General features: G+C 65.3%; 63 protein-coding genes (2 of these 63 only partly in view). 38 read left to right on the top strand and 25 right to left on the bottom strand.

From position 1 onward, the window contains the following. From ACETPF_RS14530 to pedF, 4 genes are all read right to left on the bottom strand, one after another. Positions 1-174: the 5' end (the start) of a response regulator gene (locus ACETPF_RS14530; RefSeq protein WP_373935256.1), read on the bottom strand. It extends 594 nt beyond the left edge of the window; 174 of the gene's 768 nt are visible here — the first part of the coding sequence; its start codon is at positions 172-174; the stop codon falls past the left edge of the window. Between the two features lie 11 nt (positions 175-185). Next, the gene (locus ACETPF_RS14525) at positions 186-1,928 is read right to left on the bottom strand and encodes a methanol/ethanol family PQQ-dependent dehydrogenase (protein ID WP_373935255.1); all 1,743 of its coding nucleotides are present in this window, start codon (positions 1,926-1,928) and stop codon (positions 186-188) included. Positions 1,929-2,026: 98 nt separating this feature from the next. Continuing rightward, positions 2,027-2,878, bottom strand: coding sequence for a substrate-binding periplasmic protein (locus ACETPF_RS14520; protein ID WP_373935254.1), 852 nt, complete (start codon positions 2,876-2,878; stop codon positions 2,027-2,029). Positions 2,879-2,883: 5 nt separating this feature from the next. Continuing rightward, positions 2,884-3,312 (bottom strand): cytochrome c-550 PedF, encoded by a 429-nt coding sequence (gene pedF, locus ACETPF_RS14515; RefSeq protein WP_373935253.1) that lies wholly within the window; start codon positions 3,310-3,312, stop codon positions 2,884-2,886. Between the two features lie 166 nt (positions 3,313-3,478). Here pedF and ACETPF_RS14510 point away from each other — a divergent pair, with 166 nt between their 5' ends. The 4 genes from ACETPF_RS14510 to ACETPF_RS14495 all read left to right on the top strand — a co-directional run bounded on the left by ACETPF_RS14510 (position 3,479) and on the right by ACETPF_RS14495 (position 10,369). Then, positions 3,479-4,441, top strand: a complete 963-nt coding sequence (locus ACETPF_RS14510; protein ID WP_373935252.1) for a PQQ-dependent catabolism-associated beta-propeller protein — start codon at positions 3,479-3,481, stop codon at positions 4,439-4,441. 104 nt (positions 4,442-4,545) lie between these two features. Beyond that, positions 4,546-5,925 carry a porin gene (locus ACETPF_RS14505; RefSeq protein WP_373935251.1) on the top strand — a complete coding sequence of 460 codons (1,380 nt, stop codon included), beginning with the start codon at positions 4,546-4,548 and terminating at the stop codon, positions 5,923-5,925. 96 nt (positions 5,926-6,021) lie between these two features. Further along, positions 6,022-7,980, top strand: a complete 1,959-nt coding sequence (gene acs, locus ACETPF_RS14500; RefSeq protein WP_373935250.1) for an acetate--CoA ligase — start codon at positions 6,022-6,024, stop codon at positions 7,978-7,980. Between the two features lie 70 nt (positions 7,981-8,050). Continuing rightward, positions 8,051-10,369 (top strand): TonB-dependent receptor, encoded by a 2,319-nt coding sequence (locus tag ACETPF_RS14495; RefSeq protein ID WP_373935249.1) that lies wholly within the window; start codon positions 8,051-8,053, stop codon positions 10,367-10,369. A gap of 6 nt (positions 10,370-10,375) precedes the next feature. Here the strand turns inward: ACETPF_RS14495 and ACETPF_RS14490 are convergent, their stop codons facing one another. Both ACETPF_RS14490 and ACETPF_RS14485 read right to left on the bottom strand, forming a co-directional pair. Continuing rightward, positions 10,376-11,329 (bottom strand): quinoprotein relay system zinc metallohydrolase 1, encoded by a 954-nt coding sequence (locus tag ACETPF_RS14490; RefSeq protein WP_373935248.1) that lies wholly within the window; start codon positions 11,327-11,329, stop codon positions 10,376-10,378. Then, on the bottom strand, positions 11,326-12,144 hold the full coding sequence (locus tag ACETPF_RS14485) for a quinoprotein dehydrogenase-associated SoxYZ-like carrier (protein ID WP_373935247.1): 819 nt from the start codon (positions 12,142-12,144) through the stop codon (positions 11,326-11,328). Before ACETPF_RS14485 ends, ACETPF_RS14490 begins: the two co-directional genes overlap by 4 nt. Before the next feature lie 82 nt (positions 12,145-12,226). Here ACETPF_RS14485 and ACETPF_RS14480 point away from each other — a divergent pair, with 82 nt between their 5' ends. Together ACETPF_RS14480 and ACETPF_RS14475 are read left to right on the top strand one after the other, a co-directional pair. Then, positions 12,227-12,766 (top strand): rhodanese-like domain-containing protein, encoded by a 540-nt coding sequence (locus ACETPF_RS14480; protein ID WP_373935246.1) that lies wholly within the window; start codon positions 12,227-12,229, stop codon positions 12,764-12,766. A gap of 82 nt (positions 12,767-12,848) precedes the next feature. Then, positions 12,849-13,292: a pseudoazurin gene (locus ACETPF_RS14475; protein WP_373935245.1), complete on the top strand. Its 444-nt coding sequence runs from the start codon at positions 12,849-12,851 to the stop codon at positions 13,290-13,292. A 53-nt stretch (positions 13,293-13,345) separates the two neighbouring features. Here ACETPF_RS14475 and ccoS read toward each other — a convergent pair whose 3' ends face one another. From ccoS to ACETPF_RS14415, 12 genes are all read right to left on the bottom strand, one after another. Then, the gene (gene ccoS, locus ACETPF_RS14470; RefSeq protein WP_373935244.1) at positions 13,346-13,492 is read right to left on the bottom strand and encodes a cbb3-type cytochrome oxidase assembly protein CcoS; all 147 of its coding nucleotides are present in this window, start codon (positions 13,490-13,492) and stop codon (positions 13,346-13,348) included. Then, positions 13,489-15,624, bottom strand: a complete 2,136-nt coding sequence (locus ACETPF_RS14465) for a heavy metal translocating P-type ATPase (protein ID WP_373935243.1) — start codon at positions 15,622-15,624, stop codon at positions 13,489-13,491. Before ACETPF_RS14465 ends, ccoS begins: the two co-directional genes overlap by 4 nt. Next, a complete protein-coding gene (locus ACETPF_RS14460; RefSeq protein WP_373935242.1) occupies positions 15,624-16,100 on the bottom strand; it encodes a FixH family protein in 477 nt (158 codons plus the stop codon). Before ACETPF_RS14460 ends, ACETPF_RS14465 begins: the two co-directional genes overlap by 1 nt. Continuing rightward, positions 16,097-17,533, bottom strand: a complete 1,437-nt coding sequence (gene ccoG, locus ACETPF_RS14455) for a cytochrome c oxidase accessory protein CcoG (protein WP_373935241.1) — start codon at positions 17,531-17,533, stop codon at positions 16,097-16,099. The genes ACETPF_RS14460 and ccoG overlap by 4 nt, the downstream gene beginning before the upstream one ends. Positions 17,534-17,662: 129 nt before the next feature. After that, positions 17,663-18,574 (bottom strand): cytochrome-c oxidase, cbb3-type subunit III, encoded by a 912-nt coding sequence (gene ccoP, locus ACETPF_RS14450; protein ID WP_373935240.1) that lies wholly within the window; start codon positions 18,572-18,574, stop codon positions 17,663-17,665. Further along, entirely contained in the window at positions 18,567-18,743 is a 177-nt protein-coding gene (locus ACETPF_RS14445) for a cbb3-type cytochrome c oxidase subunit 3 (RefSeq protein ID WP_373935239.1), read from the bottom strand. The genes ccoP and ACETPF_RS14445 overlap by 8 nt, the downstream gene beginning before the upstream one ends. Next, positions 18,740-19,474: a cytochrome-c oxidase, cbb3-type subunit II gene (ccoO, locus tag ACETPF_RS14440; protein ID WP_373935238.1), complete on the bottom strand. Its 735-nt coding sequence runs from the start codon at positions 19,472-19,474 to the stop codon at positions 18,740-18,742. Before ccoO ends, ACETPF_RS14445 begins: the two co-directional genes overlap by 4 nt. A 13-nt stretch (positions 19,475-19,487) precedes the next feature. Beyond that, the gene (ccoN, locus tag ACETPF_RS14435; RefSeq protein ID WP_373935237.1) at positions 19,488-21,146 is read right to left on the bottom strand and encodes a cytochrome-c oxidase, cbb3-type subunit I; all 1,659 of its coding nucleotides are present in this window, start codon (positions 21,144-21,146) and stop codon (positions 19,488-19,490) included. A 147-nt stretch (positions 21,147-21,293) separates the two neighbouring features. Then, positions 21,294-22,037, bottom strand: coding sequence for a Crp/Fnr family transcriptional regulator (locus ACETPF_RS14430; RefSeq protein WP_373935236.1), 744 nt, complete (start codon positions 22,035-22,037; stop codon positions 21,294-21,296). A gap of 84 nt (positions 22,038-22,121) precedes the next feature. Continuing rightward, positions 22,122-22,727: a response regulator FixJ gene (gene fixJ, locus ACETPF_RS14425; protein WP_373935235.1), complete on the bottom strand. Its 606-nt coding sequence runs from the start codon at positions 22,725-22,727 to the stop codon at positions 22,122-22,124. A 15-nt stretch (positions 22,728-22,742) separates the two neighbouring features. Further along, positions 22,743-23,888: a sensor histidine kinase gene (locus tag ACETPF_RS14420; RefSeq protein WP_373935234.1), complete on the bottom strand. Its 1,146-nt coding sequence runs from the start codon at positions 23,886-23,888 to the stop codon at positions 22,743-22,745. A 20-nt stretch (positions 23,889-23,908) separates the two neighbouring features. Further along, positions 23,909-24,724: a universal stress protein gene (locus ACETPF_RS14415; RefSeq protein WP_373935233.1), complete on the bottom strand. Its 816-nt coding sequence runs from the start codon at positions 24,722-24,724 to the stop codon at positions 23,909-23,911. A 118-nt stretch (positions 24,725-24,842) separates the two neighbouring features. Between ACETPF_RS14415 and ACETPF_RS14410 the strand changes: the two genes are divergently transcribed. Continuing rightward, entirely contained in the window at positions 24,843-25,205 is a 363-nt protein-coding gene (locus tag ACETPF_RS14410; protein WP_373935232.1) for a hypothetical protein, read from the top strand. A 110-nt stretch (positions 25,206-25,315) separates the two neighbouring features. On the opposite strand, the gene ACETPF_RS14405 is transcribed toward ACETPF_RS14410, so the two are convergent. After that, on the bottom strand, positions 25,316-25,978 hold the full coding sequence (locus ACETPF_RS14405) for an OmpW/AlkL family protein (protein ID WP_373935231.1): 663 nt from the start codon (positions 25,976-25,978) through the stop codon (positions 25,316-25,318). Between the two features lie 130 nt (positions 25,979-26,108). Here ACETPF_RS14405 and hemN point away from each other — a divergent pair, with 130 nt between their 5' ends. Continuing rightward, entirely contained in the window at positions 26,109-27,413 is a 1,305-nt protein-coding gene (hemN, locus tag ACETPF_RS14400) for an oxygen-independent coproporphyrinogen III oxidase (protein ID WP_373935230.1), read from the top strand. Positions 27,414-27,777: 364 nt separating this feature from the next. Here the strand turns inward: hemN and ACETPF_RS14395 are convergent, their stop codons facing one another. From ACETPF_RS14395 to ACETPF_RS14385, 3 genes are all read right to left on the bottom strand, one after another. Further along, a complete protein-coding gene (locus ACETPF_RS14395) occupies positions 27,778-28,158 on the bottom strand; it encodes a bactofilin family protein (RefSeq protein WP_373935229.1) in 381 nt (126 codons plus the stop codon). Next, complete coding sequence (locus ACETPF_RS14390) at positions 28,139-29,320, bottom strand: M23 family metallopeptidase (protein WP_373935228.1); 1,182 nt, start codon at positions 29,318-29,320, stop codon at positions 28,139-28,141. Before ACETPF_RS14390 ends, ACETPF_RS14395 begins: the two co-directional genes overlap by 20 nt. A 144-nt stretch (positions 29,321-29,464) precedes the next feature. Continuing rightward, positions 29,465-31,753 carry a putative bifunctional diguanylate cyclase/phosphodiesterase gene (locus ACETPF_RS14385; RefSeq protein WP_373935227.1) on the bottom strand — a complete coding sequence of 763 codons (2,289 nt, stop codon included), beginning with the start codon at positions 31,751-31,753 and terminating at the stop codon, positions 29,465-29,467. Positions 31,754-32,091: 338 nt separating this feature from the next. On the opposite strand from ACETPF_RS14385, the gene rpsL reads away from it, so the two are divergent. From rpsL to ACETPF_RS14240, 29 genes are all read left to right on the top strand, one after another. Continuing rightward, a complete protein-coding gene (gene rpsL, locus ACETPF_RS14380) occupies positions 32,092-32,463 on the top strand; it encodes a 30S ribosomal protein S12 (protein ID WP_004208728.1) in 372 nt (123 codons plus the stop codon). A gap of 18 nt (positions 32,464-32,481) precedes the next feature. After that, a complete protein-coding gene (rpsG, locus tag ACETPF_RS14375) occupies positions 32,482-32,952 on the top strand; it encodes a 30S ribosomal protein S7 (protein WP_328281765.1) in 471 nt (156 codons plus the stop codon). Positions 32,953-33,166: 214 nt separating this feature from the next. Then, positions 33,167-35,260 carry an elongation factor G gene (gene fusA, locus ACETPF_RS14370; RefSeq protein ID WP_373935225.1) on the top strand — a complete coding sequence of 698 codons (2,094 nt, stop codon included), beginning with the start codon at positions 33,167-33,169 and terminating at the stop codon, positions 35,258-35,260. Between the two features lie 137 nt (positions 35,261-35,397). Further along, positions 35,398-36,588 carry an elongation factor Tu gene (gene tuf / locus ACETPF_RS14365; protein WP_373935224.1) on the top strand — a complete coding sequence of 397 codons (1,191 nt, stop codon included), beginning with the start codon at positions 35,398-35,400 and terminating at the stop codon, positions 36,586-36,588. Positions 36,589-36,794: 206 nt separating this feature from the next. Continuing rightward, positions 36,795-37,103 carry a 30S ribosomal protein S10 gene (rpsJ, locus tag ACETPF_RS14360; protein WP_007686587.1) on the top strand — a complete coding sequence of 103 codons (309 nt, stop codon included), beginning with the start codon at positions 36,795-36,797 and terminating at the stop codon, positions 37,101-37,103. A 273-nt stretch (positions 37,104-37,376) separates the two neighbouring features. After that, a complete protein-coding gene (gene rplC, locus ACETPF_RS14355; protein ID WP_373935292.1) occupies positions 37,377-38,132 on the top strand; it encodes a 50S ribosomal protein L3 in 756 nt (251 codons plus the stop codon). A 3-nt stretch (positions 38,133-38,135) separates the two neighbouring features. After that, entirely contained in the window at positions 38,136-38,759 is a 624-nt protein-coding gene (rplD, locus tag ACETPF_RS14350) for a 50S ribosomal protein L4 (protein ID WP_373935223.1), read from the top strand. Continuing rightward, positions 38,752-39,069 carry a 50S ribosomal protein L23 gene (locus ACETPF_RS14345; RefSeq protein WP_328281753.1) on the top strand — a complete coding sequence of 106 codons (318 nt, stop codon included), beginning with the start codon at positions 38,752-38,754 and terminating at the stop codon, positions 39,067-39,069. Before rplD ends, ACETPF_RS14345 begins: the two co-directional genes overlap by 8 nt. Positions 39,070-39,071: 2 nt before the next feature. Further along, complete coding sequence (gene rplB, locus ACETPF_RS14340) at positions 39,072-39,908, top strand: 50S ribosomal protein L2 (protein ID WP_373935221.1); 837 nt, start codon at positions 39,072-39,074, stop codon at positions 39,906-39,908. Between the two features lie 5 nt (positions 39,909-39,913). Then, positions 39,914-40,192 (top strand): 30S ribosomal protein S19, encoded by a 279-nt coding sequence (rpsS, locus tag ACETPF_RS14335; RefSeq protein WP_328281749.1) that lies wholly within the window; start codon positions 39,914-39,916, stop codon positions 40,190-40,192. After that, complete coding sequence (gene rplV / locus ACETPF_RS14330; protein ID WP_373935220.1) at positions 40,192-40,578, top strand: 50S ribosomal protein L22; 387 nt, start codon at positions 40,192-40,194, stop codon at positions 40,576-40,578. The genes rpsS and rplV overlap by 1 nt, the downstream gene beginning before the upstream one ends. 4 nt (positions 40,579-40,582) lie before the next feature. Then, entirely contained in the window at positions 40,583-41,278 is a 696-nt protein-coding gene (gene rpsC, locus ACETPF_RS14325) for a 30S ribosomal protein S3 (RefSeq protein ID WP_373935219.1), read from the top strand. A 21-nt stretch (positions 41,279-41,299) separates the two neighbouring features. Further along, positions 41,300-41,731 (top strand): 50S ribosomal protein L16, encoded by a 432-nt coding sequence (rplP, locus tag ACETPF_RS14320; RefSeq protein WP_328281744.1) that lies wholly within the window; start codon positions 41,300-41,302, stop codon positions 41,729-41,731. A 3-nt stretch (positions 41,732-41,734) separates the two neighbouring features. Next, the gene (gene rpmC / locus ACETPF_RS14315) at positions 41,735-41,938 is read left to right on the top strand and encodes a 50S ribosomal protein L29 (protein ID WP_373935218.1); all 204 of its coding nucleotides are present in this window, start codon (positions 41,735-41,737) and stop codon (positions 41,936-41,938) included. Between the two features lie 14 nt (positions 41,939-41,952). Continuing rightward, entirely contained in the window at positions 41,953-42,216 is a 264-nt protein-coding gene (gene rpsQ / locus ACETPF_RS14310; protein WP_253339969.1) for a 30S ribosomal protein S17, read from the top strand. Positions 42,217-42,379: 163 nt separating this feature from the next. Beyond that, positions 42,380-42,748, top strand: coding sequence for a 50S ribosomal protein L14 (gene rplN / locus ACETPF_RS14305; protein ID WP_066700946.1), 369 nt, complete (start codon positions 42,380-42,382; stop codon positions 42,746-42,748). Further along, a complete protein-coding gene (rplX, locus tag ACETPF_RS14300; RefSeq protein WP_253339967.1) occupies positions 42,748-43,059 on the top strand; it encodes a 50S ribosomal protein L24 in 312 nt (103 codons plus the stop codon). The genes rplN and rplX overlap by 1 nt, the downstream gene beginning before the upstream one ends. Further along, positions 43,059-43,631, top strand: coding sequence for a 50S ribosomal protein L5 (gene rplE, locus ACETPF_RS14295; protein ID WP_066769614.1), 573 nt, complete (start codon positions 43,059-43,061; stop codon positions 43,629-43,631). The genes rplX and rplE overlap by 1 nt, the downstream gene beginning before the upstream one ends. A 66-nt stretch (positions 43,632-43,697) precedes the next feature. Then, positions 43,698-44,003 carry a 30S ribosomal protein S14 gene (rpsN, locus tag ACETPF_RS14290; RefSeq protein ID WP_373935217.1) on the top strand — a complete coding sequence of 102 codons (306 nt, stop codon included), beginning with the start codon at positions 43,698-43,700 and terminating at the stop codon, positions 44,001-44,003. Between the two features lie 12 nt (positions 44,004-44,015). Beyond that, entirely contained in the window at positions 44,016-44,411 is a 396-nt protein-coding gene (gene rpsH / locus ACETPF_RS14285) for a 30S ribosomal protein S8 (protein WP_328281733.1), read from the top strand. Further along, positions 44,411-44,944, top strand: a complete 534-nt coding sequence (gene rplF, locus ACETPF_RS14280; protein ID WP_373935216.1) for a 50S ribosomal protein L6 — start codon at positions 44,411-44,413, stop codon at positions 44,942-44,944. Before rpsH ends, rplF begins: the two co-directional genes overlap by 1 nt. Before the next feature lies 1 nt (position 44,945). Beyond that, entirely contained in the window at positions 44,946-45,299 is a 354-nt protein-coding gene (gene rplR, locus ACETPF_RS14275) for a 50S ribosomal protein L18 (RefSeq protein ID WP_373935215.1), read from the top strand. Between the two features lie 3 nt (positions 45,300-45,302). Next, on the top strand, positions 45,303-46,028 hold the full coding sequence (gene rpsE, locus ACETPF_RS14270; RefSeq protein WP_373935214.1) for a 30S ribosomal protein S5: 726 nt from the start codon (positions 45,303-45,305) through the stop codon (positions 46,026-46,028). A 6-nt stretch (positions 46,029-46,034) separates the two neighbouring features. Continuing rightward, on the top strand, positions 46,035-46,211 hold the full coding sequence (gene rpmD, locus ACETPF_RS14265) for a 50S ribosomal protein L30 (RefSeq protein ID WP_373935212.1): 177 nt from the start codon (positions 46,035-46,037) through the stop codon (positions 46,209-46,211). A 156-nt stretch (positions 46,212-46,367) separates the two neighbouring features. After that, complete coding sequence (gene rplO, locus ACETPF_RS14260) at positions 46,368-46,907, top strand: 50S ribosomal protein L15 (RefSeq protein ID WP_373935210.1); 540 nt, start codon at positions 46,368-46,370, stop codon at positions 46,905-46,907. Positions 46,908-47,101: 194 nt separating this feature from the next. Further along, positions 47,102-48,466, top strand: a complete 1,365-nt coding sequence (gene secY, locus ACETPF_RS14255; protein ID WP_373935209.1) for a preprotein translocase subunit SecY — start codon at positions 47,102-47,104, stop codon at positions 48,464-48,466. Positions 48,467-48,511: 45 nt separating this feature from the next. After that, a complete protein-coding gene (locus tag ACETPF_RS14250; protein WP_373935208.1) occupies positions 48,512-49,168 on the top strand; it encodes an adenylate kinase in 657 nt (218 codons plus the stop codon). A 37-nt stretch (positions 49,169-49,205) separates the two neighbouring features. Further along, positions 49,206-49,745 carry an SRPBCC family protein gene (locus tag ACETPF_RS14245; protein WP_373935207.1) on the top strand — a complete coding sequence of 180 codons (540 nt, stop codon included), beginning with the start codon at positions 49,206-49,208 and terminating at the stop codon, positions 49,743-49,745. Between the two features lie 104 nt (positions 49,746-49,849). Continuing rightward, a complete protein-coding gene (locus tag ACETPF_RS14240; RefSeq protein ID WP_373935206.1) occupies positions 49,850-50,893 on the top strand; it encodes an acyltransferase family protein in 1,044 nt (347 codons plus the stop codon). Positions 50,894-50,932: 39 nt separating this feature from the next. Here ACETPF_RS14240 and ACETPF_RS14235 read toward each other — a convergent pair whose 3' ends face one another. Then, entirely contained in the window at positions 50,933-51,706 is a 774-nt protein-coding gene (locus tag ACETPF_RS14235) for a penicillin-binding protein activator LpoB (RefSeq protein ID WP_373935204.1), read from the bottom strand. A gap of 187 nt (positions 51,707-51,893) precedes the next feature. Here ACETPF_RS14235 and lepA point away from each other — a divergent pair, with 187 nt between their 5' ends. After that, complete coding sequence (gene lepA, locus ACETPF_RS14230) at positions 51,894-53,699, top strand: translation elongation factor 4 (RefSeq protein WP_373935202.1); 1,806 nt, start codon at positions 51,894-51,896, stop codon at positions 53,697-53,699. Here the strand turns inward: lepA and rfbA are convergent. After that, positions 53,696-54,562, bottom strand: coding sequence for a glucose-1-phosphate thymidylyltransferase RfbA (gene rfbA, locus ACETPF_RS14225; RefSeq protein WP_373935200.1), 867 nt, complete (start codon positions 54,560-54,562; stop codon positions 53,696-53,698). The two genes, lepA and rfbA, sit on opposite strands and share 4 nt — an antisense overlap. Then, positions 54,559-54,585, bottom strand: the end of a protein-coding gene (gene rfbD, locus ACETPF_RS14220; protein ID WP_373935199.1) for a dTDP-4-dehydrorhamnose reductase. The gene runs 918 nt beyond the window's last position; only the last 27 of its 945 coding nucleotides appear in the window; its start codon lies off the right edge, out of view; it ends in the stop codon at positions 54,559-54,561. Before rfbD ends, rfbA begins: the two co-directional genes overlap by 4 nt.

The raw sequence follows: 54,585 nt of genomic DNA, 5'->3' as shown, positions 1-54,585 counted from the left end.
CCCGTCGCGAACCAGCGGATGATCGTCGACGATCAGCACCCGTTCCATCATCGCGTCGTTCTGCTCGATCCGCATGCCCGGCCCCCTGCCATGATGATGGATCATAGGATGGGGCGGCGCAAATTGCCCGCGATTTCCGCTCTGGACCATATGCCCCCGCCCCATGACGATCATCTCAGCGTCCCCTATTTGGCCAGCTTGAACACCCAGAGCGATCCGCCCTGGTTGATGTCCTTGAAGGATTTGGCGACCTCGCCGCCCCATAGCGGCACCGCGCCGCCCCAGCCGGACATGACCGCGACATATTGATCGCCATCCTGCTCCCAGGTCACAGGCGATCCGACGACGCCCGATCCGGTCTGGAACTTCCACAGTTCGGCCCCGGTCTTGGCGTCGAACGCCTTGAGATACCCCTCCGGCGTGCCGGTGAAGACGAGGTTGCCCGCCGTAGTTAGCACCCCGCCCCAGAGCGGCGCCTTGTTCTTATATTCCCACACGATCTTGCCGGTCTTGGGGTCGATCGCCCGCAGCGCGCCGATATGGTCCTCCGCAATGGGCTTGATGGTGAAGCCCGCACCCAGATAGGCTGCGCCCTTCTTGTAGGCGATCGGCTCGTTCCAGATGTCCATGCCCCAGTCGTTCGACGGGATGTAGAACAGGCCCGTGTCCTTGCTATAGGCCATCGGCATCCAGTTCTTGCCGCCCAGGAAACTGGGCGAGGAGAAGACCGTCGCGCCCTTTTCGGTGCCGTTGGGCGCGCCGGGGCGGCCGGCCGGGATCAGGATGGGCTTGCCATTCTTGTCATAGCCGTTCGCCCAGGTCGTCTGCATCACGAACTTGTTGGCGCTGACGAACTTGCCGTTGGTGCGGTCGAGCACGAAGAAATAGCCGTTGCGGTCCGCCTTCGCGCCGAGCTTCATCGGCTTGCCGTTGATGGTCGCATCGAACGGAATGAACTCGTTGACCCCGTCGAAATCCCAGCCGTCATGCGGCGTGGTCTGATAATGCCATTTGATGACCCCGGTGTCGGGGTCGATCGCCAGCGTCGATGCGGTGTAGAGATTGTCGCCGGGACGCAAATGGCTGTTCCACGGCGCGGGGTTGCCGGTGCCAATATAGACTAGATTGGTTTCCGGGTCGTAGGTGCCGCCAAGCCAGGTCGCGCCGCCACCGGTCTTGTAAAGGTCGCCTGTCCAGGTGGCGTTGGTCTTGCCGGTGATGCCGTTATCCTTGCCGCGCAGCGTGCCCATATTGCCTTCGATCACCGGCCGGTGCCAGATCAGCTCGCCGGTTTCCACATCCCGGGCATCCACCGCGCCGACGATGCCGAATTCGCCCCCGGAGTTGCCGGTGATGACCATGCCCTTGACGATCAGCGGCGCGGCGGTCGCGCTGTAGCCGGCCTTGTAGTCCGCGATCTGCTTGTTCCAGATGACCTTGCCGGTATGCCGATTGAGCGCGACCAGGCGGGCGTCCAGCGTGGCGAAGATAATCTTGTCGCCATGGATCGCAGCGCCGCGATTGACGACGTCGCAGCACGGCATGATGTCGTCGGGCAGGCGGGCGGCATATTCCCACTTCTCCTCGCCCGTCCGCGCGTCGAAGGCGTAGAGCCGCGAATAGGAGCCCGTCACATAGATGGTGCCGTCATAAACGAGCGGCTGCGATTCCTGCCCGCGCTGCTTTTCGCCGCCCAGCGACGAGGAAAAGGCCGGAACGAGTTTTGCGACGGTCTGGCTGTTGATCTGGGCAAGGGGGCTGAAGCGCTGCGCCTGCGGACCCATACCATAGGTGAGCACGTCGCCTGTCGAAGCGGCGTCGTTCATCAGGTCCATGTCGGTCGGCCCCTCCGCCAGCAACGGCGCGGCGCCTGCGACCAGAGCGATGGCGGCTACCCCCAGGAACGAACGCTTGAAACGTCCCGTCATTCTCATCCTCCCTTGTTTTCCGGCGCGATTTCGCGCCATCCGTGCGACAGTCTATGATGCCCGCCCCTGCTGCCAATTGGACCTTGGGTCGGCGCTTTTCAGCCTGCCGCCAGCGCGGGGGCGTAGGTGACGCCATGGGCCTCGAAGATCGCCTTGAGCGCGCCCGACGCCGTCATTTCCGCCAGGATCGCCTCGACCGCGTCGCCCAGGTTGCGGCTGTTTTCCTTGACCGCCATGCCGATGTCCCAGCCGGGAGACGTGAAGGCCGGGAGCGGACCGGTGCGCCGGACGATGTTCGTCGCGCCGCTGTCGTGCAGCACCGCCTCGATCTGCGCGCGACTGGCGAGCACCGCGTCGGCTCTGCCCTCTGCCACTGCCATCGCCGCCTCCGTTCCCCCCGGAAAGTGGATGACATCCTTCGCCAGCAGCCCACCGAAGGCACCGATCAGGTAGAAATCGGGAATCGAATCGATCTCGACCGCCAGCCTTCTGCCGCGATACTGGGTCGGTGCGGCATTGACGTCCAATGCGCCTTTTGCGGCGGCGAACTGGAAGCTCTCCCGATAATAAGGCGCGATGATCGCGACCTGATCGTTGCGCGCGGCAAATGTCCTGTCGAACGGAACATGCAGCATGATGTCGGCTGGCTGGAAACCCAGCAGCCCGCCTTTCCACACGCCGTTACGCAGGTCGTCGTCCGCGCTTTCGTCCGCCACCAGCTCGGCGATGTCGGCGCGAACGCCAAGCGCCTTCGCCAGCGCCTGCGCGATGTCCACGTCGATGCCGGCAAGTCTCCCGTCCTTGCGCCAGGACCAGGGGCGATTGTCCTTGTAGACGGCGACCCGAAGGACACCCAGCTCCCTGACCTTGCCCAAAGGCGCGGAGATGGCGGCGGTTGCGGCGCTCAGCGCGGCGAGCGCCGCGCCGGACAGGAAGGCGCGCCGATCCATGACGCTCATTCCTGATGCTTGGTTTCGAGCCAGGCACGGATCGCCCATCCGGCCTTCTGCCCCAGCACGTCGCCAAAGGGCGGCATATACACCTTCCCATCATGACTGGAGCCATGCTGGAACCGCTGGATGAACCACTCGTCGCCGCTGTCGCCGACCTCCAGATAGCGCAGGTCAGGCGCAATGCCCCCGCTTTCCGCGTCGAGGCCGTGGCACCGCGCGCAATTCTGGCCGTAGGCGGATTCGCCGATCTTGGCCGCGGTCGCATTGCCACGATAGGGGTTATGCTGCACCCATTCGGTGCCTATGTCGGGCAAAGCGGCAGTGTCCACGGCCTGCGGAGTGACATTGCCATGCGCCAGCAGCGCCGATGTGATTGATCCACCCGCGAGGCAGGCCGCGCTGATCAGGGCGAAACGTCCGAAGTTCCTCATCCTAAACCCTCTTCTGTGCCGCGACCCTGGCGGGCGTCGACCATCGATGATGGATCGGGATAGTAGGGGAGCGGCCGATGCCGCCCCATTGGCCTTTGGTACAATGCTGTCCGCCGGTGGGCTGGGTTAGGTATCGGCGGATAGGCAAGGGTGAGGATCGAGCGGCATGATGAAGGGCGTCCTGGTGGGACTGGCGCTGGTCGGCGCAGCGACGGCGGCTGACGCAGAAACCCTCTATGTCTCCAACGAGCGCGGCAACAGCATCAGCGTGATCGATGCAGCGACGATGCGGACCGTCGCGACATGGCCGGTGGGCGGCAGGCCGCGGGGCATCACGCTTTCGGCTGACGGCAAATATATCCTGCTCTGCGCCAGCAGCGACCATGCCGTGCAGATGATCGACCGTGCGACCGGCAAGCTTGTCGCCGATCTTCCGTCGGGCCAGGATCCCGAACAATTCTTCCTCTCGCGCGACGGCCGCACGCTGTTCGTCGCCAATGAGGACAATGCCGCGCTCACCGCGATCGACCTGGCGAGCCGCACCGTCGCCTTTCAGGTCGATGTCGGCAAGGAGCCGGAGGGGGTGGCGCAAAGCCCCGATGGCAAATGGGTGGTCGTCACGTCGGAGGATGAAGGCGTCGTCAACTGGATCGATCCGGTTTCGCGCAAGATGGTGGATGCGACGCCGACCGATCAGCGACCCCGCCATGTCGAATTCACCCCCGATGGCGGCGCGCTGTGGATCGCCGCGGAATTGGGCGGGACGGTGCAGATCGCCGATCCGAACACGCGCCGGATCGTGGAGACCATCCGATTCGCCATTCCGGGCGTGCAGGACTATCAGTTATTGCCCTGCGGCATCCGCTTCACGCCCGATGGCAGGACCGCCATCGTGGCGCTGGGCCGCGCCAACCATGTGGCGCTGGTCGATGTCGCCACGCGCACGGTCCGCGCATACGTACCCGTGGGCAAACGGGTCTGGCATGTCGCCGTCAGCGCCGACGGCACGCGCGCCTACGCCGCCAATGGCCTTTCGGACAATGTCTCGGTCGTAGATATTGCGGCCGCAAAAGTCGTCGGCACGGCCCCGGTCGGAGCCGGACCATGGGGAATAGTCGTCGCTCCCTGACCCAAAGGACAAGCCCTAAGACCCAAAGTTCAATTCCAGCGGCATCGCCCGCCGCGCACTCTCCCCGTCGACCGGCACGACCGGTAATCTACAGGGAGGATGACATGGCTAGGGGGAAATTCCTTGGCAGCGCCGCATCGGCACTGCTGTTCGTCGCTGCGAGCGTGCCGGCGCAGGCTGGAACGACTGCGGAGCTGCTGAAGCGACTGCATGAGAAGGGCATCCTGACCGACGAGGAATATGCCCAGCTGGCGAAGGAGGATGCCGCGCCTGCGCCGTCCGCCGCTCCGGCCGCCATGTCTGACGGCAAGCCCGTCGTGCGCGTCGCGGACAGCGGCGTCGGCTTCGAGGTCGGCGACGTGACGGTCAAGATTTCGGGCTCGGTCAACGGCTTCTACACCCATGAAAGCGGGCAGGCGGCGGGGCCGGGCACGGCGGTCGTAGGCGGGGTGGTGCCGGTGGGGGGCAGCAGCTCCGCGATCCGCAACGGCCTGTTGCCTGGCTTCCTGAAGTTCGACGTGACGACCAAGCAGGCCGGATGGGACGTCGGCGCGCATTTCGGCATGTATCCCGGCATCAACAGCGTCAATTATGCCGCTGGCGGCGGTGCCAATAGCGCAGGCCGCCCGGTCGCGCTGCAAACCGCCGGGATCGACTTTCGCCAGACCTATTTGACGGTCGGCCGCACCGGCCTGGGCGAATTTAAGCTGGGCCGCGACATCGGCCTGTTCGGGTCGGAAGGGATTTTGAACGACATCACCTTGCTGTCGGTCGGGTCGAGCGGCGGCAATGTCGCGCCGTCCAACACGTCGCTGGGGCGCATCGGCATCGGCTACATCTACACCGACTTCCAGCCGCAGATCACCTACACCTCACCCAATCTGTCGGGCTTCCAGGTGTCGGTCGGCATTTTCGAGCCGCTCCAATCGCTCACCGGCCCCGGCGAAACCAGCAAGTCGCCCGGCTTCCAGGGCAAGATCGTCTATGACGGCAAGTTCGGCGACTTTTCGGCTCGCGCCTGGCTGTCGGGCATCACCCAGAAGCACGACCGGATCGACGGCATCTCCTACACCGGCAGCGGCTTCGACACGGGCGCCAAGATCGGATACGGGCCTGTGGTCCTGACCGGCTATTATTATAACGGATCGGGCCTCGGCACGACCGCGCTCAACCTGTTCGACACCGACGCCGTGGGCAACAAGCGCGACAGCGACGGCTTCTATATTCAGGGTCTCGCGACCTTCGGCAAATTCTCGGTCGGCGGCAGCTATGGCGCCAGCCGGCTGCATTATGCCAACGCCGCCGACGCGCTCGCCAATCCTGACCTGTTGCGCCGGAACAGCAGCTGGGTCGGTCAGGCGCGCTATGGTCTGACCAGCTGGGTGACGCTGATCGGCGAATATATCAGCACAACCTCGCGCGCGCACAGCGGCAACGAGGCGCAGAGCGACACGATCGCGGCCGGAGCCATCCTCTTCTTCTGACGAAGGGGAAGGCGGCGTCGACCGAAAGGTCAATGTCCGCGTGGCGGGCGGCACCCTATCGGAGCGGTGCCGCCCCGGTCAGCGAAGGGAGCCATCATGTCCGACGATCTTTTCCCCATACCCGCCGATTGGGCCGCCCATGCCCGGGTCGGCAAGGCCGCGCGAACGGCCGACTACTGGCGCTCCCTGGACGACGCCGACGCATATTGGCTGGAGCAGGCGGGCAGGCTGGATTGGGCCACATCCCCCACGCGCGCGTCCGAAAGCAGCTTTGAGGAGGCCAATTTCGGCATAAGCTGGTTTGCCGACGGCAGGCTCAATGCATCGGTCAACTGCCTCGACCGTCACCTGGCCGAGCGCGGGGATGCGGTCGCCATCCTGTGGGAACCCGATGACCCGGCCGAAACGCCGCGCCGGATCACCTACCGGCAGCTCCATGCCGAAGTGTGCCGCTTCGCCAACGTGCTGAAGGCCGCCGGCGCGCGACGCGGCGACCGCGTCACCATCTATCTGCCGATGATCCCCGAAGCCGCCGTGGCGCTGCTCGCCTGCGCCCGCATCGGCGCGATCCATTCGGTCGTGTTCGGCGGCTTTTCGCCCGAGGCGCTCGCCGGCCGGATCATCGACTGCGACTCCACGATCGTCATCACCGCCGACGAAGGGCGCAGGGGCGGGCGGCGCGTGCCGCTTAAGGCCAATGTCGACGCCGCGCTGGCGCTCGACCATTGCGACAGCGTCCGCAAGGTGCTGGTCGTGCGCGCGACCGGCGGCGCGGTGCCCATGCAGGAGGACCGCGACATCTGGTATGATGAGGCGATTGCGCAGGCATCGGCCGACTGCCCGCCCGAGATCATGGATGCCGAGGATCCGTTGTTCCTGCTCTACACCTCCGGCTCCACCGGCAAGCCCAAGGGCGTGGTGCATTCGACCGGCGGCTATCTGCTCTGGGCCAGCCTCACACACCAGCTCTGCTTCGATTATCGGCCGGGCGATGTCTGGTGGTGTGCGGCCGATGTGGGCTGGGTCACGGGGCACAGCTACATCGTCTATGGCCCGCTGGCGAACGGCGCGACGACGCTGATGTACGAAGGCTTGCCCAACTGGCCGACGCACAGCCGCATATGGGAAATCGTCGACCGGCATCAGGTCCATACGCTGTTCACCGCGCCGACGGTGCTGCGCGCGCTGATGAAGGAAGGGAATGATTTCGTCCACGCCACCAGCCGTAAGTCGCTCCGCTTGCTGGGCAGCGTGGGCGAACCGATCAATCCCGAAGCCTGGCGCTGGTATCATAAGGTGGTGGGCGAGGGGCGCTGCCCGATCATCGACACCTGGTGGCAAACCGAGACGGGCGCCGCGATGATCGCCCCGATGCCTGGCGCCACGGATTTGAAGCCCGGCAGCGCCACTTTCCCTCTTCCCGGTGTCGAGGCGATGATCGTAGATGGCGAAGGCCGGACGATCGTCGGAGAGGGCGAGGGCAATCTGGTGATCGCGCGGTCATGGCCGGGTCAGATGCGGACCGTGTGGAACGACCATGATCGCTTCTTCCAGACCTATTTCACGACCTTCCCCGGCAAATATACGACCGGCGACGGCGCACGGCGCGACGCGGACGGCTATTACTGGATCACCGGCCGGGTCGATGACGTCATCAATGTGTCGGGCCATCGCATGGGCACGGCGGAGGTCGAGAGCGCGCTGGTCCTTCACGCCGCCGTGGCCGAAGCGGCGGTGGTCGGGATGCCGCACGAGATCAAGGGACAGGGCATCTACGCCTATGTGACGCTGAATGCCGGGGAAGCGCCGGGCGAGGAATTGCGCCGCGCGCTCATCCAGTGGGTCCGCGCGGAAATCGGCCCGATTGCGACCCCGGATGTCATCCAGTTCGCGCCGGCCTTGCCCAAGACGCGGAGCGGCAAGATCATGCGCCGCATCCTCCGCAAGATCGCGGAAGGCGAAGTGTCAGCGCAGGCGCTCGGCGACACCAGCACCCTCGCGGACCCCGCTGTGGTGGACGATCTGGTACGCAGCCGCCTGGCGCTCGCCGCCTGACCCAAGGTCCAATGGAGGCGCATGGGCGCGCCTCCTACCCTTCCGGCCGATAAGATGGACAGGAGGGGATATGCGCGGCCAAAGCTGGTTTTTGACAGGTCTGGTCGGAATCGCCTCCGGCAGTATGCCGGCGCGGGCCGACGAGGCCGCCGTCGTCCAGCCACCGGCGATCATTGTCACCGCGCCCGGCGGGGCCATCGACATGGACGATGCGCGCGCGATCGATGCGCGCGACATCGCGGCCGCCGGCACCCCTGACATTCTGGCCGCGCTTACTCGCAACATCGCGGGCATCACCCTGCAAGATGCGCAGGGCAATCCCTGGCAGCCCAATCTCGTCCATCGCGGCTTCACGGCCTCGCCGCTTCAGGGCCAGTCGCAAGGCATCGCCGTCTATATGGACGGCGCGCGCTTCAACCAGCCTTTCGGCGACACGGTCCAGTTCGACCTGATCCCTGAAGCCGCGATCCGGTCCGTCAGCCTGCTCGATGCGAGTCCGGTCTATGGCCTCAATGCGCTGGGCGGCGCGCTGCTGCTGGAAACCAAGGATGGACGGGCCGAACCGGGCTTCGAGGCAAGCGCGACCGGCGGCCGCTTCGGCTATGCAGAAGCGAGCGTGGCAGGCGGCTTTGCCGATGGTGCGTTCAGCAGCTTCGGCGCAGTCCAGTATAGTCGCGAACGCGGCTGGCGCGACCACAGCCCCTCGCGCCTCGTCAACGGATATCTCGACCTCGGACTGGATGGGACCAGAGGTGGCATTCACATGAAACTGGTGGGGGCGAACACCGACCTCACCGGCAACGGCGTCGCGCCGGTCGAGTTGCTGGCCGCCGACCGGCGCGCTGTCTTCACCTGGCCCGACAACAGCCGCAGCCGCTATGGCCGCGTCAGCCTGCATCCCTGGGTCGCGCTGTCGGACACCAGCCGGCTGGAAGGGAGCATCTACGCGCAGCATCTGACCCTTCGGACGATAAATGGCGATGCGGCCGATATCGAAGCCTGCGAAGACGACGACGCTGAAGGGCTGCTATGTCTCGAAACGGCGGGCGCGGTCGGCGATGCGGCGATCCTGACGACAGCAGGCGGCGAACCGGTCCCGGATCGGTTGGGCGGGGAAGGCTATGGCGTGCTCAACCGGGGACGGACCCGGACAGAGGCCGCCGGCTTTCTCGTCCAGATCGTCGATGATCGCAGCCTGGCGGGTGGCCGTAACCATCTGGCGATCGGCATCAGCCATGATCGCGGCCGCACCCGCTTTGACGCATCCACCGAGCTGGGCGCGCTGACGGAGGATCGCAGCGTCACCGGCCTCGGCTCCGTCATCGTGCAAAGCGACGGCGCGATCGCGCCGGTGGGGCTGGTCGCCCATAACCGCCACTGGGGCATTTTCCTGCAGGACCGCCTGCCGATCGCGCCCGGCCTCACCGCTGAAATCGGTTTGCGCTGGAACCACGCCCGGATCGAACTGGTGGATCAGATCGGCACGGCGCTGAACGGACGGCACAGCTTCCGGCGCCTCAATCCAGGTATCGAATTCGACTATCGCCTGTCGGACGGATTGTCGCTGAGAGCGGGCTATGCGGAGACCAGCCGCGCGCCCACGCCTGCGGAACTCTCCTGCGCCGACGAAGCCGCGCCATGCAGCCTCACCAACTTCTTCATCGCCGATCCGCCGCTGAGCCAGGTCGTCGCGCGAAGCTGGGAAGCGGGGGCGTCGGGCCATATCGCAAGCGGAGGATGGAGCGCGGACTGGCTGTTGTCGGCCTATCGCACCACCAATCATGACGACATCCAATATGTCGCCTCCGCCATCAGAGGGCGGGCCTATTTCCGTAACATCGGAAAGACGCGGCGGCAGGGGCTCGAAGCATCGCTCAAGCTCAAGCGCGGCGGCTTTGCCGCCGGCCTTGGCTACGCCTTCACCGACGCGACCTATCGGGATTCGCTGGTGCTGAGCAGCCCTGCGAACCCTGTCGCCGACGAGGACGGGACGATCGGGGTGCAGAGGGGCGACACGCTGCCCGGCATCTCGCGGCACTCCGCGACGCTCACGCTCGACTATGCAGGCACGGCCGGCGGTCGCCGCTGGTCGGTTGGCGGTGATGTCATCGCGCGATCCGGCCAGTATCTTGTCGGGGATGAAGGCAATGACAATGCCCGGTTGCCCGGATATCTGATCGCCAATATCCGGGCGGGCATAGATATTCTGCCGGGCATGACCCTGTTCGGTGAGGTGCGAAACCTGTTGGGACGCCGCTATGCGACGTTCGGCACCTTCGCGCAGGTGGGTGAGATCGATCTGGAGGAAGCACCCGGCGCGAGCGATCCGCGCGCTTATGGTCCAGGTGCCCCCCGCCGCTGGTATATGGGCGTCAAGGCCCGCTTCTGATCGACCCTATTCCGCCTTCACATCCACGCGGGGCAGCAATTCCGCCTCCAGCGCCGGGTAGAGGTGCGACACGCTGCGTTGCAGCTCATAGCGCGCCGCCGCCATGTCGGCGAATCGCGACGGAATCGGCAGGTCGCCCGCTTCCACCATATCGAGCCCGGACGAGGCCGCCTGGCGCAGCGTCCTGTCCAGCCAGTCGATCCAGTCCCTTGTCTGATCGATCGCCTTTTGGCCCGTCGGGTCGAGCGGGCCATGGCCGGGAATGGCCGCCTTGTGCGGCAACGTGGCCAACGTCGACAGGCTCTCGCGCCACCGGTCAAGATCGGCGGTCGGCGTGCTTGGCGCGCGGTCCAGGAACAGCAGGTCGCCCGCTATCAGCGTGCCGGTCCGCTCGTCCAGCAGGGCCAGGTCGGCGGCGCTGTGCCCAGCAAGCGCCAGCAGCCGCAGGCGGCGGTCACCGAAATCCTCCGCCGCCTGATCGATGCTGCGTCCGGGCAACACCACGTCCGTGCCCCGCATCCAGTCGCCCAGCAAGCGATAGAGCGCATCGGAAAAGCCGCTCCCGTCCCGTTTCATGTCCGCGATCGTGCCGGGCAATGCGGCGACGATGGCCGGGTCGAACGCGGCGATGCCCATGCCGTGATCGGGATGAAGGTGCGTTACATAGACCCGGACGACCGGCTGGCGCGTCAGTTGCTCCGCCACTGTCTTCAGCGCGCGGCCGTAGCGGATGGACGGCCCCGCATCGGTGAGGACGGTGCCGACGGGGGTGGCGATGATCGCGATATTCGCGATCGCGCCGCCATTGGAGAACAGCATCGGTTCGTCCGCGCCATGGATCATCCATATCCCGTCGGCGACCGCGACCGGCTTGATGGCGTAAGCACTATCCGCGGCAGCAGCAGCCATCGGCAGGGCGCCGAACAAGCCCGCCAAGACCTGTCGGCGGCCGATCGTCATGGCGCCTCGCCGCCCGACGGAAATGGCGACTGGCGCGCGACCATGATCTTTGCTGCATAGATGCGGCCATTGGTGTCGCGCGCACTCACGGCCAGCGGTGCGCCGGCTTGCGCGTGCGGCAGGATTGTGATCGCCGGGTCTTCCGCTACGGATGCCCAGATATCCATCTCGCCCAGCGTTTCGCCGCGTGCGTCCGCGACGGTCAGCCGGTCGATATGATAGGTCGCGATGTTCGCGACAAAGCCCGTGTCCATCGGATGGCGCAAGGTCAGGCGCAGCCGGCTCGTCCCGCCCGCCATCGGCCAAGCCCCGCCCCTTATCTCGCCCAGATGCTCCGCCCAGTCGCCCTTGACCCGGCTGACCGGCGGGGCGGAGCAGCCGCCACCGGCAGCGTCTATCCAGCCGCCGCTCACCAGCCACTCGCCACTGGATAGCCGCACCGCCCCGCGAACTGGCGTCCGCTGATCCAGCTTGATCCGGGTCGCGACATAGGGATCGGCGCCGGCAGGCCGATAATCGATGGCGACGGGAATGGGATTGAGGTCGGCGAAGATCAGCATGCGTTCCACGCGGCCGACGCCGCGCGCATCCACGACGACGGGAAAGCTGCGCTGGTTTTCGGCGATCTGCGGAAAAAGAACCCGCACGCGCGGATCGAACCGAACCGGATCGTCGCCGAACAGCGTCCGGGCATGGGCTTCCCACATCGGCGAACCGAGCCGGTCGGCCGGATAGGGCGCGCCGGCCCATGCCGCGCCGCTCCATCCGCATGGCGACAGCAGGACAGCAACGGTCCACAGCAAAAGGCGCGTCATGACACTCTCCCAAAGTCCATTATTATTCAGGGGTCAGGATCGCTACCATTGCACCTTGGGTCGATGATGGAGGGGATGGGCGATGAAGGCGGTGATCGGCGCGCTGTTGTTGATGACTGCGCCTTCCGGCCTTCACGCGCAGGAGCCGGGACTCTTCGACGCGGCGGGCTATCGCGCCGCGCACTATCGCGGCCCGGTGCACCGCGCCCCCGAAGGCGTCGGGCGGATCGCGCCTGTCGCGCTTGCCGCCCTGCGACCGGATCTCGATGCCATATTCGTGGACGTGCTGCCGGCGGAGGGCGGCTATCGGGAGGATGACGGTCGGTGGCGCCTCGCGCAGCCGCACAGCACGATTCCCGGCGCGCACTGGTTTCCCGAGGTCGGCCGTGCAGCCCCGCCACCAGCCATATTGTCCGCATTCGAGCGCCGGCTCGCGGAACTCTCCGACGGCGACAAGCGCCGGATGATCGTCACTTTCTGCCGCGCCGACTGCTGGATGGGGTGGAACGCGGCGCGGCGGCTACGAGCCCTTGGCTATCGCAATGTCTGGTGGCTGGCCGAGGGAACCGACGGCTGGATGGACCTGCACCTTCCCCTCGGCCCGGCGGTCCCCGAGCGCTGATTGGACCAAAGATCAATTGTTTGCGCCGTGGTCATCGTCATGGTGCAGGCTCAACCGGGAATGACCTAATGGGAGAGACGAGATGCGATACACCATCATGATGGCAGGCGCAGTCTGGATGGCGGCGGCATCGGCGATGCCCGCGCAGGCGAAAGAGATCGTGGTCCACATGAAGAATCAGGGTGCCGAGGGTGCCATGGTGTTCGAACCGTCCTTCGTGAAGGCCGCGCCCGGCGACGTCATCCGCTTCAAGCCGACCGATCCCAGCCACAATGCGGAAACCATGCCGACCATGCTTCCGGCCGGCGCTTCGCCGATGAAAGGGGTGATGAACAAGGAAGCGGTGCTGACCGTGTCCAAGCCCGGCCTCTACGGCATCAAATGCATGCCGCATTATTCGATGGGGATGGTCGCGCTGATCCAGGTCGGAAAGCCGGCCGCCCCCGACATCGCGGCCGCGCGCGCGGTCAAGCTGCCGCCGTTCGCCGCCAAACGGATGACCGGCCTTTTGAACAAGGTTAAATGATCCTTGGCTGGTTCGGACAGGCGCGATTGAGCGATCGTCGGTTTGCGGGGCGATCAATCCTCCTCGGCATCGGCCAGCATCCGCATCGCCGCACCGTCCAGATCGTCATATTGGCCGCCGCGCAACGCCATGAAGAAGGCCGCCAGCGCCACCAGTCCGCACAGCAGGGCGAGCGGGATGAGCAAGGCGAGGCCGGTCATTTCGCGCCGCCTTTGAGGCGAAGGGCATTGGCGACGACGACCAGCGAGGACAAGGACATGGCTACCGCCGCCACCAGCGGCGTCACCTTGCCTGCGATCGCGAGCGGCACCGCCAATATATTGTAGCCGATGGCCAGCGCGAAATTCTGCTTCACCACCCGCACCGTGCGCCGTGCGACCCGCAGCGCGATCGCGACCGGCGCCAGCCTGTCCCCCAGGAAGACGATATCGGCGGTAAGCTGGCTGGCGTCGCTCGCGGACGCCGGCGCCATGCTTGCATGTCCGGCGGCGAGAGCAGGGCCATCATTCAACCCGTCGCCGACCATCAGCACCTTCTGCCCCTGTGCCTTCAACCTGTCGAGCAGCGCCAGCTTGTCGGCGGGGCGCAGGCGGCCGATCGCCGTAGTCCCGGTCGCGCGCGCGATCTCCTCCAGCGCCTCGGGCCGGTCGCCGCTGGCAATCAGCGTCCGAAGGCCGGTTGAGCGCAGCGCCGCCAGCGTTTCAGCCGCATCGGGCCGCAGCGTATCGGTGAAGGAAAGCAGGTACACGCCCGCGCCATGGCGATATTCGCTCGCCAGCCCGAACAGGGTGACCAGGCTTCGCGGACGGGCGAGCGATACCGGCATGCCATGATGGTCGGCGAACAGTCCCTCGCCCGGCACCTCACGGATTGCATTCAGCGTAGCGGGTCGTACGCCCTCCGCCTCCAGCGCCTGCCGCAGCGCCGTGCTCAGCGGATGGCGGCTTGCCTGCGCCAGGGCGAGCAGAATGGCGCGGTCCTCCGCGTCGAGCCGTTCAAGATGACGCGGAACGGGGCGGCCGAGGGTCAGCGTGCCGGTCTTGTCGAACACGGCTTCTGTGGTCTCCGCCAGCCGTTCCAGCGCGGAGCCGTCCTTCACCAGCACCCCTTGCCGCATCAGCGCGCCGCAAGCCACGATCTGCGCGGCCGGCACGGCGAGGCCGAGCGCGCAGGGACAGGTGATGAGCAGCACCGCCACTGCGATCAGCAGCGACTGGTGCACGCCCGCCCCGGCGATCATCCAGCCGGCGAAGGAGAGGCCGGCGAGCAGGTGGACGCAGGGCGCATACCAGCGCGCTGCCCGGTCGGCGAGGCGGACATAGCGCGACTTGCCCTGCCCCGCCTCTTGCATCAACCTTGCGAGGTCGGCGATGACCGTATCGGCGCCCGCCGCCGTCACCTCGACCGTCAGGGGCGCAGCGATGTTGAGCGCCCCGGCCTGCACGGCATCGCCCACATGGACGCGAACAGGCGTGCTTTCTCCCGTTAGGAACGCAATGTCGAGGCTGCTGTCTCCGGTCAGAACGCGCCCGTCCGCCGCCAGCCGTTCGCCTGCCGCGACCAGCATCCGCATTCCCGCGCGAAGCGCGTCGGCCTTCGTCCAACGGCTTTGCCCCGCATCGTCCAGCACCAGGGCTCCCGGCGCTGTCTGCTTCAGTAGCGCGGCAACGCCGGCCCGCGCGCGGCCGCGCATCATGCTGTCGAGGCAGCGTCCCGCGAGCAGGAAGAAGAGCAGCATCACCGCCCCGTCGAACCAGGCATGCGCGCCGCCGGTCGCGGTCTCGTAAAGGCTCATGCCCGTCGTCAGCAGCACGCCGATGCTGATCGGCACGTCCATGTTGGTGCGTCCCTGCCGCAGCGCCGCCCAGCCGGAACGGAAGAAGGGCAGGCCGGCATAGGCGACGGTCGGCAGCGCGATCAGGGCGGAGAGCCAGTGGAACATCTGCCGCGTCGCGCCGTCCGCGCCGGACCAGATGGATACCGACAGCAGCATGATGTTCATCGCCGCGAAGCCGGCGACGGCGAGGGCACGGAGCAAGGCGCGGTTATGCGCGGCGGCGACATCCATGCCCGGATCGGCCAGCGGTTCCGCCTCGAAGCCGAGCCGAGCAAGCGCGGACTTCAGGTCAGGCGGGGTCAAGGCCGGATCATGGCGGACCGCGACACGCCTGGCCCCCATGTTGACGCGGGCGGATACGATGCCGGTCACCTTCGGCAGGCCGTTCTCGATTTTTGAGATGCAACCCGCGCAGTGGATGCCGGGGACGGCCAGCAGGCTTTCGCGTGTTTCCACCAGCGGTGCCGGTTCAGGGAGGAGCGCCCGCGTCGCCATCAGTCGACCTCCCGCAGCAGATGGTATTCGCTGCCCGCATGGCGAATGTCGAGGCGGACGCGCCAGCGACCGGGTGGCAGCACGGTGCCACTGACATAGCGGCCCGGCGCGGCTTCCCGAAAAGCGAGCGCAATGTCGGCCGCCCGACCGAGCGGATGTTGCGCCAGCGCCTTCACTGTCCCGCCCCGCACCGGCGCGCCGGCATCGTCGCCCAGCGTTAGCACGACATGGCGTGCGCGATCGGTGGTCATTTCCTCCTTCCATCGCAGCATGTCTTGCGCGCGGGCCGCCGCCAGCCACCCATTGAAGCGCTGGCTCGCGACATAGCTATTGTTCACCACCGTCCCGCCGAAGGATCGGATGGCGACCGTCGCCATCAACATATTGACCGCGATCACCACCACGAAGAAAGCGACCAGAATGGCGGTCATGTGCCAGCCGGTGAAGCGGCGCGGGGGATGGCTGTTGGACATCATTGGGGCCTTTCAAAACGGGCGGGCTCGCTGTCGCCGCCGCCTTCGCGGTCGGTGGCGCGGACGGCGAAACGGAAGTCCAGACGCTGCGCTCCCGTGCCCGGCAGAGCAACGAACAGGCGCAGCTTGGCGACGCTGTCGGCGGGCACTGTCGCGACGATCGCCCGCAGAGCCTGCTCGCGGGTCATGTCGTCTGTCCAGAGGCGCGCGCGCGGCAGCCCGTCGACCGTCACCGTCATCGGGCGCGGTCGCGACTCCATGTTGCTCAGCTTGACCGTATAGGCGTTGCGGACCATGCCGTCGGACAGGCGCACGGCGATGGGGTTGCGGTCCTGCTGCACGCTAATGTCGATGCGGGTGCGGGTGCCCAGCGCGAACAGCATGGCCATCCCGATTCCGCACCAAAGCGTCAGATAGGCGATGGTGCGGGGACGCAGCAGGGTCTCGAGCACTGGGCGGGGCGCTGCCCCATTCCTCTCGGCCTCTACATTCTCCTCGGTGCAATAGTCGATCAGGCCGCGAGGCCGGCCGACCTGCGCCATGACCTTGTCGCAGGCGTCGATGCACAGCGCGCAGGTGATGCAGCCGATCTGCGGCCCTTCGCGGATGTCGATACCGGTCGGGCACACCGCGACGCATTGGTTGCAGTCGATGCAATCGCCATAATCACCCGGATGCGCCTCCGCCTTCTTCAGGCTGCCGCGCTTCTCCCCGCGCCACTCCTTGTAGGTGACGACCAGCGATTTTTCGTCCAGCATCGCGGTCTGGATACGCGGCCAGGGGCACATATAGATGCACACCTGCTCGCGCATGAAACCGCCCAGCACGAAGGTGGTGGCCGTCAACACCCCCACCGTCGCATAGGAAACGGGGGCGGCCGCGCCGGTCCAGAATTGCTGCTGAAGTGTCGGCGCGTCGGCGAAGTAGAAAATCCAGGCCCCGCCCGTCAGGAAAGCGATGACCAGCCAGACGCTCCATTTCACCACACGCCTGGCGACCTTGGCCAGGGTCCAGGGTGCCTTCGCCAGCCGGATCTGCGCGTTGCGGTCGCCGTCGATGAAGCGTTCGACATGCTGGTAGAGGTCGGTCCACACCGTCTGCGGGCAGGCATAGCCGCACCAGGCGCGGCCGACCGCCGATGTGACGAGGAACAGCCCGACACCCGCCATGATGAGCAGGCCCGCGACATAATAAAATTCCTGCGGCCAGATTTCTATGGCGAACATGTAGAAGCGCCGGTGAGCGAGGTCGATCAGCACCGCCTGATCGGGCGCATAGGGGCCACGATCCCAGCGCAGCCACGGCGTCCCCCAGTAGATGGCGAGCGTGACCGCCATCACCGCCCATTTGAGGCGGCGATAAAAGCCGTCCACCGCCTTGGGATAGACGCCCTTGCGCTTTTCATAGAGCTCGGTGGAGCCGGCGGGCATCAGCATGGCATGGTCCCCCGACTTGCCGAGGCGCTACCCGTCATCCCGGGCTTGACCCGGACTCCCGCTTCCTCCCCACAAGCGTTGCGGAGGGCAGCGAGACCCCGGATCAAGTCCGGGGTGACGAGGGAGGACTTACTGGGCCGCATTGTCCGCCGCCGCCACGGCCGGCGCCGCCTCACCGCCGCCCAGGCTGTGGACATAGGCGGCGAGCATGCGGACGGTCGCCTTGTCCAGCTTGTCGCCCCAGCGGGGCATCACGCCCTGGCGGCTGTTCCACACGGTCTGGCGGATCGTCTCGGCGTCGCCGCCATAAAGCCAGATGCCGTCGGTCAGCTTGGGTGCGCCCAGCGTGCGATTGCCATGGCCGGCGGGTCCGTGACAGACGGCGCAATTGTCAACGAAAAGCTTCGCACCGCGCTGCGACGCCGCGCCGGGGCGATCCTGCCTGCTGATCGACCGGACATAGGCGACGACATCGTCCACCTGCGCCGCGGTGAGCAACTGGTCCCGGCCAAAAGCAGGCATCTGCGACATGCGGGTCGCCGCATGATCGGGATTGCGCACGCCATCGACGATCGTCTTCTCTATCGTCGCAAGATCGCCACCCCACAGCCAGTCGTCGTCGTTGAGGTTGGGGTAGCCCTTCGATCCCGCTGCGCCAGAACCGTGGCACTGCACGCAATGCACCCGGAACGCCGCCCGTCCGCCTTCGACCGCAGCCTGCATCAGCTGCGGTTTGGCGGGCAGCGCTTCGACCGGCGTTTCGGCGATCGCCTTGCGGATCGGAGCGACCTGCGCCTCCCGCGCGGCCAGCTCCTGTTTAAGCGCGCCCCGGCTCGACCAGCCGAGCATGCCCTGCGTGGCGCTGTGGATCATCGGCCAGGCGGGATAGGCGATGGTATAGGCGATCGCGAAGAGGATGGTGGCGTAGAAGGTCCACAACCACCATCGGGGCAGCGGCGTGTCCAGCTCCCGGATGCCATCCCATTCATGCCCTTTGAACTGTGTGCCGGTGGCGGCGTCGATCTGCTTCTCGTCAGCCATGATCGGCCTCCGTTTCTTCGCTGTCCCTGAAGATCATCGTGGCGGCGGCGCGGCTGTGCGCGCCGCGCAGGGGCAGGAAGTGCCAGCCCACCAGGATGAGGTAGCTCGCGCCCATGAACACCAGCCCCCAACTGTCGGCGAAATGCCGCAGCATGTCGTAGCGGCTCATCGCGCCACCTCCTGCGGCTCGGCGGCGTTCACGTCGACGAGCGTGCCGAGCATCTGGAGATAGGCGACGAGCGCATCCATCTCCGTCAGCTTGCCCGGATCGCCGTCGAAGTCGCGCACCTGCGCCTTGGGATAGCGTTTGAGCAGGTCGGCGGCGTCGGCGTTTGGATCGGCCTGGGCGGCAAGGTCGGCATCGGCCTTGGCGATGTCATCCTTGCTGTAGGGTACGCCGACGTCTAACAGCGCCGTCAGGTGCGCGGCCATGTCGCCCGCCTTCAGCTCGCGCTCGGCGAGGAAGGGATAGGTCGGCATGATCGATTCGGGCACCACCGCACGTGGGTCTTTGAGGTGCTGGACGTGCCATTCGTCGGAATAGCGGCCGCCCACGCGGGCGAGGTCCGGCCCGGTGCGCTTCGACCCCCATTGGAACGGATGGTCGTACATGCTCTCGGCGGCGAGGCTGTAATGGCCGTAGCGTTCGGTCTCGTCGCGGAAGGGACGGATCATCTGGCTATGACAGTTGTAGCAGCCTTCGCGGATGTAGATGTTGCGCCCCGCCAGTTCCAGCGGCGTATAGGGACGCACCCCCTCCACCTTCTCGATCGTGTTGTCGATCCAGAAGAGAGGCGCGATCTCCACGATGCCGCCAACGGCGACGACGATCAGCGCGGCGACACCCAGCAGCGAGACGTTCCGCTCGAGCTTGCCATGGTCGAAAAATCGGGATGCCATCTGGGCGTCTCCTTTAAACGGGCTGGGCGATCAGCGGCCTGTCGGCCGCAGGGTCATAGGCCGCGTCGTGCATCGGCTTTTCCGCGCGCAATGGGCTGCCGGCGATGGTCCGGCCGATGTTCCAGGCCATGATGATGGCGCCCGACAGGTAGAGCAGGCCGCCGGCCGCGCGGATCAGGTACATGGGCAGCATGGCGCTCACGACCTCCGAGAAGGCGTAGACCAAGTAGCCGTCCGATCCATATTCGCGCCACATCAGCCCCTGCATGATGCCCGCGACCCACATCGAGGCGGCGTAGAGGACGATCCCCACCGTCGCGAGCCAGAAGTGCCAGTTGACGAGGCGCAGCGAATAGAGGCGCTCGCGCTTCCACAGGCGCGGGGCGAGATAGTAGAGCGCGGCAAAGGTGATCATGCCGTTCCAGCCGAGCGCGCCGGAATGGACATGGCCGATGGTCCAGTCGGTATAGTGCGACAGGCTGTTGACCGCCTTCACCGACATCATTGGGCCTTCGAAGGTCGACATGCCATAGAAGGCAAGCGCCATCACCATCATGCGGATGATGGGGTCGGTGCGGATCTTGTCCCATGCGCCGTTCAGCGTCATCAGGCCGTTGATCATGCCACCCCAGCTCGGCATCCACAGCATGATCGAAAAGACCATGCCCAGCGTCTGCGCCCAATCCGGGAGCGCGGTGTAGTGCAGGTGATGCGGCCCCGCCCAGATGTAGAGGAAGATCAGCGACCAGAAATGGATGATCGACAGGCGGTAGGAATAGACCGGCCGCTCCGCCTGCTTGGGCACGAAATAATACATCATGGCGAGGAAGCCGGCGGTCAGGAAGAAGCCGACCGCGTTGTGGCCGTACCACCACTGGGTCAGCGCATCCTGCACGCCGGCAAAGGCGCTGTAGCTCTTGGAGCCCAGGAAGCTGACCGGCACCGTCAGATTGTTGACGATATGCAGCATCGCGATCGTCAGGATGAAGCTGAGGTAGAACCAGTTCGCCACATAGATATGCGGCTCGCTGCGCTTCAGGATCGTGCCGCCGAAGACCACGAGATAGGCGACCCAGACGATGGTCAGCCACAGGTCGACATACCATTCGGGCTCGGCATATTCGCGGCCCTCGGTGATGCCCATCAGATAGCCGGTGGCGGCCAGCACGATGAAGAGCTGGTAGCCCCAGAACACGAAGTTCGCGAGCGCGGGCGAGAACAGCCGGGCGCGGCAGGTGCGCTGGACCACGTAGAAGCTGGTCGCGATCAGCGCGTTGCCGCCGAAGGCGAAGATGACAGCCGAGGTGTGCAGCGGCCGCAGCCGCCCGAAGCTCGTATATTCAAGTCCCAGGTTCAGCGCCGGGAAGGCGAGCTGCAACGCGATGTAGAGCCCCGCCAGGAAACCGGCCAGCCCCCAGAAGATGGTGGCGATCACGCCCCAGCGGATGACATCGTCATAATAGCGCCCCTGTTGGGCCGGCATGCGAACCAGTCCCCGCGCAAATCCCGCATAGTCGGCGGCGCGCATGCCATAAACGGCCAGCCCGAGCGCCGCCGCGCTCACGATTCCCATATGAACCGAAAAGCCGCTGTCGCGCGCCGCCAGCATCGCCGCGAAGGCGGCCAGCGCCAGCGCGAACCAGCCGCCCGTTCGCATTACCAATCTGTCCATGGATCTGTCCCCGCAAAAGGCTCTGCGGCGCTCTGTTGGAGAGCCCCCGCCCTTGTGCCCTGACCTCTGTCAAAAGCGGTGCGGCGGGTCTTTACGGGAAAATGCGTAGGTGGTGAGGTCGGCGGCGAATGCCCGGACGGGCGTGCGTCAAACCGCCTCGGACAGCGTTTCCAGCGCGGCCATGTTCAGTAGCCGCACGCCGCGCCGCCCGATCAGATCAATCACCCCGCCACGTTTCATTTCGGTCATCTGCCGCGACACCGTCTCGATGGTGATGCCCAGAATGTCGGCGATCTGCTGGCGTGACAGGGGGAGCGCGATCACGCCCTCCCTGTCCGCTGGCAGCCGCCGGCCCATGTCGAGAAGGAAGGTGGCGACCTTCTCCCGCGCGGACTTGCGGCCCAGCAGGAGCATCCAGGCGCGGGTGCGGTCGAGATCATCCAGCGTTCGCTGCAACAGCCGATGCTGCAATTCGCCATGCCGCTTGGCGAAGCCGTCGAAACCGCCGCGGGGGAAAAGACACAGCCGCGCGTCGGTCAAAGCCGTCACGCTATGCGGCGTTCGCACGCCAAAAGGGCGGCCGATGAAGTCGGAGGCATAGACGACGCCAACAATCTGCTCGCGTCCGTCGCCGGTTGACGTGGCAAGCTTCAGCGTGCCTTCGATGACATTGGCGACGACCATGCTGTCGTCTCCTTCCCACATCACCGTCTGACCGGCCTGCAATGTGATCCGCCGCCCCAGGCGGCTCAGCGCCTCGCGATCGCCGTCGGCCAGGTCCGCGCAGATGGCGCGGTCGCGCACGACGCAGGCGTCGCAGGATTGGCTGCCGCAGGATCGTGTCGGGGTCGGGAAGGCGGCATTTTGCGCCATGTCAAATCGCATGTCCATGCCGCTGAATGGCGAGGGCGCCGACCGCGACCTATCCGTAAATATCCTTAGCGGCCGATGGCTTCGAACGACGGAAACCGACCCCTATCCGGCATGAAAGGCGATCCGCAGCGCCTCCGCCAGGCTTTTCACTTCCAGCTTCTGCATCAGGTTGGCGCGGTGGATTTCCACCGTCCTCGGGCTGATCCCCAGATCGTAGGCGATGCTCTTGTTGGGCAGCCCCTGCACCAGCCCGTCCAGCACGTCGCGCTCCCGGTCGGTCAGTATGTTGAGCCGCGCCCGCGCCTCCTCGGCGCGCGCCATCGCGCCCCGCTCGGCTACGGACAATGTTCTGGCGGCCTCGATGCAGGCGAGCAGCGCCGCCTTCTCGAACGGCTTTTCGATGAAGTCGCTGGCGCCGGCCTTCATCGCCGCGACCGCCATGTCGACATCGCCGTGGCCGGTCATGATCACGACCGGCAGGGTGATGCCCCGCGCGCGCAATTCCCGCTGCACCTCCAGCCCGTCCATGTCGGGCATACGCACGTCGAGCAGCACGCAGCCAGGTGGCAGCGTCCCGGCCTCCTTGAGAAACTCCAGCCCGCCCGCGAATAGGCGCACCACATGGCCGCTGGTCCTGAGCATGAAGGACAGCGAGCGGCGGATCGCGTCGTCATCGTCCACGACATAGATGGTGTAGGGTTCGCTCATGCCGGTCTTCCGTTGCTAGTCCACGGCGTCCAGGGTGAAGTGGAAGGCGGTGCCGCCCCATGGCGAGGGAGTAGCCCAGATGCGGCCGCCGTTGCCCTCCACGATGGTCTGGCTGATCGAAAGGCCAAGGCCCATGCCCTGCGCCTTGGTGGTGGTGAAAGGGGTGAAGAGCGTGCGCGACATGTCCGGGTCCAGCCCCGGCCCGCTGTCGGCGACGACGACCTCTACGCGGCCGTCTTCGACCGGCGCGGCGGTCAGACGCAGGATGCGCGCCGGGCGGTTCTGCATCGCCTCCACCGCATTCTTGACCAGGTTGATGATCACCTGCTGGAACTGCACCCGGTTGACCAGCACCTTGTCCACTTTGCGATCGACGCTGATGTCCATGTCGATGCCCCGGCTGTCCACGCCGATGAAGGCCAGCGCCACGCTTTCGGCCAGCGCGCCGCGCAGCGCCTCGGGCTGGCGCAGCGTTTCCCCCTGGCGGATGAATTCGCGCAGCGACCGGATGATCTCGCCCGCGCGCAGGGCCTGACCGGCGCTTTCGTCCATCGCCTCGCGCAGCATGTCCCGGTCGACCGGCCCGTCCATGTCCAGCAGGTCGCGCCCTGCCTCCATATAATTGGCGATCGCGGTCAGCGGCTGGTTCAGCTCGTGCGCCAGTGCGGCGGCCAGCGTGCCCATCGCCGTCACGCGGCTGGCATGGGCCAGCTCCGCCTGGAGATCGGCAACGCGCCGCTCCGTCTGCTGCCGTTCGGTAAGGTCGCGAATGAAGCCGGTGAACAGCCGCCGTGTCCCGTCCTGCACCTCACCCACCGACAGTTCGATCGGAAAGGTGGACCCGTCCCGCCGCCGCGCGCTGGTCAACCGTCCTATACCGATGATCCGCTTTTCGCCCGTGCTGAGATAATGGCCGATATAGCCGTCATGCCGCTCGCGGTCGGGCGATGGCATCAGCATCGAGATATTCTCGCCCAGCACGTCGCCTTCGGCATATTGGAACATGCGCTGCGCCGCCGCGCCGAAGGATATGATGCGCCCGGCCATGTCGATGACGATCAGCGCATCCGGCACGGTCGCCAGGATCGATCCCAGCAGCGCCTGCTCAAGGCTGTGGGCGCGCGCGCTCAGCCCGTCCGTTTCGTCATCCGCAACCGCCATGCCGCGACCATGCCGCCCTTTCAGTGCGCCAGCAAGAGCGGGACGGGCGCGTCGCGCAGCAGGCGGCGGGTGACTCCGCCGAACACCGTCTCACGGAGCCGGCTGTGACCATAAGCGCCCATGACGATCCAGTCGATCGCAAGGTCGCCCACCGCGCGCATCAGCGCCGCCTCGACGCTCTGTCCGTCGTGCGGCTGGCTGCTGAACTCGGCCTCGATGCCGTGGCGGGACAGATATTCCAGCGCGTCGGTGTTCGGGAAGGCATTTTTCCCACCCTCCTCGACAGTCACGACCAGCACCGCCTCCGCCAGTTTGAGAAGCGGCACGGCGGCGCGCAGCGCGGCCCCGGCCTCCTGCGATCCGTCCCAGGCGACCAGCGCCCGCCCGGCGACGGCGAAGCGCGCTGCCGCCTGCGGGACGCCCAGTACCGGCACGCGGCCGCCCAGCGTCAGGTCAGGTACGATCGTAAGCGGGTCGCGTAGGCTGTCACGCGGGCCTTGCGGAAGGGTCGCGATGATCAGGTCGGCCAGCCGCGCGGCGGACAGGATGCCGCTCACGGCCTCGCCCTCGCACCGGATCCAGTCCCATTGCACGCCTTCCCGCGCTAGCCGCGTCTCGACCTCCGCCTGCGCCTTGCGGTCGATGTCTCGCAGTTCCTCCATGATCGTCGGAGCAAAGCCCGCGCCGCCATAGAGATCGGCCGCCACCATATCCGGCAGCATCGTCACCTGAACACAGCGGATATGCGCGCCTGTCGCCCGCGCGATGTCGAAGGCGGCCTGAAGCCGGCTTTCCTGACCCGGATCGTCATGGATATGAAGCAGTATCGATTTCATGGCCCGGCCTTTCCGAACGGATGCGTCCAATACCTTCTGATTAGGAGCCAGGTCCGGTAGCGCACTATCAGGGATAGTCCGTATTTCTTCACGTCCCGCGAAACGGGAAAAGGGAGCCATGACATGGACGACGATACGCCTGGAACTGGCGCGCACGGAGGATTTTCCCAATGGTTCGGCCGCACGCAGCTATGTGCTGCGCCTGCCGTTGCAATCCGACGGCCTGATCAACGAGCAGGAATATCGGACCCATCCGGAATTGGCGACCGCCCGCCGCTTCTGGCCGAACGAGCCAGACCGGCGCGGCTGTTTGCTCCGCACGCCGGAGGGGTGGGTGCTGTCATACACGCCGGGCGAAGAGGATGATGAAAGGATATTCCGGCTGGACGCGCACGCCATCCGGTCGGGCAGCTACCTGACATTGACGGAGCCCGACGGCGCGCAGCTTCCCTTTCTGGTCAAGAGCCTCGCGCCCGCCTGAACGATGGGACGTGGCTATGACCCGCGGCCAAGCCCGCGCCCGCGCGGGGTACGGGCCGATCGGGAGGGAGAAGGCGGGGCGCCGTTCCGCGCAACGGCGCCCCGCCCGCATCAGAACCGCATGCCAAGCCCTATCCCATAGACGAGCGGGTCGAGCGCCACATGGACCTTCTGCACGCCCGCCGCGGTCGTGCCGAGCCGCGCATTGGTGTCGATGTCGATATATTTGACGTCCAGGTTCAGGAAGAGCTTGTCGGTGAGGTCGATGTCCACGCCGGCCTGCGCGGCCCAGCCGAAGCTGTCGGACATGTGCACCTTGGTCTTGCCGACCGCGCCTTCCAGCGCCTTGGACGCATCCTCATTGTAGAACAGCGTATAGTTGATGCCCGCGCCGACATAGGGACGCACCTTGCCTTCCGGCACGAAATGATATTGCGCGGTCAGCGTCGGCGGCAGCACCCAGGTGGACGCGAGCTTGCCGATGGCGCCGGTCGTGCCGGTGCGACCGCTGGCGCTGTGCTTTGTGGTGGCGGCGATCAGTTCGAACCCGATATGGTCGCTTGCCATATAGGTGAAGTCGATTTCCGGCGTGACGGCATTGTTGATGGCGACCTTTTCGCCGGGGAAAGCCGGCAGCACGCTGCCGCTCTTCTCATTGGGCGCGACGACGATGCCGCGCAGACGGATCAGCACATCGCCCTGCTTCGCTTGCGCCGGGGTGGCGAGCGCGCCGGCAATGGCTGCGACGCTCAGCAATAGGACTGTCCTGTTCATAGGGGTCTCCTTCCCTTCCGGTTGGTGACTGCCCTTTGCGCTCCGTTGGCGGATGGGACATTGATCCGGCGCAACGCGCTATTTGACGTGGCGCAATGTGCGGTGATCCCGGTTGTGCGATCCCGTGCATATGTGGACCTATCATCCCGATCTGCTGACCCGGCCGGTGCCGCGCTACACCAGCTATCCCACCGCCGCCCAATTCAGCGATGCTGTGGGAGAGGCGGAATATACGGCGCGGCTGGACGCGCTGGAGCAGGACGCCTCGCTCTCCCTCTACGTTCATATCCCCTATTGCCACGATATCTGCTGGTATTGCGGCTGCAACACTGGCGCGGCTAATCGCGTCCAGCGTCTGACCGCCTATATCGAGGCGCTGGAGCGGGAAATGGCGATGATCGCCACGCGCCTGTCCGGCCGGGGCCGGGTTCGGCGCATCGCCTTTGGCGGCGGCAGTCCCAATTCCCTGCCGCTGGTCGATTTCGTCCGCCTGTTGCAGCAATTGACCCGCTGTTTCGATGCGCATGATGCACAGATTTCGGTGGAACTGGACCCGCGCGGACTGGACAGCCGGTGGATCGCGACGATGGCGGCCATGGCGGTGCATCGCGTCAATCTGGGCGTGCAGACCTTCAGCCCGGCAGTGCAGGCCCGGATCGGCCGAATCCAGCCGCACGACCTGGTGGAGCGCGCGGTGGAAGGCTTCGCCCGCGCCGATGTGGCGACCGGCTTTGACCTGATGTACGGCCTGCCGGGACAGACAATCGATGACCTGATCGCCACATTGGACGCCAGCATCGCGCTCGCGCCGGCCAGGATCGCGCTGTTCGGCTATGCCCATATGCCCCGTCTCCTGCCGCGACAGCGGCGGATCGACGCCAGCGACCTGCCGGACCTGCGAACCCGCTTCGCCATGGCGGCGCAGGGGCATGATCGGCTGGTCGCGGCCGGGTATCAGGCGATCGGCTTCGACCATTTCGCCCTGCCCGGCGACGGCTTGGCGCGGAGCGCGCGGGAAGGGCGATTGCGCCGTAATTTCCAGGGCTTCACCGATGACGACGCTGATATACTGATCGGCATGGGTGCGAGCGCGATCAGCGCATTTCCCGACCTGTTGATCCAGAATGAGAAGCGCGCCGGGGCCTGGCGTGACCGGATCGACGCTGGTCGGCTGGCCGCCGCCCGCGGGCTGATCCGCGATGAAGACGACCGGCAGCGGGGGCGCATCATAGAAGGGCTGCTCTGCCGGGGGGAGGCGCACCATGGCGCGACCCCCATGCCCGATCTGTCGGAATTCCAATCGCTGGGTTTGGTCCAGTGCAGCGATGGACGCATATCGCTAACCCCCGCCGCTCGCCCCTATGCGCGGGCCGTTGCAGCACGGTTCGACGCCTATCTCGCGGTCGAGGAAAGGCGTTTCAGCCATGCGGTCTAGCGCGGTCCGACTGGCGGCTGTCGCTTGCGTCAATCTGGCAGCGGGAGCGCTGCCGGCACCCGCCGCTGTGCACGCCATCCCGTTTTGCGGGACTCCGCCGCCTGGCTGGGTTCCGCCTGGCCATCGACGTTCGCCGACGCAACCCGCGCCGGCTCATCCCTGTCATATTCTCCCGTGCAATGCCGACCGGGAAAAGCGGGGGGCGGCTTCAGCGGTTCGTCGGATGTAGTGACCGCTTCCAGGAAATGAAAATCGGTTATCGGATACTGAAAGGCGGCGCAAATCCGTCCGCAACTCTGGACGTTGGTAGCATGACAGCAACCATCCTAACGATGGCAAACGCGCCTATCGCAACAGGCTCGGCTCAACCCGCCTTGTCGTTGGCGATGAGCTTGAGTTCGGGTGCGCCCTCGCTGTCCTGATGGGCGAAGCGGCCGTCGATGCGGCTGCCCGCTTCGATGCTGATCGTGGCATAGCGCACGTCTCCGGTGATGCGGGCGCTGCTTTCGACCACCAGTTCCTGCGCGGTGATCGATCCATCGACCAGCCCCGCCAGGCGCGCGCTCTGCGCGGTCACATGGCCGGTGATGCGGCTGTCCGGCCCCTGCACCAGCGCGGCGCAGCTGATATCGCCTTCGACCACGCCGTCGACATGCAGATCGACCGAGGCGGTCAGGTTGCCGCTGATCGTCACGTCGCCGCCGATCAGGGAAAAGGGGATGGATTTACCCCCGGTCGCGGACATCGGCGAAACGGGCCGTTGCGACTTGCTGGACTTGGAGAACATCTTTGCGGGCCTCCAGAAAACGGCGGGGGTTGATGGCCTGGCCGTTCAGCCGGACCTCGAAATGCAAATGCGTGCCGGTCGACCGGCCGGTAGATCCCATGCGGCCGACCGTGTCGCCGCGATCGACCTTCGCCCCGACCCGCGCGGCAAAGCCGGACAGGTGGGCGTAGCGGGTCATGAGGCCATTGCCATGCTCGACTTCCACGACGTTGCCATATCCCTGGCGCTGCCCGACATAGGCGACGCGCCCGGCGGCGGCGGCATTGATCGGCTGGCCGTAGCGGCCGGGAAAATCGATGCCGGCGTGGAAGGCGGCATGGCCGTTGAACGGATCGCGGCGATATCCGTAGGAACTGGTCATCATCGGCGCGGCGGTGGGCTGGCCCGATGGAATCGCGAGCAGGCTGCGCTCCAGAAACTCCATCCGCGCCATCGCGTCGGCGAGTTGCCCCAGTTCGGGCGTCATGTCCGCCTTGTCCCCGCTCCAGGGGACGAAGGGGCCGCCCTGCGCGCGTGCGGCGCTGCGGGCGAGGGCATCGGGATTGAGACCGAAGCTGCGTATGGCAGCGGCGGCCTTGTCGGCGCGGCGCTCGACGGCATGGGTCAGCAGCAGGGCGAAACGGCGCTGCCGGTCGGCGATGCGGACCAGCGGCGCGGCTTCGGGGGCCATGCTGATCTTGGTCGACAGGCGCGCGGCTTTCTTCTCCTTGGCGTCGCTCACCAGGTCCGCGCCGGCGGCATCGCCCTCTTCCGCGCCGAAATGGGTCTTGTACAGATCATCCATGAAGTCCTGCCGGGCTTCGAGATCCTGCGCCAGATCCTCGACCGACTTGCGGTAATCGGCGACCTTACCGGCGGCCTTGGCGACGGACTCCCCCTTCGCGGCGAGCGCGGCGCGCTCCTGCGCCACCGTGGCGCTGGTCAGCGCCATCGACAGCGTCGCGCCGGCCCAGCCGACCAGAGCGGCGGAGACGAGCCCGACCGTCGCGACCTGCGCGCGGCGGGTGATGCGAATGAATTTCACCTGGCCGCCCGATCGCAGGAATATCTCGCGCTCGGGCAACAGGGCGTTCAGCCGCTGCCGCAGGCCGGCCGGCCCCTTATTATGTTTTGACGACAAGACGACCCCGACTCTCTTCTTAGCAAGTCGGCCAGTAGCAAAGCATCGCCGTTCGCGCGAATCCGTCGTTGCGGACTCGTGACGAGTCGAAGGTTGCGCGCGGCAAAATGATCGATCGGACTTTTGGTTCCCAAAAAAATGCCGTCAGGGCCTGCGGGCTTGCTGTTCGCCGCGAAGCAATTGCTCGACCTGATCCGCCGGCATGGCGGCGCCGAAATGATAGCCTTGGCCGCAATGGCATCCGCCCGCGCGAAGATATTCCATCTGCCGCTGGTTCTCGACACCCTCGGCCACGGTGCGGATGCCTAGGCTATAGGCCAGGTTCAGCACGGTGCGGACGATCGCCGCATCCTCCGGGTCGGTCTCCAGGTCGCGGACGAAGCGCTGGTCGATCTTGATGACGTCGATCGGGAATTGCTTGAGGTGGGAGAGCGAGGCGTAGCCGGTGCCAAAATCGTCGAGCGCGATCGCAACGCCGGAGGCGCTGAGGCTGTGGAGCGCGCGGCCGACCTGTTCGGCGTTACGGCCAAGGAAAACCGACTCGGTCACCTCCACCTCGATCGCGGACGGTGCGAGCCCGGCGTCCTTCAGCCGGCCGAGCAGCCGGTCGGCGAAGCGATCATCGATGAGGTCCGCGCCCGACACGTTGAAGGCGATCGGTCCGACGGTCAGGCCGGCCGCCCGCCATGCCGCCGCGTCGGTGACGATGCCGTCCAGCATCCGCGCGGTAATCGCGGGACCGAGTTCGGGATGCTCGAAGGCGGCCGCGATATCGCCGGGCATGATCATGTCGCCGTCGCGCGTCGGGCAGCGAAACAGCGCCTCGAAGCCGACGAGCGTGCCGCTGTCGAGCGCCACCTTGGGCTGATACCAGGGGGCGGGATTCTCCTTCGCCAACAGATGCCGCGCCTTGTCCAGCATCGCGGCCTCGCGCTCCCAGCTGTCGAGCAGCGTCGGGCCGAACAGCGCGGTGCGTCCCCGTCCACTATTCTTGGCGTGATAGAGCGCGATGTCGGCATGTTTGATAAGCGCCGCGCCATCGTCGCCATGCTCGGGAAAAATGGCGACACCGATGCTGACACGATTGTCGATCAGCCGGCCGCGATAGGAAAGCGGGGCGTGAAGCTGATCGGTGATGCGCGCCAGGATCGGCTGGACCGCGTCGGCGTCGCGCAGGCGGGTCAGCAGTACGGCGAATTCGTCACCGCCCATGCGTGCGACCAGATCGCCGGGGCGCAGCGCCTGCCGCAGCCGGACGGCGACCGCGCACAGCAAGGCATCGCCCGCGTCATGGCCGGCGGTGTCGTTGACCCGCTTGAACTCGTCGAGGTCGATGAGCAGGACGGCGGCCCGTGCCGCGTCCTTGCCGGCGGTGGCGGCGGTCGCCTGCGTCAGTGCCGCCATGAAATGAGCGCGGTTGGCAAGCCCGGTCAGCGCATCCGACATGGCGAGCCGCTCCAGCCGCTGCTCGGTCTCCTTGCGTTCGGTGATGTCCACCGCACAGGTCATGAAGCAGCTATCGCCGTCGATGACGATCGGCCGAGAGGAGAGCAGGGCGTCGCGTATGACGCCGTCGGCGCGACGGATGCGGCACTCGAAATTGTCGATCGCCTCGTTATTCTGAAGCCGTTCGTAGAACAGGTCGCGCGCCGGCATATCGACATAGGCCGCAACGACATTGTCGGGCGGCGCGTCGGTTTCGCCCGAATAGGCGTCGGTCGCCGCCTGGTTCCGGCGCAGCACCGTCCCGTCGCGGCGGGTGACGAGCAGCGGCAGCGGCACCGCCATGAACATCCGTTCCAGCGTGTCGCGGCTGGCCGCCAGCGCCGCCTGCGCCTCGCGGGCGATGCGGGTGGCGGTCCATTCCTGCCGTTGCAGCCGGTTGTTGCGCGCGATCGCGATCCACATGCCACAATGGAGAATCGCGAGCGCCAGGACGAGGCCGGCGGTGGTCGGCGAATGGGGCGACGGGGCGAGATAGCCGACCAGCAAGGCCGCGCCGCAGCCCAGGCCCCCGCCCACATTGCCGCGAAAGCTGGTCGGCACCACCAGGTAGAAGACGAGCGGCAGCATCACCAGCACGAAGATGGCGATGTCGCTGCGCGAGCTGACCAGGAAGGCGACGCCGATCGCAGCCACGACCTGCCAGGCGAGGCAGATGCGCTCGACCCGCGTGAAACTGGTCATATGCCGGCACAGCGACAGGCAATAGAGCGACCAGAGGATGACCGCGATCCGGGCGGGCACCGCCACCCAGAAATGCGGCGTGCCGGCAAAGCGCCAGTCGCTGATGAGGAAGAGGCTGCTGAGCACCGCCGACAGCAGAAAGAGCAGGCGCGCGTGCCGACGCGATTCGGGCAGGCGCGCGTTCTGGAACGCCGACTCCCGCGCCGCGTCGCGAAATTCGCCGGTGATGGGAGAGATGTCGGTCACGGCCCGCCTTCAGTGTCGAGGGGTGGGAGAATAGGGCTGCCATCGTTACGAAAGCGCTAAATTCGTGGGCTTCCGCGCTGCGTGGAGGGCGCGGCGCGCGCTGCTTGACCGGGCCGGGCGCGGTCGCTATAGGCCCGGCTGCCCAGCGGCCTGCCGTGCGAAGACTCGTCTCCCTGCGACTATCGGCTGAGCGACATTAGAGCTGAACATTGCCGGGTGCTCTTGCGGCTCCAGGGGGCTTTCGCCCGCCGGGGCCTTTGCTGTTTGGAGGAATCTTCCGCCACCCAGCACGCAAACGCGGGAATGCCGGTAAAGTAACTGAAAAGGTGAAGGGCTTCATGCCAACGATCAACCAGCTGGTCCGCAAGGGCCGCGAACTGCAGAAGACCAAGTCGAAGGTCCCTGCGATGGATGCGAACCCGCAGAAGCGCGGCGTTTGCACCCGCGTCTATACGACGACCCCGAAGAAGCCGAACTCGGCGCTCCGCAAGGTGGCGAAGGTGCGTCTGGTCAACCAGCGCGAAGTCATCACCTACATCCCGGGCGAAGGCCACAATCTTCAGGAGCACTCGGTCGTGCTGATCCGTGGCGGCCGCGTGCGCGACCTTCCCGGTGTGCGTTACCATGTGCTGCGCGGCGTGCTGGATACCCAGGGCGTCAAGGATCGCAAGCAGAGCCGTTCCAAGTACGGCGCGAAGCGTCCGAAGTAAGAAGGGGAGACCAGAAACATGTCACGTCGTCGTCGCCCCGAAAAGCGCGTCATCCTGCCGGATCCCAAGTTCGGCGATATCGTGCTGTCGAAGTTCATGAACAGCATCATGCAGGACGGCAAGAAGGCCGTCGCCGAATCGATCGTCTATGGCGCTCTCGAAACCGTCGAGACCCGCGCCAAGAAGGATCCGATCGGTCTGTTCCATGACGCCCTCAACAATGTGAAGCCGGGCATCGAGGTCCGCAGCCGCCGCGTCGGTGGTGCGACCTACCAGGTTCCGGTCGAAGTGCGTCCCGAACGCTCGCAGGCGCTGGCCATTCGCTGGCTGATCACCGCCGCGCGCAACCGCAGCGAAACCACGATGGCCGCGCGCCTGTCGGGCGAGCTGCTGGACGCCGCCAACAACCGCGGCAATGCCGTCAAGAAGCGCGAAGACACGCACCGCATGGCGGAAGCGAACCGCGCCTTCTCGCATTACCGCTGGTAACGACTATATAGGAGGCGGGGCGGCGCAGGCTGCCCCGCTTTCATGGCTTCTTAAAATCCGTTCGGTTCGAGTAGCCGTCGAGCTTGTCGAGACGGCGTATCGAGAACAATTCTCGACCGTCGCTTCTCGACTTCGCTCGAAGCTACTCGAACCGAACGGATTTTGCTAATCGCAATCTTCCACCCCGCCGGCACCCGGCAACGGAGTAAGCATCATGGCCCGCAGCCATCCGCTCGAACGCTATCGTAATTTCGGCATCATGGCCCACATCGACGCCGGCAAGACCACCACGACCGAGCGTATTCTCTACTACACCGGCAAGTCCTACAAGATCGGCGAAGTCCATGACGGCGCCGCCACCATGGACTGGATGGAGCAGGAGCAGGAGCGCGGGATCACGATCACGTCCGCGGCAACGACCTGCGTGTGGAAGGCGAACGAGGGCAAGGGCCTTGAGCATCGCCTGAACATCATCGACACCCCCGGCCACGTCGACTTCACCATCGAAGTCGAGCGTTCGCTGCGCGTGCTTGACGGCGCGGTCGCCGCGTTCGATGGCGTTGCGGGCGTGGAGCCGCAGTCGGAAACCGTGTGGCGCCAGGCGGACAAGTATAAGGTTCCGCGGATGTGCTTCATCAACAAGCTCGACCGCACCGGCGCCGACTTCTATTATTGCGTGCAGACGATCATCGACCGTCTGGGCGCGACCCCGGCCGTCCTTTATCTGCCGATCGGCGCGGAGAGCGATTTCAAGGGCCTGGTCGACCTGGTCGAAAACCGCGCGATCATCTGGAAGGATGAAAGCCTGGGCGCGGAATTCTACTATGAAGAGATTCCTGCCGACCTCGCCGACAAGGCCGCCGACTATCGCGAAAAGCTGATCGAGCTTGCCGTCGAGCAGGACGACGAGGCGATGGAAGCCTATCTCGAAGGCAACCTCCCCGACACCGCGACGCTCAAGGCGCTGATCCGCAAGGGCACGCTCAATCAGGCGTTCACGCCGGTGCTGTGCGGCTCCGCGTTCAAGAACAAGGGCGTTCAGCCGCTGCTTGACGCGGTTGTGGACTATCTGCCTTCGCCGCTCGACATTCCCGACGTTCAGGGCATCAACCCCGACACCGAGGAACCCGACACCCGCAAGACCGCCGATGACGCGCCCTTCTCGGGCCTGGCGTTCAAGATCATGAACGATCCCTTCGTGGGCTCGCTCACCTTCCTGCGCGTCTATTCGGGCACGCTGACCAAGGGCACCTATCTGAACTCGGTCAAGGACAAGAAGGAAAAGGTCGGCCGCATGCTGCTGATGCATGCGAACAGCCGCGAGGACATCGACACCGCCTATGCCGGCGACATCGTCGCGCTGGCCGGTATGAAGGAAACCACCACGGGTGACACGCTGTGCGCCGAGCGCCAGCCGATCATCCTGGAGCGGATGGAATTCCCCGAGCCGGTCATCGAACTGTCGGTCGAACCCAAGACCAAGGCCGACCAGGAAAAGATGGGCGTCGCCCTCAACCGCCTGGCCGCCGAAGACCCGTCCTTCCGCGTGTCGACCGATCACGAATCGGGCCAGACCATCATCAAGGGCATGGGCGAGCTTCACCTCGAAATCCTGGTCGACCGCATGAAGCGGGAGTTCAAGGTCGAGGCGAATGTCGGCGCGCCGCAGGTGGCCTATCGCGAATATCTGAAAAAGCCGGTCGACGTCGACTATACCCACAAGAAGCAGTCGGGCGGCACCGGCCAGTTCGGCCGCATCAAGGTGAAGCTGACGCCGGGCGAGCGCGGCGCGGGCATCATCTTCAAGGATGAGATCAAGGGCGGTAATATTCCCAAGGAATATATCCCCGCGATCGAGAAGGGCATGCGCGAAACCGCCGCCACCGGATCGCTGATCGGCTTCCCGATCATCGACTTCGAAATCCTGCTCTATGACGGCGCCTATCACGACGTCGACTCGTCGGCGCTGGCGTTCGAAATCACCGGCCGCGCCGCGATGCGCGAAGCGGCGCAGAAGTCGGGCATCACCCTGCTTGAGCCGGTCATGAAGGTCGAGGTCGTGACCCCCGAGGAATATCTGGGCGACGTCATCGGCGACATGAACAGCCGCCGTGGTCAGATCCAGGGCACCGACACCCGCGGCAACGCCCAGGTGGTCGAGGCCATGGTCCCGCTGGCGAACATGTTCGGCTACGTGAATTCGTTGCGGTCCTTCACCCAGGGCCGCGCGAACTACTCGATGATCTTCTCGCATTATGACGAAGTGCCGCAGAATGTGGCGGACGAAGTCAAGGCGAAGATGGCCTGAACTGTTTCCCTGGCCGGGCCGTGCGAGCGGCTCGGTTAGGGGCTGGTAATCTGTAAATTTGCTGCTATGGACGCGCCTTCGCGAGGCGCGGCCGAGCGGTCAGACCCAAGCTGATTTTGATTAGAAGGTAGGATAAAATGGCTAAGGCTAAGTTTGAGCGGAACAAGCCGCACTGCAACATCGGCACCATCGGTCACGTCGACCATGGCAAGACCTCGCTGACCGCGGCGATCACCAAGGTGCTGGCCGAAACCGGCGGCGCGACCTTCGTCGACTACGCCAACATCGACAAGGCCCCCGAAGAGCGCGAGCGCGGCATCACCATTTCGACCGCGCACGTCGAATATGAAACCGAAGCGCGTCACTACGCCCACGTCGACTGCCCGGGTCACGCCGACTACGTCAAGAACATGATCACCGGCGCGGCGCAGATGGACGGCGCGATCCTGGTCGTGTCGGCCACCGACGGCCCGATGCCCCAGACCCGCGAGCACATCCTGCTCGCCCGTCAGGTCGGCGTGCCGCAGCTCGTCGTGTTCATGAACAAGGTCGACCTGGTCGACGACGCCGAAATCCTCGAGCTCGTTGAGCTGGAAATCCGCGAGCTGCTGAGCAGCTACGACTTCGACGGCGACAACATCCCCGTCATCCCCGGCTCGGCCGTGAAGGCGCTGGACGGCTCGAACGACGAAATCGGCAAGCAGGCTGTCCTGAAGCTGATGGCTGCCGTCGACGAGTTCATCCCGCAGCCGGAGCGTCCGGTTGACAAGGCGTTCCTGATGCCGATCGAAGACGTGTTCTCGATCTCGGGTCGCGGCACCGTCGTGACCGGCCGTGTCGAAACCGGCATCGTGAAGGTCGGCGAGGAAGTCGAGATCGTGGGTCTGAAGGCGACCGCCAAGACCACCGTCACCGGCGTCGAAATGTTCCGCAAGCTGCTTGACGAAGGTCGCGCGGGCGACAACATCGGTGCGCTGATCCGTGGCATCAAGCGTGAGGAAGTCGAGCGCGGCCAGGTTCTGGCGAAGCCCGGCACCATCACCCCGCACACCGAATTCGACGCGGAAGTCTATGTCCTGTCGAAGGAAGAAGGCGGTCGTCACACCCCGTTCTTTGCGAACTATCGTCCGCAGTTCTACTTCCGCACCACCGACGTGACTGGCGAAGTGATCCTGCCCGAGGGCACCGAGATGGTGATGCCCGGCGACAACGTGAAGCTCGGCGTCAAGCTGATCGCTCCGATCGCCATGGACTCGGGCCTGCGCTTCGCGATCCGCGAAGGCGGCCGGACCGTCGGCGCAGGGGTTGTCGGTACGATCTCGAAGTAATATAGGACCGCAGCGGCGCGAATCGGCTGATTCGCGCCGCTCGGATTTTTCAGCCGCCTCGGATCGCCTTTCTCCGGCTTTCACCAGCTAGAAGGGCAAGATGGGGCGGATTTTATTTGTGAGCGCATTTTCGTAAATCATCGGCTGCTCCGGCTGGTTTTAGAAAATGCGCGGGTTTTTGGCTCTTTCGCATCGGTACAGGAAACATGGACAGCAATATCCGCATTCGCCTCAAGGCGTTCGATCATCGCGTGCTCGATCAGGCGACCGGCGACATCGCCGACACCGCCCGTCGCACTGGCGCCCTCATCCGCGGTCCGATTCCTCTGCCGACGCGCATCGAAAAGTTCACGGTCAACCGTGGCCCGCACATCGACAAGAAGTCGCGCGAGCAGTTCGAGGTCCGCACCTACAAGCGTATGCTTGACATTGTGCAGCCCACGCCGCAGACGGTCGACGCGCTGATGAAGCTGGACCTGGCTGCCGGCGTGAACGTCGAGATCAAGTTGGCCTGAGGCCGACAAGTCCCTGCCAACCGCGAGTGCGGCAGGGTATCGGGCATTTCCTTCGGGGAAGCTCAAACGACACAAGGGATACCGCATGGCCCCTCCGGTGAACCGGAACGGTCTATGGTCCTGGTCCCCCGTCGCCTTTCCCGAGAGGGGTCGGCATCCAACCCTGACGGGGTGATCGCACTATTCGGGTTGGGCCGCGAAGGAGTTATCCTGCGCGGTTTTTTCGTTGGATACGCCCGCTGCTACGGCGGGCCTCTATGGGAGTAATCAGTGATGCGCACAGGCGTGATCGCTAAGAAAGTCGGGATGACCCGTCTGTTCCAGGAGGACGGACGTCATATACCGGTTACGGTTCTGGCCCTTGAGGGCAATCAGGTCGTGGCCCGCAAGGAGACCGACCGTGACGGCTATGTCGCGGTCCAGCTCGGCGCGGGCGTCGCGAAGGTCAAGAATGTCGCCAAGCCGCAGCGCGGCCACTTCGCCAAGGCGGAAGTGGAGCCCAAGGCGCGCCTGGTCGAATTCCGCGTCGCCGAGGATGCGCTCCTCGATGTCGGCGCCGAGATCGCGGCCGACCATTTCATTGCCGGCCAGCTGGTCGACGTCGCCGGCCACACCCAGGGTAAGGGTTTCGCTGGCGCCATGAAGCGCTGGGGCTTCGGCGGCATGCGCGCCACCCACGGTGTCTCGATCAGCCACCGTGCCCATGGTTCGACCGGTAACCGCCAGGACCCCGGCCGCGTCTTCAAGAACAAGAAGATGGCCGGCCACATGGGCGACCGCGAGCGGACCCAGCAGAATCTCGAGATCGTCCGCACCGACGTCGAGCGCGGTCTCCTGTTCGTCAAGGGTTCGGTTCCCGGCGCCAAGGGCACCTGGCTCACCGTCTGCGACGCCGTCAAGGTGAAGCGCCCGGCCGACGTGCCCTATCCGGCCAGCCTCAAGGCTGCCGCCAACAGCAACAACGCTCCGGCCGACACGCCTGCTGACGAAGCAGCCGCTGCCGAAGCGACCGAAGGCCAGGAGGGCTAAACCATGAAGGTCAATGTACAGACCCTCGACGCCGCAGCCGCCGGTGAGCTGGAGCTGAGCGACGCCGTGTTCGGCGTCGAGCCCCGCACCGACATCCTGCACCGCGTCGTCACCTGGCAGCTGGAAAAGCGCCGCGCCCCCGCCCGCGCCACCCGCGAGCGGTCGGACGTAGCCCGCACCGGCAAGAAGTTCGGCCGCCAGAAGGGCGGCGGCACCGCCCGTCACGGCGACCGCAAGGCCCCCGTGTTCATCGGCGGTGGTAAGGCGCACGGCGCCCGCGCCCGCGACTTTGGCCACGACCTCAACAAGAAGGTGCGTGCGCTGGGTCTCAAGATGGCGCTGTCGGCGAAGGTCAAGGACGGTTCGCTGATCGTCCTCGACAGCTTCGACGTGGCCGAGGGCAAGACCAAGAACCTGGTCGCGCATCTCGCCAAGCTGAACCTGACCAAGGTTCTGTTCATCGACGGCGATGCCGTGAACGTCAGCTTCGCGAAGGCATCGGCCAACATCGTCGGCGTGGACCTGCTGCCGGCCGTTGGCGCCAATGTTTACGACATCCTTAGGGCGGATTCGCTGGTGCTGACGCGCGCCGCGGTCGAAAAGCTGGAGGCGCGTTTCAATGGCTAAGAAGGACGCCGCGACCGTGGACAACCGTCATTACGACGTCGTTGTCGCGCCGGTCATCACCGAGAAGTCGACGCTTCTCTCCGAGAATAACGCCGTGGTCTTCAAGGTCGCGAACACCGCCTCGAAGCCCGAGATCAAGGCCGCCGTCGAGGCGATCTGGGGCGTGACCGTCAAGAGCGTGAACACGCTGGTCGCCAAGGGCAAGACCAAGAAGTGGAAGGGCAAGCCCTACACGCGCTCGGACGTCAAGAAGGCGATCGTTCGGCTGGCCGATGGCCAGTCGATCGACATCACCGAAGGAGTGCGCTGACCATGGCGCTTAAGAGCTACAACCCGACCAGCCCCGCCCAGCGCGGCCTGATCCTCGTCGACAAGTCGAGCCTGCACAAGGGCAAGCCCGTCAAGGCGCTGACCGAAGGCAAGCGCAAGACCGGCGGTCGCAACAACAAGGGTCATGTGACCTCGCGCGGCATCGCCGGCGGTCACAAGCAGAAATATCGCATCATCGACTTCAAGCGTCGCCTGTGGGACGTGGAAGGCACGGTGGAGCGTCTGGAATATGACCCCAACCGCACCGCCTTCATCGCGCTCGTCAACTATCCCGACGGCACCCAGACCTATGTGCTGGCGCCGCAGCGTCTGGCCCCCGGCGACAAGATCATCGCGGGCAAGAAGACCGACGTGAAGCCGGGCAACGCGATGGAACTGGGCCAGATGCCCGTCGGCACCATCATCCACAATATCGAAATGAAGCCGGGCAAGGGCGGTCAGCTCTGCCGTTCGGCGGGCACCTATGCCCAGCTTGTCGGTCGCGATCGCGGCATGGTGATGGTCCGCCTGTCTTCGGGCGAGCAGCGCTATATCCGTTCGGACTGCATGGGCACGGTGGGCGCGGTGTCGAACCCCGACAACGCCAACACCAACCTCGCCAAGGCCGGCCGCAACCGCTGGCTCGGCAAGCGCCCGCTGACGCGCGGCGTGGCGAAGAACCCGGTCGATCACCCGCATGGCGGTGGTGAAGGCCGGACCTCGGGCGGCCGTCATCCGGTCACGCCTTGGGGCAAGCCGACCAAGGGTGCGCGCACCCGCCATAACAAGGCGACGGACAAGATGATTATCCGTAGCCGCCACGCGAAGAAGAAGAGGTAAGCGAGATGGCTCGTTCCGTCTGGAAAGGTCCGTTCGTGGACCTCAGCCTTCTGAAGAAGGCGGAAGCCGCGCAGGACAGCAATGGTCGTTCCGGTCCCATCAAGACCTGGTCGCGCCGTTCGACGATCCTGCCGCAGTTCGTCGGCCTGACGTTCAACGTCTATAATGGCCGCAAGCATGTTCCGGTCTCCGTGAACGAGGATATGGTGGGTCACAAGCTGGGCGAATTCGCCCCGACCCGCTACTTCCCCGGCCACGCCGCCGACAAGAAGGGCAAGCGCTGATGAGCAAGGAAAAGGCTCCCCGTCGCGTCGCCGACAATGAAGCGCTCGCCGTCGGCACGCAGATCCGTGGTTCGGCCCAGAAGCTGAACCTGGTCGCGGCGCTGATCCGCGGCCGCCGGGTCGAGGACGCGCTGAACGTGCTCGCCTTCTCGAAGAAGGCGATGGCGGTCGATGTTCGCAAGGTGCTGGCCTCGGCCATCGCCAACGCGGAAAACAATCACAATCTGGACGTCGACAGCCTGGTCGTCGCGGAAGCGTCGGTGGGCAAGAGCTTCACCATGAAGCGCTTCCATGCCCGCGGCCGCGGCAAGTCGACCCGGATCCTCAAGCCCTTCAGCCGCGTGCGCATCGTCGTGCGTGAAGCTGGCGAAGAAGCGGAGGCTTAAGAATATGGGTCACAAGAGCAACCCGATCGGTCTGCGGCTTCAGATCAACCGCACCTGGGACAGCCGCTGGTTCGCGGAAGGCCAGGATTATGGCCGGCTTCTGCTGGAGGATCTCAAGATCCGCCAGTATATCATGAAGACCCTGCCACAGGCCGCGATCTCCAAGGTCGTGATCGAGCGCCCGGCCAAGCTGTGCCGCATCTCGATCTACGCCGCACGTCCCGGTGTCATCATCGGCAAGAAGGGCGCGGACATCGAGAAGCTGCGCAAGAAGCTGGGCAGCCTGACCTCTTCGGACGTCAGCCTGAACATCGTCGAGATCCGCAAGCCGGAAATCGACTCCAAGCTCGTCGCGCAGGGCATCGCCGATCAGCTGGAACGCCGTGTCGCCTTCCGCCGCGCCATGAAGCGCGCGGTGCAGTCGGCGCTGCGTCTGGGCGCCGAAGGCATCAAGATCACCTGCGGCGGCCGTCTGGGCGGCGCGGAAATCGCCCGTGTCGAATGGTATCGCGAAGGCCGCGTTCCGCTGCACACGCTGCGCGCGAACGTCGACTATGCCGAAGCCGAAGCGCACACCGCCTATGGCGTCTGCGGCATCAAGGTCTGGATCTTCAAGGGCGAAATCCTTGGTCATGATCCGATGGCCACCGACCGGCTGATGCTGGAGGCTCAGACCTCCGGCGTGCGCCCGGCGCGCTGATTATAAGGTAGGTATAGCGTCATGCTGCAACCGAAGAAGATGAAGTTCCGCAAGGCTTTCAAGGGCCGGATCAAGGGCGACGCCAAGGGCGGTTCGGCCCTGAACTTCGGCGCCTATGGCCTCAAGGCCCTGGAGCCCGAGCGCGTCACCGCCCGCCAGATCGAAGCGGCCCGCCGCGCGATCCAGCGCCACCTTCGCCGTCAGGGCCGTCTGTGGATCCGCGTGTTCCCCGACGTGCCGGTGTCGAAGAAGCCGGCTGAAGTCCGTCAGGGCAAGGGCAAGGGTTCGGTCGAATATTGGGCGGCGCGGGTGAAGCCCGGCCGCATCCTGTTCGAACTGGACGGTGTGCCAGGGCCACTGGCAGCAGAGGCTTTCTCGCGCGCCGCGATGAAGCTGCCGATCAAGACGAAGGTTGTCGCTCGCCTCGGCGACACCTCCCACCTGGAGGGTTAAGCCGTGGGCAATGTAGCCGACCTCAAGACCAAGACGGACGACGAACTGTCGACCGAGCTCAACAACCTGAAGCGCGAGCAGTTCAACCTGCGCTTCCAGGCCGCCACCAACCAGCTGGAAAAGCCCAGCCGGGTGCGGGAAGTCCGCCGGACGATCGCGCAGATCAAGACCCTCCAGACCGAGCGTTCGCGCTCGGCTGCGAAGTAAGAAGGAAACACACGATGCCCAAGCGCGTGCTGACGGGAACGGTGGTTTCCGACAAGACCGACAAGACGGTGGTCGTCCGTGTGGAGCGCAAGGTGAAGCATGCGCTCTACGGCAAGATCATCCGCCGCTCGAAGAAATATCATGCCCATGACGAGGGCAACGCCTACAAGGAAGGCGAGACGGTCCGCATCGAGGAGACCGCCCCGATTTCCAAGCTCAAGACCTGGAAGGTCATCGAGCGGGTGGACACGCACAAGTCGCCCGAAACGGCGGCCTGAGGCCAGTCACCGCCGGAAGGCGCGAAAATTCGGACGCGGGGCTGGCCTTTTCATCGGGAAGGGGTTACAGGCCCGCGCTTCGTGCTTCGTATCTTCCGGTCGATTCACGAATTCGGAACCGCCGGAATTGTTTCGGTAGGCCAGACAGGAAGGAACCGGATCCATGATCCAGATGCAATCCAATCTTGACGTCGCTGACAACAGCGGCGCCAAGCGCGTCCAGTGCATCAAGGTGCTGGGCGGGTCGAAGCGTCGCTTCGCCGGCGTGGGCGACATCATCGTCGTTTCGATCAAGGAAGCCGCGCCGCGCGGCAAGGTGAAGAAGGGTGACGTGCATCGCGCGGTCATCGTCCGCACCGCCAAGGACATCCGCCGCGCCGACGGTTCGGTGATCCGCTTCGACGGCAACGCCGCCGTGCTGATCAACAAGAACCAGGAGCCGATCGGCACCCGTATCTTTGGCCCGGTCGTTCGTGAGCTGCGTGCGAAGCAGCACATGAAGATCATCAGCCTTGCGCCCGAGGTGCTGTAATGAGCGCTGCACGTATCAAGAAGGGCGACAAGGTCGTCGTCCTGGCCGGCAAGGACAAGGGCCGCACCGGCTCGGTCCTCCAGGTGATGCCGAAGGATGACAAGGTGCTCGTCGAGGGCATCAACGTCCATGCGCGCCACCGCAAGCCCGACCAGTCGAACCCGCAGGGCGGCATCGACCGCAAGCCCGCGCCGCTCCACATTTCCAACGTGGCCGTGGCCGACAAGGACGGCAAGCCGACCCGCGTCCGTTTCGAGGACCGCGACGGCAAGAAGGTCCGCGTCGCCGTCAAGTCCGGTGAGGTGCTGTAATGGCCGACAAATATATCCCGCGCTCGAAAGCGCTCTATGACGCCGAGATCGCCAAGGCGATGACCGAGAAGTTCGGTTACAAGAACGTCATGGAAGTTCCCCGGATCGAGAAGATCACGCTCAACATGGGCGTGGGCGAAGCGACCCAGGACAAGAAGAAGGTGACCTCGGCCGCCGAGGAAATGGAACTGATCGCCGGCCAGAAGCCGGTCATCACCAAGGCCCGCAAGTCGATCGCCCAGTTCAAGCTGCGCGAAGGCATGCCGATCGGCGCCAAGGTGACGCTGCGCCGCGAGCGCATGTATGAGTTCCTCGACCGCCTGATCAACATCGCGCTCCCCCGCGTGCGCGACTTCCGGGGTCTTAATCCCAAGAGCTTCGACGGCCGTGGCAACTATGCCTTCGGCATCAAGGAGCAGATCATCTTCCCGGAGATCAACTATGACCGCATCGACAAGGTGCGCGGCATGGACATCATCGTGACCACCACGGCGAAGACGGACGATGAAGCGCGCGAACTGCTGCGCCTCTTCGGCTTCCCCTTCCCGATCGAAGAGAAGCAGGCGGCCTAATCTCCTAACGGAGCAGAGGCCCCGCTTCTCTTTCCAGAAGCTAAGCTAGGAAAGAGAACTTAAGTCATGGCGAAACTGAGTTCGATCAACAAGAACGAGCGCCGCAAGAAGCTGGTGAAGAAATATGCCGGCCGCTATGCGAAGCTCAAGGCGATCGCGAATGACAAGACGGCGGACGACAGCGACCGCCTGATTGCGCGTCTGAAGATGGCGGAAGTGCCCCGCAACGGCAACCCGACCCGCATCCGCAACCGGTGCGAGCTGACGGGCCGTCCCCGGGCCTATTACCGCAAATTCCGTCTCTGCCGCGTGCAGCTGCGTGATCTGGCCAACAAGGGCCTGATCCCCGGCGTCACCAAGTCGAGCTGGTAAGGATCATTTGAGATGGCATTGACCGATCCCCTGGGTGACATGCTCACCCGCATCCGCAACGGGCAGCAGGCGAAGAAGGACAGCGTGGTCTCCCCCGCGTCCAAGCTGCGCGCCCGCGTGCTCGACGTGCTCCAGCGCGAAGGCTATATCCGCGGCTATTCCGAGGAAGTCCTCGGCAATCACCCCGGCCTGCGCATCGAGCTCAAATATTTCGAAGGCCAGCCCGCGATCAAGCATGTCGCGCGCGTGTCCAAGCCCGGCCGCCGCGTCTATTCGGGTTCCAAGGAACTGCCGGTGGTCCGCAATGGCCTGGGCATCACGATCGTCTCGACGCCCAAGGGCGTTCTGTCCGACGCCGAAGCGCGCGAGCAGAATGTCGGCGGCGAAGTGCTGGCGGAGGTGTTCTGATGAGCCGCATCGGTAAAAAGCCGGTCGCGATCCCTGCCGGGGTCACCGCGACCATCGAAGGCGGGCAGCTGTCGGTGAAGGGGCCCAAGGGCACGCTCGCCATGGCGCTGCGCGACGAGATCAGCTACACGCTGGAAAATGACGGCATCTCCGTCCAGCCGGCCAACAAGACCAAGCAGGCGCGCGCCTTCTGGGGCATGCAGCGGACGCTGGTGCAGAACCTGATCACCGGCGTGACCGAGGGCTTCTCGAAGAAGCTGCTCATCACCGGTGTCGGCTACCGCGCCAACTCGCAGGGCCGCAACCTGAAGTTGCAGCTTGGCTACAGCCATGACGTCGATTTCGCGATTCCGGAAGGCATCGAGATCAAGACCCCGGATAACACCACGGTCGAGATCAGCGGTATCGACAAGCAGCAGGTCGGCCAGGTCGCCGCCGAAATTCGTCGCTGGCGCAAGCCCGAGCCCTATAAGGGCAAGGGCATCAAGTATGACGGCGAGTTCATCTTCCGCAAGGAAGGGAAGAAGAAGTAAGATGGCAAAGCTTTCCCTCTTCGCGCGGCGTCGTCGCCGCGTCCGCACCGCGCTCAAGGCGGTCGCCGGCCACAAGCCGCGCCTTAGCGTTCACCGCTCGGGTCGTCACATCTACGCCCAGGTCATCGACGACGTCGCCGGCAAGACCGTCGCATCGGCTTCGACCCTGGACAAGGATGTGCGCGGCAAAACCGGCGCGACTTCCGAAGCCGCCGCCGAAGTCGGCAAGCGCGTCGCCGCTGCGGCAACCGCTGCCGGCGTCACCAAGGTCGTGTTCGACCGTGGTGGCTTCCTGTTCCATGGCCGCGTCAAGGCGCTGGCCGATGCCGCCCGCGAAGCCGGGCTGGAGTTCTGACATATGGCTGACGAAAACGATATCCAGTCGCAGGCGGGCGCGCCCGCCGCTGTCGAGGGCGGCGATCAGCCGACCGAAAATCGTGGTCCCGGCCGTGGTCGTGGCAACCGTGGCGGTGGCGATCGCAACCGTGGCGAACGCGGTGGCCGTGGCCGTCGCGACGACCGTCGCGGCAACCGTGACGAGGAGCAGGGCGAGGAACTGATCGAGAAGCTGGTCCACATCAACCGCGTCTCGAAGACCGTGAAGGGCGGCAAGCGCTTCGGTTTCGCGGCGCTGGTCGTGGTCGGGGATGGCAAGGGTCGTGCGGGCTTCGGCCATGGCAAGGCGCGCGAAGTGCCCGAAGCCATCAGCAAGGCGACCGCCGCCGCCAAGAAGGCGATGGTCCGCGTTCCGCTGAAGGAAGGCCGCACCCTGCACCATGACGGCCTCGGCCATTTCGGCGCTGGCAAGGTGACCGTGCGTTCGGCCCCGGCCGGTACGGGCATCATCGCGGGCGGCCCGATGCGCGCCGTGTTCGAAAGCCTCGGCGTCGCGGACGTCGTGACCAAGTCGAACGGCACGTCGAACCCCTATAACATGATCCGTGCGACCTTCGCGGCGCTGGGCGAACAGACCAGCCCCAAGTCGGTGGCGCAGCGTCGTGGCAAGAAGGTCGCCGACCTTCTGCGTCGCGGTGGCGCCTCGGCCGAAGTCGCGCAGGCCGACGCCGAAGCGATTGCGGAGTAAGACGACATGGCGAAGATCAAGATCAAGCAGATCGGCTCGCCGATCCGCCGCCCCGCCGACCAGAAGAAGATTCTGATCGGCCTGGGGCTCGGCAAGATGCACCGCGTGGTGGAGCTGGAAGACACGGCCGAAGTCCGTGGCGCGATCCGCAAGCTCCCCCATATGGTGGCAGTGGTCGACTAAAAACCGTCATCCCGGCGTAGGCTGGGATATCAGGCGGCTGGGCGCTCCTTCGGTAGGATGCGCCCGGCCTCACGAGGCCCCAGCTTGCGCTGGGGCTACGGTTTGATCCTTAAGGGTCGAACCTCCGCGCGACAAAAGCGAAAGCGAGTGCACGACATGACTTTCAAACTGAACGAACTCACCGACAATGAAGGCGCCCGCAAGGGCCGGATGCGCGTCGGACGCGGCATCGGCTCGGGCAAGGGCAAGACCGCCGGGCGCGGCCAGAAGGGCGCCAAGGCGCGCTCGGGCGTCGCCATCAACGGCTTTGAGGGCGGCCAGATGCCGCTCCACATGCGTCTGCCCAAGCGCGGCTTCAACAACATCTTCGCCAAGGACTACGCGATCGTGAACCTGGGCGCGCTCCAGAAGGCGATCGACGCGGGCAAGCTGGACGCCGGCGCGACTATCGACCATGCGGCGCTCAAGGGCGCTGCTCTCGCCCGTGGCGGCAAGGATGGCGTGCGCCTGCTCGGCAAGGGCGAGCTGACCGCGAAGGTCAACCTGCTCGTCGCGGGCGCGTCGAAGGGCGCGATTGAGGCGGTCGAGAAGGCCGGCGGCAAGGTCGAGGTGATCGAAGTTATCGCCGCCGCCGACAAGGCGAAGGCGAAGAAGGGCACCGCCCTCGCCGCCAAGAAGGCGGCGCGGCAGGGCTGATCGCCCGCCTGCATCTTGCAAGCCTGACCCCGCTGCCCGATATGGGTCGGCGGGGTCATGCATTTCGGGGGATGTCCGCTTGTCGCTTCTGTGACAACTCCCGTTCGACATGGCCGAATGGTCCCGCTAAGGGATGACCGATTCCGGCGCGGGGCTTTTGTTCCCGTTCAAGAGTGATTTGAAGGGCAGCCACCATGGCATCGAGAGCCGACCAGCTCGCATCCAATCTCAGCCTGGCGAAGTTCGGCCAGGCGACCGACCTTAAAAAGCGCCTGTGGTTCACGCTGGGCGCGCTGATCGTCTTCCGTTTCTTGAGCTTCGTGCCGCTGCCCGGCGTCGACCCGACCGCCCTGTCGCAGCTCTACAGCCAGACCAACGGCGGCATCCTCGACATCTTCAACACCTTCTCGGGCGGCTCGCTCTCGCGCATGAGCCTCATCGCGCTCGGCGTCATGCCCTATATCACCGCGTCGATCGTGGTGCAGCTGGGCGCCAGCCTCTCGCCGCAGCTTGCGGCGATCAAGAAGGAAGGCGAGAGCGGGCGCAAGAAGCTCAACCAATATACGCGCTACGGCACGGTCGGTCTCACCGCCGTGCAGGGCTATTTCATCGCGGTCGGCCTCGAAGGCTTCGGCGCGCAGCAGGGGATGCAGGCGGTGGTCGATCCCGGCCTGCTGTTCCGCCTGACCGCCGTGGTCTCGCTGATCGGCGGCACCATGTTCCTGATGTGGCTGGGCGAGCAGATCACCTCGCGCGGCATCGGCAACGGCACCTCGCTCATCATCATGGCGGGCATTGTCGCGCAATTGCCGGTGACGCTTAGCAACCTCTTCAAATCGGGCAGCGAAGGCTCGATTTCGGGCCTGCTGATCTTCGTCATCGTCGTCGCGCTGATGGGCCTCGTCCTGCTGATCTGCTTCATGGAGCGCGCCCAGCGCCGCGTCCTCATCCAATATCCCAAGCGCCAGACGCGCCAGGGGCTGATGCAGGCCGATCGCAGCCATCTGCCCTTGAAGGTCAACACCGCCGGCGTCATCCCGCCGATCTTCGCCAGTTCGCTGCTGCTGATGCCGCTCACCATCTCGCAGTTCGCGGGTCAGACGGTCGCGGGCGAAAGCCGCTGGGGCGATTTCGTGCTGACGCTGAACCAATATCTGGCGCACGGCAGCCCGGTCTATATGGCGCTCTATGGCCTCGGCATCGTCTTCTTCTGCTTCTTCTACACCGCCGTGGTGTTCAACCCGGAAGAGACGGCCGACAATTTGAAGCGCAACGGCGGCTTCATCCCCGGTATCCGTCCGGGCAAGAACACCGAAAACTATCTCGACTATGTGTTGACGCGCATCACGGTCATAGGCGCGGCCTATCTGGCCTTCATCTGCCTGGTGCCGGAATTCGCGATCGCGCGTGCGGGAATTCCCTTCTACCTTGGTGGGACTAGCCTGCTGATCGTGGTCAATGTAACGGTCGATACCGTGACCCAGATCCAGAGCCACCTGCTCGCCCATCAATATGGCGATCTGATCAAGAAGGCGAAGCTGAAGGGCCGTCTGCGTTAAGCGGCGTCCTTTCATTCAGCGCACGAACAGGGGAGTATGCGCGCGATGAACATCATTCTGCTTGGCCCTCCGGGCGCGGGGAAGGGGACGCAGGCGACCCGCCTGGTCGACAACCGGGGCATGGTGCAACTGTCCACCGGCGATATGCTGCGCGCCGCGGTAAAGGCGGGCACGCCCATCGGCCTCAAGGCGAAGGCCGTGATGGAGGCGGGCGAACTGGTCTCCGACGAGATCGTTTCGGGCATCATCGGCGAAGCGCTCGACGCCCTGTCGCCGGACACCGGCGTGATCTTCGACGGCTATCCCCGTACCGAGGCGCAGGCCCATTCGCTCGACACCATCCTGTCGGACCGCGACCGCACGCTCGACCACGTGATCGAACTGGAAGTGGACGAGGACGCGCTGGTCGAGCGCATCACCGGCCGCTTCACCTGCGCCACCTGCGGTGCTGGCTACCATGACAGCTTCCACCAGCCCAAAGTCGAGGGCGAGTGCGACAAGTGCCACGGCCACGACTTCAAGCGCCGTCCCGACGACAATGAGGACACGGTCCGCACCCGCATGGCCGAATATCGCGCCAAGACCGCACCGATCCTGCCGCTCTACGAGAGCCGCGGCATCGTCTCGCGCGTCGACGGGATGGCCGACATGGACGATGTGACGACCGCCGTCGCGGCCATCTTGGACGGCGGCGCAGCCTGAGCTAGGCTGTCTCCCCGGCAATTGGGGGGGATGGATCATGCGTATCTGGGGTTATCTGGCATGGGCCGGGGCGGCGATGGCCGTTCCGGCCCATGCGGCCGTCACGGCCAGCGGCGAGAGCGGCTTCGTCAGCGAGAATGAGGTGACGATCGCCGCCGACGCGGCGACCGTTTACGCGCTGATCGCCACGCCGGGCCGCTGGTGGAGCGACGCGCACACCTACAGCGGTGATTCGGTGAACATGACGATCGATGCGCGCGCCGGCGGCTGCTTCTGGGAAACCATCCCCGCAAAGGCTGGCGCGGCCGGATCGGTCGAGCATGGTCGCGTGATTTACGCGGCGCCGGGAAAGCGATTGCGCCTCTCGGCCGCGCTCGGCCCGCTTCAGTCGGAGGCGGCGGTCGGCACGTTGGATCTGGCGATCACGCCATCGGGCAACGGCGTCTCGGTCGTGATGACCTATGTCGTGGGCGGCTATATACGCGGCGGCACGGCGAAGCTCGCGCCGCTGGTCGATCAGGTTCTGGTTGAGCAGTTGGCCGGCCTTAAGCGCGCGGCGGAAGCCCCGGTACGCTGACGAACGTCCCGTCCAGCAAAAAAGCAGCAAAGAAAAATCCCGCGACCGCGGCCATTAACTACGATCTTAACGGATTCGTTGCTGGCTCGTTGCTATGACGCGGCATGGCTGGACCGACCCTTGCCCGTGGCCGCTTGACGGAACTGGACGCGCTGCGTGGCATAGGCGCGCTGTGCGTGCTGGTGTTCCATTATTCCACGCGCTTCCACGAACTGTTCCCGCAGGCAGCGCATGTGCCCTTCAGCTTCCCCGGCGGCAATTACCGCGTGCTGCTGTTCTTCACCATCTCGGGCTTCGCCATCTTCTTCACGCTGGATCGGATCGCGACGGTGGCGGACTTCATCGTCAACCGCTTCGCGCGCCTTTATCCGGCCTATATCGTCGCGATGCTGATGACGCTGGGGATCGAATATCTGGCGCAGGCGACCCAGTTGCTGGTCGGCCCCTTCGCGATCCTCGCCAACCTCACCATGTTGCAGGGCTTCGCCTTCATCCCCGAAGTAGATGGCGCCTATTGGACGCTGACGGTCGAGATCGCCTTCTACGTGTGCATGATCGCGATCTGGAAATTCGCCGGGCTGAGGCGGCTGGAGCCGGTGCTCGCCGCTTGGCTCATGATCCGCTGGCTCTACTGGGCCTGGCCCGACATGCCCGAGCGTATCATCATGCTGCTGGTGCTGCGCTACACGCCCTTCTTCGTGCTGGGAATGCTCGCCTATCGCCTCTGGCGCGGGCAGCGCAGCCTGCGGCAGCAAGCCCCCTATGCCGCGCTGGCCCTGGCCTCGGTCGCGACGATGGAGACGTGGGACGTAACCCTGGTCGCCTGCGCGCTGCTGGCGGCCTTCCTCGCGCTGATCCACGGGCATCTGCGCTTCATCGCCATCCGCCCGCTCGTCTGGCTGGGCGGGATCAGCTACAGCTTCTACCTCATCCACCAAAATGTCGGCTTCGTCGTGATGCTGGAATGCGCGCGCGCCGGCTACAGCCCCTGGATCGGCTTCGCCGCCGCCTTTCTGGTCGCGCTGACGCTCGGCACCGCGATCAATCGCGTGGTGGAGCAGCCGGCGGGCGAGGCGATCCTCGCATGGTGGAAAAGGCGGCGGGAAGGCCGCCGCCTCATGCCTGCCCCGGCGCCGAGCCGGGGATGACCAAAAGGGGCTCTGCCGACTGGCAGCGCCCCATTCTCCTTACTGTGCCACGGGCGCCGCCGCCGCCGCATTTTCCGGCAGGCCGCCCAGTTGCGTCACCAGCTTGGTGTAGGCGTCGAGATAGGCGAGCACGATCACCTGGCCGATGTCGGTATTCTGGTATCCGCCGCCACCGGCCGCGCCCAGGCCACCCATCCAGCCCAGGCCGCCACCGCCGCCGAAGCTCAGGTCCGACTTGCGGAAATAGCCTTCGACCAGCGCCTCTTCCTCGGTCGTGCGGGCGTTCACCACCGACAGGGTGACGTTCGCTTCCTTCTTCTTGATCGAAATGCCACCCAGCAGCGCGCCGCCGACGCGGCCGCCCAGCATCCCGCCGATCAGGCCGCCAAACGCATTGCCGCCGCTGTTGTTGTTGGTCGTGACGATGTCGGGCTGAAGGAAATAGTCGGCCGCCTTGACCTGACCCTTGCCCAGATTGGAACCGGCCTGAAGCTCACCCGAATCGGCCATAGCCCGCTCCATGTTGCGGCTTGCCATGGACCGGCCGCGATTGACGAGGCCGAAGCAGCCCGATTGCTGCACGAACAGCTTGATGATCGCCTCGGGGCTGCCCAGGCTCAGTTCGCGCCACCATTGATTGTCGGGTTCGACGATGGCGACAGTGCCGAGCCGCTTGGTGCAGCGGGGAATTTCCATCTGCTTTTTCACTTGCGCCTGGCGGCCGGACGAACCTTTCTTGTCCTCCGCCATCGCCTGCGGCATCGTCAGCGACAAACACAGCGCCGTCGCGGCCAGCATCTTCAATCCACGCATTTCAGGAACCCCCGTTCATCATCGGATAGAGAGAATGTCATGCGCCCCGTTTTCTTGTGCGCGGGTCTCTATCACAGCAGGGGCGGGGTTCCAAGCAAGCGGGCAGGGATTACGGCCCTTGTCATGCTTGCCGCCGCGCCGCACCGACCCTGCTGACAGGCGCTGCAACCCCTGCTATCGGGCGCCGATGACCGACCTCAGCCATATCCGCAATTTCTCGATCATCGCCCATATCGACCATGGCAAATCGACGCTGGCCGACCGTCTGATCCAGCGCACCGGCGGCCTCACCGACCGGGAAATGAGCGCGCAGGTGCTCGACAATATGGATATCGAGAAGGAGCGGGGCATCACCATCAAGGCGCAGACGGTGCGCCTCGACTATGTCGCCAGAAATGGCGAAACCTATGAACTCAACCTCATGGACACGCCCGGCCATGTCGACTTCGCCTATGAGGTGAGCCGCAGCCTTGCTGCCTGCGAAGGCGCGCTGCTGGTCGTGGACGCCGCGCAGGGCGTGGAGGCGCAGACTCTCGCCAACGTCTATCAGTCGATCGAGCATGACCATGAGATCGTGCCCGTCCTCAACAAGATCGACCTTCCCGCCGCCGAGCCGGAAAAGGTCCGGGCCGAGATCGAGGAGGTCATCGGCCTCGATGCGTCCGAAGCGGTGCTGGCCTCGGCCAAATCCGGCATCGGCATCGACGAGGTGCTCGAAGCCATCGTCGCCAAGATCCCTCCGCCCAAGGGCGATCGCGACGCCCCGCTGGAGGCGATGCTGGTCGACTCATGGTACGACCCCTATCTGGGCGTCGTCATTCTGGTCCGCGTCATCAACGGCGTCATCAAGAAGGGCCAGAACATCAAGTTCATGATCGGCGGCACCGAACATCTGATCGACCGCGTCGGCTGCATGCGCCCCAAGATCGAGGCGCTGCCGGAACTGGGGCCGGGCGAGATCGGCTTCATCACCGCGCAGATCAAGGACATCAGCCAGACCCGCGTCGGCGACACCATCACAACGGTCAAGAACCCGGCGAAAGCGCCGCTGCCCGGCTTCAAGGAAGTGCAGCCGGTGGTGTTCTGCGGCCTGTTCCCGGTCGACGCCAATGATTTCGAGAAGCTGCGCGACAGCATCTCGAAACTCCGCCTCAACGACGCCAGCTTCTCGTTCGAAATGGAGACCTCGGCCGCGCTCGGCTTCGGCTTCCGCTGCGGCTTCCTGGGGCTGCTGCACTTGGAGATCATCCAGGAGCGGCTGACGCGCGAATATGATCTCGACCTCATCACCACCGCGCCGTCGGTCGTCTATGACATGCACATGAAGGACGGGAGCGTGAAGCACCTTCACAACCCCGCCGACATGCCCGATCCCAACCATATCGAAATGATCGAGGAACCGTGGATCGAGGCGGTGATCTACTGCCCCGACGAATATCTCGGCTCCATCCTGAAACTCTGCCAGGACCGGCGCGGCATCCAGAAGAACCTGACCTATGTCGGCGGCCGCGCGCAGGTGACCTACGACCTGCCGCTCAATGAAGTCGTGTTCGACTTCTACGATCGGCTGAAGTCGATTTCGCGGGGCTATGCCAGCTTCGACTATCACCAGATCGGCAGCCAAGAGGGCGACCTCGTCAAGATGAGCATCCTCGTCAACAACGAGCCGGTCGATGCGCTGTCGATGATCGTCCACCGCAGCGCCGCCGAAGCGCGCGGCCGTCATATGTGCGAGCGGCTGAAGGACTTGATCCCGCGCCACCTGTTCAAGATTCCGATCCAGGCGGCGATCGGCGGCAAGGTGATCGCCCGCGAGACGATCGCGGCGATGCGCAAGGACGTCACGGCGAAATGCTATGGCGGCGACATCACGCGCAAGAAGAAGCTTCTGGAAAAGCAGAAAGAGGGCAAGAAGCGGATGCGCGAATATGGCAGCGTGCAGATCCCGCAGGAAGCCTTCATCGCCGCGCTTCGCATGGGCGACGAAAGCTAGGGGCTGAGCGCCGCCAAAATCGCCCGCCCATAGGCCGTCTTGGCGAACAGCTCGCCGCGCGCCCGCGCCGCGTCGCGCCCGATGAAGCCCTGCTGATAGGCGATTTCCTCCAGGCAGGCGATCTGGATGCCCTGACGGTGCTGGATCGTGCGGACGAACTCCGACGCCTCGATCAGGCTGTCATGCGTCCCCGTGTCGAGCCAGGCATAGCCGCGCCCCATCTGTTCGACATGCAGGTCACCCGCCGCCATGTAGAGCCGGTTGAGGTCGGTGATCTCCAGCTCGCCGCGCGGCGAGGGAACAAGCGTGCGGGCCAGGTCGACCGCGCGGGCGTCATAGAAATAGAGGCCGGTGACGGCTAGGTTGGACCGGGGATCGGCCGGCTTCTCCTCCAGCCCGACCGCGCGCCCGTCCGCCCCCAGCTCGACCACGCCGTAGCGCGTCGGATCATCGACGCGGTAGGCGAACACGGTCGCACCCTCCGTCCGCTCGACCGCCCGCCGCAGCAGCGCGGGCAGATGCGCGCCGAAAAAGATATTGTCACCCAGGATCAGCGCCACCGGCCCGCCGTCGATGAAGTCCGCCCCGATCAGCAAAGCCTGCGCCAGCCCGTCGGGCCGGGGCTGAAGCGCATAGCCGATGGAAAGGCCGATCGCCGCGCCATCGCCGAACAGCCGGCGATAGCTGTCCAGATAATCGGCGCTGGAGATGATGAGGATGTCGCGTATCCCCGCCAGCATCAGCACCGACAGCGGATAATAGATCATCGGCTTGTCATAGACCGGCAGCAGCTGCTTGTTCACCGCCAGCGTCGCGGGGTGCAGCCTTGTGCCGGCCCCGCCGGCCAGGATGATGCCCTTCATCGCGGGTCTCCGATCAGCGCGTC

This window comes from Sphingobium agrisoli (genome assembly GCF_041877245.1).
In the GTDB taxonomy this organism is placed as follows: domain Bacteria; phylum Pseudomonadota; class Alphaproteobacteria; order Sphingomonadales; family Sphingomonadaceae; genus Sphingobium.
This window is presented reverse-complemented; position numbering and strand designations above follow the sequence as displayed.

Coding starts and splice junctions, on each gene's coding strand:
- ACETPF_RS14250 (WP_373935208.1), top strand. CDS start 48,512: ATGAACATCATTCTGCTTGGCCCTCCGGGCGCGGGGAAGGGGACGCAG.
- ccoO (WP_373935238.1), bottom strand. CDS start 19,474: ATGGCATCCCGATTTTTCGACCATGGCAAGCTCGAGCGGAACGTCTCG.
- rplV (WP_373935220.1), top strand. CDS start 40,192: ATGAGCAAGGAAAAGGCTCCCCGTCGCGTCGCCGACAATGAAGCGCTC.
- rpsQ (WP_253339969.1), top strand. CDS start 41,953: ATGCCCAAGCGCGTGCTGACGGGAACGGTGGTTTCCGACAAGACCGAC.
- ACETPF_RS14505 (WP_373935251.1), top strand. CDS start 4,546: ATGGCTAGGGGGAAATTCCTTGGCAGCGCCGCATCGGCACTGCTGTTC.
- tuf (WP_373935224.1), top strand. CDS start 35,398: ATGGCTAAGGCTAAGTTTGAGCGGAACAAGCCGCACTGCAACATCGGC.
- rplO (WP_373935210.1), top strand. CDS start 46,368: ATGACTTTCAAACTGAACGAACTCACCGACAATGAAGGCGCCCGCAAG.
- fusA (WP_373935225.1), top strand. CDS start 33,167: ATGGCCCGCAGCCATCCGCTCGAACGCTATCGTAATTTCGGCATCATG.
- rpsN (WP_373935217.1), top strand. CDS start 43,698: ATGGCGAAACTGAGTTCGATCAACAAGAACGAGCGCCGCAAGAAGCTG.
- ACETPF_RS14525 (WP_373935255.1), bottom strand. CDS start 1,928: ATGACGGGACGTTTCAAGCGTTCGTTCCTGGGGGTAGCCGCCATCGCT.
- rpsG (WP_328281765.1), top strand. CDS start 32,482: ATGTCACGTCGTCGTCGCCCCGAAAAGCGCGTCATCCTGCCGGATCCC.
- rplX (WP_253339967.1), top strand. CDS start 42,748: ATGAGCGCTGCACGTATCAAGAAGGGCGACAAGGTCGTCGTCCTGGCC.
- ACETPF_RS14405 (WP_373935231.1), bottom strand. CDS start 25,978: ATGAACAGGACAGTCCTATTGCTGAGCGTCGCAGCCATTGCCGGCGCG.
- rplB (WP_373935221.1), top strand. CDS start 39,072: ATGGCGCTTAAGAGCTACAACCCGACCAGCCCCGCCCAGCGCGGCCTG.
- rpsH (WP_328281733.1), top strand. CDS start 44,016: ATGGCATTGACCGATCCCCTGGGTGACATGCTCACCCGCATCCGCAAC.
- ACETPF_RS14420 (WP_373935234.1), bottom strand. CDS start 23,888: ATGGCGGTTGCGGATGACGAAACGGACGGGCTGAGCGCGCGCGCCCAC.
- ccoP (WP_373935240.1), bottom strand. CDS start 18,574: ATGGCTGACGAGAAGCAGATCGACGCCGCCACCGGCACACAGTTCAAA.
- rpsL (WP_004208728.1), top strand. CDS start 32,092: ATGCCAACGATCAACCAGCTGGTCCGCAAGGGCCGCGAACTGCAGAAG.
- ACETPF_RS14345 (WP_328281753.1), top strand. CDS start 38,752: ATGGCTAAGAAGGACGCCGCGACCGTGGACAACCGTCATTACGACGTC.
- ACETPF_RS14495 (WP_373935249.1), top strand. CDS start 8,051: ATGCGCGGCCAAAGCTGGTTTTTGACAGGTCTGGTCGGAATCGCCTCC.
- rpsE (WP_373935214.1), top strand. CDS start 45,303: ATGGCTGACGAAAACGATATCCAGTCGCAGGCGGGCGCGCCCGCCGCT.
- ACETPF_RS14485 (WP_373935247.1), bottom strand. CDS start 12,144: ATGACGCGCCTTTTGCTGTGGACCGTTGCTGTCCTGCTGTCGCCATGC.
- ACETPF_RS14480 (WP_373935246.1), top strand. CDS start 12,227: ATGAAGGCGGTGATCGGCGCGCTGTTGTTGATGACTGCGCCTTCCGGC.
- ACETPF_RS14475 (WP_373935245.1), top strand. CDS start 12,849: ATGCGATACACCATCATGATGGCAGGCGCAGTCTGGATGGCGGCGGCA.
- rpsS (WP_328281749.1), top strand. CDS start 39,914: ATGGCTCGTTCCGTCTGGAAAGGTCCGTTCGTGGACCTCAGCCTTCTG.
- ACETPF_RS14245 (WP_373935207.1), top strand. CDS start 49,206: ATGCGTATCTGGGGTTATCTGGCATGGGCCGGGGCGGCGATGGCCGTT.
- rpsJ (WP_007686587.1), top strand. CDS start 36,795: ATGGACAGCAATATCCGCATTCGCCTCAAGGCGTTCGATCATCGCGTG.
- rplC (WP_373935292.1), top strand. CDS start 37,377: ATGCGCACAGGCGTGATCGCTAAGAAAGTCGGGATGACCCGTCTGTTC.
- ccoS (WP_373935244.1), bottom strand. CDS start 13,492: ATGACCGGCCTCGCCTTGCTCATCCCGCTCGCCCTGCTGTGCGGACTG.
- ACETPF_RS14460 (WP_373935242.1), bottom strand. CDS start 16,100: ATGATGTCCAACAGCCATCCCCCGCGCCGCTTCACCGGCTGGCACATG.
- pedF (WP_373935253.1), bottom strand. CDS start 3,312: ATGAGGAACTTCGGACGTTTCGCCCTGATCAGCGCGGCCTGCCTCGCG.
- fixJ (WP_373935235.1), bottom strand. CDS start 22,727: ATGAGCGAACCCTACACCATCTATGTCGTGGACGATGACGACGCGATC.
- ccoG (WP_373935241.1), bottom strand. CDS start 17,533: ATGCTGATGCCCGCCGGCTCCACCGAGCTCTATGAAAAGCGCAAGGGC.
- rplE (WP_066769614.1), top strand. CDS start 43,059: ATGGCCGACAAATATATCCCGCGCTCGAAAGCGCTCTATGACGCCGAG.
- hemN (WP_373935230.1), top strand. CDS start 26,109: ATGTGGACCTATCATCCCGATCTGCTGACCCGGCCGGTGCCGCGCTAC.
- lepA (WP_373935202.1), top strand. CDS start 51,894: ATGACCGACCTCAGCCATATCCGCAATTTCTCGATCATCGCCCATATC.
- ccoN (WP_373935237.1), bottom strand. CDS start 21,146: ATGGACAGATTGGTAATGCGAACGGGCGGCTGGTTCGCGCTGGCGCTG.
- ACETPF_RS14235 (WP_373935204.1), bottom strand. CDS start 51,706: ATGCGTGGATTGAAGATGCTGGCCGCGACGGCGCTGTGTTTGTCGCTG.
- rfbA (WP_373935200.1), bottom strand. CDS start 54,562: ATGAAGGGCATCATCCTGGCCGGCGGGGCCGGCACAAGGCTGCACCCC.
- secY (WP_373935209.1), top strand. CDS start 47,102: ATGGCATCGAGAGCCGACCAGCTCGCATCCAATCTCAGCCTGGCGAAG.
- ACETPF_RS14240 (WP_373935206.1), top strand. CDS start 49,850: ATGGCTGGACCGACCCTTGCCCGTGGCCGCTTGACGGAACTGGACGCG.
- ACETPF_RS14430 (WP_373935236.1), bottom strand. CDS start 22,037: ATGGACATGCGATTTGACATGGCGCAAAATGCCGCCTTCCCGACCCCG.
- rpsC (WP_373935219.1), top strand. CDS start 40,583: ATGGGTCACAAGAGCAACCCGATCGGTCTGCGGCTTCAGATCAACCGC.
- ACETPF_RS14415 (WP_373935233.1), bottom strand. CDS start 24,724: ATGAAATCGATACTGCTTCATATCCATGACGATCCGGGTCAGGAAAGC.
- ACETPF_RS14490 (WP_373935248.1), bottom strand. CDS start 11,329: ATGACGATCGGCCGCCGACAGGTCTTGGCGGGCTTGTTCGGCGCCCTG.
- rplP (WP_328281744.1), top strand. CDS start 41,300: ATGCTGCAACCGAAGAAGATGAAGTTCCGCAAGGCTTTCAAGGGCCGG.
- ACETPF_RS14395 (WP_373935229.1), bottom strand. CDS start 28,158: ATGTCCGCGACCGGGGGTAAATCCATCCCCTTTTCCCTGATCGGCGGC.
- ACETPF_RS14410 (WP_373935232.1), top strand. CDS start 24,843: ATGACATGGACGACGATACGCCTGGAACTGGCGCGCACGGAGGATTTT.
- acs (WP_373935250.1), top strand. CDS start 6,022: ATGTCCGACGATCTTTTCCCCATACCCGCCGATTGGGCCGCCCATGCC.
- rplN (WP_066700946.1), top strand. CDS start 42,380: ATGATCCAGATGCAATCCAATCTTGACGTCGCTGACAACAGCGGCGCC.
- ACETPF_RS14520 (WP_373935254.1), bottom strand. CDS start 2,878: ATGGATCGGCGCGCCTTCCTGTCCGGCGCGGCGCTCGCCGCGCTGAGC.
- ACETPF_RS14445 (WP_373935239.1), bottom strand. CDS start 18,743: ATGAGCCGCTACGACATGCTGCGGCATTTCGCCGACAGTTGGGGGCTG.
- ACETPF_RS14510 (WP_373935252.1), top strand. CDS start 3,479: ATGATGAAGGGCGTCCTGGTGGGACTGGCGCTGGTCGGCGCAGCGACG.
- ACETPF_RS14465 (WP_373935243.1), bottom strand. CDS start 15,624: ATGGCGACGCGGGCGCTCCTCCCTGAACCGGCACCGCTGGTGGAAACA.
- rplF (WP_373935216.1), top strand. CDS start 44,411: ATGAGCCGCATCGGTAAAAAGCCGGTCGCGATCCCTGCCGGGGTCACC.
- rplD (WP_373935223.1), top strand. CDS start 38,136: ATGAAGGTCAATGTACAGACCCTCGACGCCGCAGCCGCCGGTGAGCTG.
- rplR (WP_373935215.1), top strand. CDS start 44,946: ATGGCAAAGCTTTCCCTCTTCGCGCGGCGTCGTCGCCGCGTCCGCACC.
- rpmD (WP_373935212.1), top strand. CDS start 46,035: ATGGCGAAGATCAAGATCAAGCAGATCGGCTCGCCGATCCGCCGCCCC.